The 55,286-nt window shown below is 61.3% G+C and carries 55 protein-coding genes, 1 tRNA gene and 1 pseudogene (1 of these 57 running past the window's edge); 20 read left to right on the top strand and 37 right to left on the bottom strand.

Annotated elements, in window-relative coordinates; genetic code table 11:
- From cysN to ACLP2E_RS12895, 15 genes and pseudogenes are all read right to left on the bottom strand, one after another.
- Nucleotides 1–1,704, bottom strand: the 5' portion of a protein-coding gene (cysN, locus tag ACLP2E_RS12965; protein WP_442463203.1) for a sulfate adenylyltransferase subunit CysN. 201 nt of this gene lie to the left of the window's left edge; the window shows 1,704 of its 1,905 coding nt (coding positions 1–1,704); it begins with the start codon at nt 1,702–1,704; its stop codon lies off the left edge, out of view.
- On the bottom strand, nt 1,704–2,606 hold the full coding sequence (cysD, locus tag ACLP2E_RS12960) for a sulfate adenylyltransferase subunit CysD (RefSeq protein ID WP_442463238.1): 903 nt from the start codon (nt 2,604–2,606) through the stop codon (nt 1,704–1,706). The genes cysN and cysD overlap by 1 nt, the downstream gene beginning before the upstream one ends.
- Nucleotides 2,607–2,873: 267 nt before the next feature.
- Complete coding sequence (locus ACLP2E_RS12955; protein ID WP_442463204.1) at nt 2,874–3,242, bottom strand: hypothetical protein; 369 nt, start codon at nt 3,240–3,242, stop codon at nt 2,874–2,876.
- The gene (yghU, locus tag ACLP2E_RS12950) at nt 3,239–4,120 is read right to left on the bottom strand and encodes a glutathione-dependent disulfide-bond oxidoreductase (protein ID WP_442466170.1); all 882 of its coding nucleotides are present in this window, start codon (nt 4,118–4,120) and stop codon (nt 3,239–3,241) included. The genes ACLP2E_RS12955 and yghU overlap by 4 nt, the downstream gene beginning before the upstream one ends.
- A 142-nt stretch (nt 4,121–4,262) precedes the next feature.
- Nucleotides 4,263–4,601, bottom strand: coding sequence for a hypothetical protein (locus tag ACLP2E_RS12945; protein WP_442466169.1), 339 nt, complete (start codon nt 4,599–4,601; stop codon nt 4,263–4,265).
- A complete protein-coding gene (locus ACLP2E_RS12940) occupies nt 4,574–4,786 on the bottom strand; it encodes a hypothetical protein (RefSeq protein ID WP_442466168.1) in 213 nt (70 codons plus the stop codon). The genes ACLP2E_RS12945 and ACLP2E_RS12940 overlap by 28 nt, the downstream gene beginning before the upstream one ends.
- A 98-nt stretch (nt 4,787–4,884) precedes the next feature.
- On the bottom strand, nt 4,885–5,028 hold the full coding sequence (locus tag ACLP2E_RS12935; RefSeq protein WP_442463207.1) for a DUF3096 domain-containing protein: 144 nt from the start codon (nt 5,026–5,028) through the stop codon (nt 4,885–4,887).
- Nucleotides 5,029–5,144: 116 nt separating this feature from the next.
- Nucleotides 5,145–6,593 (bottom strand): alpha,alpha-trehalose-phosphate synthase (UDP-forming), encoded by a 1,449-nt coding sequence (locus ACLP2E_RS12930; protein ID WP_442463208.1) that lies wholly within the window; start codon nt 6,591–6,593, stop codon nt 5,145–5,147.
- A complete protein-coding gene (locus tag ACLP2E_RS12925) occupies nt 6,590–8,374 on the bottom strand; it encodes a glycoside hydrolase family 15 protein (RefSeq protein WP_442466167.1) in 1,785 nt (594 codons plus the stop codon). Before ACLP2E_RS12925 ends, ACLP2E_RS12930 begins: the two co-directional genes overlap by 4 nt.
- Nucleotides 8,371–9,222, bottom strand: a complete 852-nt coding sequence (gene otsB / locus ACLP2E_RS12920) for a trehalose-phosphatase (RefSeq protein ID WP_442463210.1) — start codon at nt 9,220–9,222, stop codon at nt 8,371–8,373. The genes ACLP2E_RS12925 and otsB overlap by 4 nt, the downstream gene beginning before the upstream one ends.
- Before the next feature lie 422 nt (nt 9,223–9,644).
- Nucleotides 9,645–9,830 (bottom strand): hypothetical protein, encoded by a 186-nt coding sequence (locus tag ACLP2E_RS12915; protein WP_442466166.1) that lies wholly within the window; start codon nt 9,828–9,830, stop codon nt 9,645–9,647.
- 107 nt (nt 9,831–9,937) lie between these two features.
- Nucleotides 9,938–10,264, bottom strand: a complete 327-nt coding sequence (locus ACLP2E_RS12910; protein WP_442466174.1) for a DUF1003 domain-containing protein — start codon at nt 10,262–10,264, stop codon at nt 9,938–9,940.
- Nucleotides 10,265–10,545: 281 nt separating this feature from the next.
- Nucleotides 10,546–11,388: an alpha/beta fold hydrolase gene (locus tag ACLP2E_RS12905; protein ID WP_442463214.1), complete on the bottom strand. Its 843-nt coding sequence runs from the start codon at nt 11,386–11,388 to the stop codon at nt 10,546–10,548.
- Between the two features lie 168 nt (nt 11,389–11,556).
- Nucleotides 11,557–11,868: pseudogene (locus ACLP2E_RS12900) on the bottom strand (alpha/beta fold hydrolase); the annotation flags it as partial.
- Between the two features lie 234 nt (nt 11,869–12,102).
- Entirely contained in the window at nt 12,103–13,554 is a 1,452-nt protein-coding gene (locus ACLP2E_RS12895; RefSeq protein WP_442463215.1) for an AMP nucleosidase, read from the bottom strand.
- A 124-nt stretch (nt 13,555–13,678) separates the two neighbouring features.
- On the opposite strand from ACLP2E_RS12895, the gene ACLP2E_RS12890 reads away from it, so the two are divergent.
- The 3 genes from ACLP2E_RS12890 to ACLP2E_RS12880 are packed head-to-tail and all read left to right on the top strand — an operon-like array spanning nt 13,679 to nt 17,938.
- Nucleotides 13,679–14,407 (top strand): ABC transporter ATP-binding protein, encoded by a 729-nt coding sequence (locus tag ACLP2E_RS12890; protein WP_442466165.1) that lies wholly within the window; start codon nt 13,679–13,681, stop codon nt 14,405–14,407.
- Nucleotides 14,404–16,875 (top strand): ABC transporter permease, encoded by a 2,472-nt coding sequence (locus tag ACLP2E_RS12885; RefSeq protein ID WP_442466164.1) that lies wholly within the window; start codon nt 14,404–14,406, stop codon nt 16,873–16,875. The genes ACLP2E_RS12890 and ACLP2E_RS12885 overlap by 4 nt, the downstream gene beginning before the upstream one ends.
- Nucleotides 16,865–17,938, top strand: coding sequence for a lipocalin-like domain-containing protein (locus ACLP2E_RS12880; RefSeq protein WP_442466163.1), 1,074 nt, complete (start codon nt 16,865–16,867; stop codon nt 17,936–17,938). The genes ACLP2E_RS12885 and ACLP2E_RS12880 overlap by 11 nt, the downstream gene beginning before the upstream one ends.
- Nucleotides 17,939–17,972: 34 nt before the next feature.
- Here the strand turns inward: ACLP2E_RS12880 and ACLP2E_RS12875 are convergent, their stop codons facing one another.
- The gene (locus ACLP2E_RS12875; protein WP_442463218.1) at nt 17,973–18,488 is read right to left on the bottom strand and encodes a winged helix-turn-helix transcriptional regulator; all 516 of its coding nucleotides are present in this window, start codon (nt 18,486–18,488) and stop codon (nt 17,973–17,975) included.
- A gap of 112 nt (nt 18,489–18,600) precedes the next feature.
- Here ACLP2E_RS12875 and ACLP2E_RS12870 point away from each other — a divergent pair, with 112 nt between their 5' ends.
- Both ACLP2E_RS12870 and ACLP2E_RS12865 read left to right on the top strand, forming a co-directional pair.
- Nucleotides 18,601–19,059, top strand: coding sequence for a MaoC family dehydratase (locus tag ACLP2E_RS12870; protein ID WP_442463219.1), 459 nt, complete (start codon nt 18,601–18,603; stop codon nt 19,057–19,059).
- Between the two features lie 93 nt (nt 19,060–19,152).
- A complete protein-coding gene (locus tag ACLP2E_RS12865; protein WP_442466162.1) occupies nt 19,153–19,941 on the top strand; it encodes an SDR family NAD(P)-dependent oxidoreductase in 789 nt (262 codons plus the stop codon).
- Nucleotides 19,942–20,118: 177 nt separating this feature from the next.
- On the opposite strand, the gene ACLP2E_RS12860 is transcribed toward ACLP2E_RS12865, so the two are convergent.
- Together ACLP2E_RS12860 and ACLP2E_RS12855 are read right to left on the bottom strand one after the other, a co-directional pair.
- Complete coding sequence (locus ACLP2E_RS12860) at nt 20,119–20,934, bottom strand: LuxR C-terminal-related transcriptional regulator (RefSeq protein ID WP_442466161.1); 816 nt, start codon at nt 20,932–20,934, stop codon at nt 20,119–20,121.
- A gap of 652 nt (nt 20,935–21,586) precedes the next feature.
- On the bottom strand, nt 21,587–22,477 hold the full coding sequence (locus ACLP2E_RS12855) for a LysR family transcriptional regulator (RefSeq protein ID WP_442463222.1): 891 nt from the start codon (nt 22,475–22,477) through the stop codon (nt 21,587–21,589).
- A gap of 107 nt (nt 22,478–22,584) precedes the next feature.
- Between ACLP2E_RS12855 and msrA the strand changes: the two genes are divergently transcribed.
- The 3 genes from msrA (at nt 22,585) to ACLP2E_RS12840 (ending at nt 24,210) form a co-directional block, all read left to right on the top strand.
- A complete protein-coding gene (gene msrA / locus ACLP2E_RS12850; RefSeq protein ID WP_442463223.1) occupies nt 22,585–23,235 on the top strand; it encodes a peptide-methionine (S)-S-oxide reductase MsrA in 651 nt (216 codons plus the stop codon).
- Between the two features lie 28 nt (nt 23,236–23,263).
- Nucleotides 23,264–23,797, top strand: a complete 534-nt coding sequence (locus ACLP2E_RS12845) for a TIGR00645 family protein (RefSeq protein WP_442463224.1) — start codon at nt 23,264–23,266, stop codon at nt 23,795–23,797.
- 62 nt (nt 23,798–23,859) lie between these two features.
- The gene (locus ACLP2E_RS12840; protein ID WP_442463225.1) at nt 23,860–24,210 is read left to right on the top strand and encodes a RidA family protein; all 351 of its coding nucleotides are present in this window, start codon (nt 23,860–23,862) and stop codon (nt 24,208–24,210) included.
- Nucleotides 24,211–24,238: 28 nt separating this feature from the next.
- Here the strand turns inward: ACLP2E_RS12840 and ACLP2E_RS12835 are convergent, their stop codons facing one another.
- Both ACLP2E_RS12835 and ACLP2E_RS12830 read right to left on the bottom strand, forming a co-directional pair.
- The gene (locus tag ACLP2E_RS12835; protein WP_442466160.1) at nt 24,239–25,045 is read right to left on the bottom strand and encodes a HesA/MoeB/ThiF family protein; all 807 of its coding nucleotides are present in this window, start codon (nt 25,043–25,045) and stop codon (nt 24,239–24,241) included.
- Entirely contained in the window at nt 25,042–25,638 is a 597-nt protein-coding gene (locus tag ACLP2E_RS12830; protein ID WP_442466159.1) for a 2-hydroxychromene-2-carboxylate isomerase, read from the bottom strand. Before ACLP2E_RS12830 ends, ACLP2E_RS12835 begins: the two co-directional genes overlap by 4 nt.
- A 190-nt stretch (nt 25,639–25,828) precedes the next feature.
- Here ACLP2E_RS12830 and ACLP2E_RS12825 point away from each other — a divergent pair, with 190 nt between their 5' ends.
- Together ACLP2E_RS12825 and ACLP2E_RS12820 are read left to right on the top strand one after the other, a co-directional pair.
- Nucleotides 25,829–26,491: a phosphatase PAP2 family protein gene (locus ACLP2E_RS12825; RefSeq protein WP_442466158.1), complete on the top strand. Its 663-nt coding sequence runs from the start codon at nt 25,829–25,831 to the stop codon at nt 26,489–26,491.
- Nucleotides 26,492–26,503: 12 nt separating this feature from the next.
- Nucleotides 26,504–27,703, top strand: a complete 1,200-nt coding sequence (locus ACLP2E_RS12820; protein WP_442463229.1) for a urate hydroxylase PuuD — start codon at nt 26,504–26,506, stop codon at nt 27,701–27,703.
- Nucleotides 27,704–27,764: 61 nt separating this feature from the next.
- Here ACLP2E_RS12820 and ACLP2E_RS12815 read toward each other — a convergent pair whose 3' ends face one another.
- The 3 genes from ACLP2E_RS12815 to ACLP2E_RS12805 form a co-directional block, all read right to left on the bottom strand.
- A complete protein-coding gene (locus ACLP2E_RS12815) occupies nt 27,765–29,198 on the bottom strand; it encodes a hypothetical protein (RefSeq protein ID WP_442466157.1) in 1,434 nt (477 codons plus the stop codon).
- Nucleotides 29,199–29,279: 81 nt separating this feature from the next.
- Nucleotides 29,280–29,903, bottom strand: a complete 624-nt coding sequence (locus ACLP2E_RS12810; RefSeq protein ID WP_442463231.1) for a c-type cytochrome — start codon at nt 29,901–29,903, stop codon at nt 29,280–29,282.
- Nucleotides 29,904–29,963: 60 nt separating this feature from the next.
- Nucleotides 29,964–30,632, bottom strand: a complete 669-nt coding sequence (locus tag ACLP2E_RS12805; RefSeq protein ID WP_442466156.1) for a c-type cytochrome — start codon at nt 30,630–30,632, stop codon at nt 29,964–29,966.
- 639 nt (nt 30,633–31,271) lie between these two features.
- Between ACLP2E_RS12805 and ACLP2E_RS12800 the strand changes: the two genes are divergently transcribed.
- Nucleotides 31,272–31,922 carry a c-type cytochrome gene (locus ACLP2E_RS12800; protein WP_442463233.1) on the top strand — a complete coding sequence of 217 codons (651 nt, stop codon included), beginning with the start codon at nt 31,272–31,274 and terminating at the stop codon, nt 31,920–31,922.
- Nucleotides 31,923–32,195: 273 nt separating this feature from the next.
- A complete protein-coding gene (locus ACLP2E_RS12795; protein ID WP_442463234.1) occupies nt 32,196–32,768 on the top strand; it encodes an acyloxyacyl hydrolase in 573 nt (190 codons plus the stop codon).
- A gap of 149 nt (nt 32,769–32,917) precedes the next feature.
- Here ACLP2E_RS12795 and ACLP2E_RS12790 read toward each other — a convergent pair whose 3' ends face one another.
- The gene (locus tag ACLP2E_RS12790; protein ID WP_442466155.1) at nt 32,918–33,574 is read right to left on the bottom strand and encodes a glutathione S-transferase family protein; all 657 of its coding nucleotides are present in this window, start codon (nt 33,572–33,574) and stop codon (nt 32,918–32,920) included.
- Between the two features lie 271 nt (nt 33,575–33,845).
- Here ACLP2E_RS12790 and ACLP2E_RS12785 point away from each other — a divergent pair, with 271 nt between their 5' ends.
- Nucleotides 33,846–35,063: a polyhydroxyalkanoate depolymerase gene (locus ACLP2E_RS12785; RefSeq protein WP_442464069.1), complete on the top strand. Its 1,218-nt coding sequence runs from the start codon at nt 33,846–33,848 to the stop codon at nt 35,061–35,063.
- Nucleotides 35,064–35,093: 30 nt separating this feature from the next.
- Here ACLP2E_RS12785 and ACLP2E_RS12780 read toward each other — a convergent pair whose 3' ends face one another.
- Nucleotides 35,094–36,653, bottom strand: a complete 1,560-nt coding sequence (locus tag ACLP2E_RS12780; RefSeq protein WP_442466154.1) for an acetyl-CoA hydrolase/transferase family protein — start codon at nt 36,651–36,653, stop codon at nt 35,094–35,096.
- 465 nt (nt 36,654–37,118) lie between these two features.
- Between ACLP2E_RS12780 and ACLP2E_RS12775 the strand changes: the two genes are divergently transcribed.
- The 3 genes from ACLP2E_RS12775 (at nt 37,119) to ACLP2E_RS12765 (ending at nt 39,546) form a co-directional block, all read left to right on the top strand.
- Entirely contained in the window at nt 37,119–37,442 is a 324-nt protein-coding gene (locus ACLP2E_RS12775) for a polyhydroxyalkanoic acid system family protein (protein WP_442464063.1), read from the top strand.
- Between the two features lie 19 nt (nt 37,443–37,461).
- Nucleotides 37,462–37,857 carry a very short patch repair endonuclease gene (locus ACLP2E_RS12770; protein WP_442466153.1) on the top strand — a complete coding sequence of 132 codons (396 nt, stop codon included), beginning with the start codon at nt 37,462–37,464 and terminating at the stop codon, nt 37,855–37,857.
- A 72-nt stretch (nt 37,858–37,929) separates the two neighbouring features.
- Complete coding sequence (locus ACLP2E_RS12765) at nt 37,930–39,546, top strand: fumarate hydratase (protein WP_442466152.1); 1,617 nt, start codon at nt 37,930–37,932, stop codon at nt 39,544–39,546.
- Between the two features lie 118 nt (nt 39,547–39,664).
- On the opposite strand, the gene ACLP2E_RS12760 is transcribed toward ACLP2E_RS12765, so the two are convergent.
- From ACLP2E_RS12760 to ACLP2E_RS12715, 10 genes are all read right to left on the bottom strand, one after another.
- Complete coding sequence (locus ACLP2E_RS12760) at nt 39,665–39,973, bottom strand: hypothetical protein (protein ID WP_442464066.1); 309 nt, start codon at nt 39,971–39,973, stop codon at nt 39,665–39,667.
- Complete coding sequence (locus tag ACLP2E_RS12755) at nt 39,973–40,737, bottom strand: VOC family protein (protein ID WP_442466151.1); 765 nt, start codon at nt 40,735–40,737, stop codon at nt 39,973–39,975. Before ACLP2E_RS12755 ends, ACLP2E_RS12760 begins: the two co-directional genes overlap by 1 nt.
- 20 nt (nt 40,738–40,757) lie before the next feature.
- On the bottom strand, nt 40,758–43,187 hold the full coding sequence (gene pheT / locus ACLP2E_RS12750) for a phenylalanine--tRNA ligase subunit beta (RefSeq protein WP_442466150.1): 2,430 nt from the start codon (nt 43,185–43,187) through the stop codon (nt 40,758–40,760).
- Nucleotides 43,188–43,201: 14 nt separating this feature from the next.
- Nucleotides 43,202–43,699 carry a hypothetical protein gene (locus tag ACLP2E_RS12745; RefSeq protein ID WP_442464390.1) on the bottom strand — a complete coding sequence of 166 codons (498 nt, stop codon included), beginning with the start codon at nt 43,697–43,699 and terminating at the stop codon, nt 43,202–43,204.
- A gap of 16 nt (nt 43,700–43,715) precedes the next feature.
- Entirely contained in the window at nt 43,716–44,798 is a 1,083-nt protein-coding gene (gene pheS, locus ACLP2E_RS12740; protein WP_442464389.1) for a phenylalanine--tRNA ligase subunit alpha, read from the bottom strand.
- A gap of 118 nt (nt 44,799–44,916) precedes the next feature.
- Nucleotides 44,917–45,297 carry a 50S ribosomal protein L20 gene (rplT, locus tag ACLP2E_RS12735; protein WP_442464388.1) on the bottom strand — a complete coding sequence of 127 codons (381 nt, stop codon included), beginning with the start codon at nt 45,295–45,297 and terminating at the stop codon, nt 44,917–44,919.
- Nucleotides 45,298–45,340: 43 nt separating this feature from the next.
- On the bottom strand, nt 45,341–45,541 hold the full coding sequence (rpmI, locus tag ACLP2E_RS12730; protein WP_088521918.1) for a 50S ribosomal protein L35: 201 nt from the start codon (nt 45,539–45,541) through the stop codon (nt 45,341–45,343).
- Nucleotides 45,542–45,691: 150 nt separating this feature from the next.
- Nucleotides 45,692–47,023, bottom strand: a complete 1,332-nt coding sequence (locus ACLP2E_RS12725) for an MFS transporter (RefSeq protein ID WP_442466149.1) — start codon at nt 47,021–47,023, stop codon at nt 45,692–45,694.
- Nucleotides 47,024–47,110: 87 nt separating this feature from the next.
- A complete protein-coding gene (infC, locus tag ACLP2E_RS12720; RefSeq protein ID WP_442464386.1) occupies nt 47,111–47,638 on the bottom strand; it encodes a translation initiation factor IF-3 in 528 nt (175 codons plus the stop codon).
- A 291-nt stretch (nt 47,639–47,929) separates the two neighbouring features.
- A complete protein-coding gene (locus tag ACLP2E_RS12715) occupies nt 47,930–49,132 on the bottom strand; it encodes a hypothetical protein (protein ID WP_442466148.1) in 1,203 nt (400 codons plus the stop codon).
- A 119-nt stretch (nt 49,133–49,251) separates the two neighbouring features.
- On the opposite strand from ACLP2E_RS12715, the gene ACLP2E_RS12710 reads away from it, so the two are divergent.
- The 3 genes from ACLP2E_RS12710 to ACLP2E_RS12700 all read left to right on the top strand — a co-directional run bounded on the left by ACLP2E_RS12710 (nt 49,252) and on the right by ACLP2E_RS12700 (nt 50,883).
- A complete protein-coding gene (locus ACLP2E_RS12710; protein WP_442464384.1) occupies nt 49,252–50,085 on the top strand; it encodes an alpha/beta hydrolase in 834 nt (277 codons plus the stop codon).
- Between the two features lie 195 nt (nt 50,086–50,280).
- Nucleotides 50,281–50,727, top strand: coding sequence for a hypothetical protein (locus ACLP2E_RS12705; RefSeq protein ID WP_442464383.1), 447 nt, complete (start codon nt 50,281–50,283; stop codon nt 50,725–50,727).
- 69 nt (nt 50,728–50,796) lie between these two features.
- A tRNA-Leu gene (locus ACLP2E_RS12700) sits at nt 50,797–50,883 on the top strand.
- Between the two features lie 978 nt (nt 50,884–51,861).
- On the opposite strand, the gene ACLP2E_RS12695 is transcribed toward ACLP2E_RS12700, so the two are convergent.
- Both ACLP2E_RS12695 and ACLP2E_RS12690 read right to left on the bottom strand, forming a co-directional pair.
- Nucleotides 51,862–53,214 (bottom strand): DUF2254 domain-containing protein, encoded by a 1,353-nt coding sequence (locus tag ACLP2E_RS12695; RefSeq protein ID WP_442464382.1) that lies wholly within the window; start codon nt 53,212–53,214, stop codon nt 51,862–51,864.
- A 401-nt stretch (nt 53,215–53,615) separates the two neighbouring features.
- On the bottom strand, nt 53,616–54,326 hold the full coding sequence (locus tag ACLP2E_RS12690) for a L,D-transpeptidase (protein ID WP_442464392.1): 711 nt from the start codon (nt 54,324–54,326) through the stop codon (nt 53,616–53,618).
- A gap of 400 nt (nt 54,327–54,726) precedes the next feature.
- Between ACLP2E_RS12690 and ACLP2E_RS12685 the strand changes: the two genes are divergently transcribed.
- Nucleotides 54,727–55,059: a cupin domain-containing protein gene (locus ACLP2E_RS12685; RefSeq protein ID WP_442464391.1), complete on the top strand. Its 333-nt coding sequence runs from the start codon at nt 54,727–54,729 to the stop codon at nt 55,057–55,059.
- Nucleotides 55,060–55,286: the final 227 nt, after the last annotated feature.

The following is a 55,286-nucleotide window of genomic DNA, read 5'->3' as shown; positions in this document are numbered from 1 at the left end:
ACAGACGTCGATTGGCGTGTCGAGGAAGATTTCAATGAACTCTCCCTCCGCGACCAACTCGCGCACGAGACGACGCTCCGCCGCGAAGGGCGAGATGAACGAGCACAGGACGATCAGTCCGGCGTCGACCATGAGCTTGGCGACTTCGCCCACGCGCCTGATATTTTCGACACGGTCGACGTCGGTAAAGCCGAGATCCTTGTTGAGGCCGTGACGTATATTGTCGCCGTCAAGCAGGATCGTATGGGCGTGACGCTCAATGAGCTTTGCCTCGACAATATTGGCGATGGTCGATTTGCCCGAACCCGACAGCCCTGTGAACCACAGGATCGTCGGCGTTTGATGCTTGATCCGCGCCCGCGTTGTCTTGTCGACGGCGAGTTCCTGCAGATGCACGTTGGTGGCGCGGCGCAACGCAAAATCGATCATTCCCGCTGCGGCGACGGCGTTGCTAAAACGATCGATCAGGATGAAGGCGCCAGTGGTGCGGTTTTGCGCGTAGGGATCGATCGCCACCGGCAGGGCCACGGCGAGATTGCAGAGGCCGATCTCGTTCATCGCGAGTGTCTTGGCCGCCAGTTTCGTCTGCGCGTCGAAGTCGAGCCTGTGCTTGATCTCGGTGACAGTCGCGGGAATCGTGCGTCCGTCGATTTTCATCAAATAGGACCGACCAGGCAGCAGCTTGTCGCTGCTCATCCAGATGATATGCGCTGCGAACTGGTCGACGACGTCGGGTCGCTGCCGTGGGTGACACAGGACATCGCCGCGCGAGGCGTCGATTTCGTCGGCGAAAACCAGCGTGACGGAATCGGGCGCCTGCGCGACGTCGAGATCGCCGTCCATGGTGACAATTCGCGCGATTCGCGTCTTTTGCCCCGATGCGGCGACGACCACTTCCTCGTCCTTTTTCAGGCAGCCGGAAGCGATCGTGCCGGCAAAGCCGCGAAAATCCTGATGCGGTCGATTGACCCATTGCACAGGGAACCGCATCGGGCGCTCGGCGAGAGCGTCCTCGACATCGACTGTTTCGAGATAGGAAATCAGGGTCTGCCCTTCATACCAGGGCATATTCGCGGACGGCTTGGAAATCGTGTCGCCCTGCCGCGCCGATATCGGGATCGGCGTCACGGTGCTGAAATTCAACGATGTGGCGAAATGGGAAAAATCTTCGAGGATCCGCTGGAAAATCGCGTGATCGTATTCGACCAGATCCATCTTGTTCACCGCCAGCACGATGTGACGGATGCCGAGCAACGAAACGATCGTGGCGTGGCGACGCGTTTGCGTCAAAATTCCCTTGCGCGCATCAACGAGGAGGATCGCCAGATCGGCGTTGGAGGCGCCGCTCGCCATATTGCGGGTATATTGTTCGTGGCCGGGGCAGTCGGCGACGATGAACGAGCGCTTTTTTGTGGCGAAATAGCGGTAGGCGACATCGATAGTGATGCCCTGCTCACGCTCGGCTTCGAGTCCATCCACTAGAAGCGCGAGATCGATCTCTTCGCCGACCGAGCCATATTTACGGGAATCGCGCTGTAATTCCTCCAGGTGGTCGTCAAGGATCAGATCGCCTTCATAAAGGAGCCTGCCGATCAGAGTCGACTTGCCGTCGTCCACCGAACCGCAGGTGAGAAAGCGCAAGCTCGGGCGGGCCGCTTCGCCTGCATCGCCGGCTGGAAAAGTCGTGACCCTTTCTGCGTTCATCAGAAATAGCCCTCGCGCTTCTTCCTTTCCATCGAGCTGGATTCGTCGAAATCGATGAGACGGCCCTGTCGCTCCGACGTTGTCGAGGCGCGCATTTCTGCGATGATCTCGTCGAGCGTTGCGGCGTCCGAGTCGATTGCGCCGGTCAGCGGATAACAGCCGAGCGTTCGGAAGCGGACGCGGCGCATTTCCACTCTCTCGCCCGCGCCGAGAGAAAGCCTGTCGTCATCGCGCATGATCAGCGCGCCGTTGCGGCGCACCACCGGCCTCTCCTTGGCGAAATAGAGCGGCACGACCGGAATTTTTTCCGCGGCGATGTATTCCCAGACGTCAAGCTCCGTCCAATTGGAGAGGGGGAAGACGCGCATGGATTCACCTGGAGCGATACGAGTATTGAAGATTTTCCAAAGTTCAGGGCGCTGGTTGCGCGGGTCCCAGCCGTGGGCGGCGGTACGATGCGAAAAGACCCGTTCCTTGGCGCGGCTTTTCTCCTCGTCGCGTCGGGCGCCGCCGAAGGCCGCGTCGAACTTCCACTTGTCGAGCGCCTGCCTCAGCCCTTCGGTCTTCATCACCTGCGTATGGATGGATGGGCCCGACGCGACCGGCGAAACGCCCTGCCCAAGACCGATCTGGTTGACATGAACGAGCAGATCCATACCGACGCGCGCCGCCGTTTCGTCGCGGAAGTCGATCATTTCCCGGAATTTCCAGCCCGTGTCGACGTGAAGCAGCGGAAACGCCGGTTTTGCCGGATAAAAGGCCTTGAGCGCGAGATGCAGCATCACGCTCGAATCCTTCCCGATCGAATAAAGCATCACGGGATTGCTGAATTCGGCGACGACCTCACGCAGGATATAAATGGACTCGGCTTCAAGCCGACGCAAATGCGGCGTTAGTGTCATGACGCTCATGTGTTCAAGGCGGTTCTCCCTCATAATTTTTTTGGAGACCGATGTCCACTGCAAGCCTTTTCGCTCATGACTGGCGAACGTGAAGGTGGCGCGAAGACGTTTCCAATTTTCGAAGCGTCGTCTCCGGTCTGCTGCATCAAATTTTTATATGGCGATTTCAATAAGATAGGTATTCTCAGTTTTTCCTGAGGGCGACATAGGCGGCGACGCGCCGACGCCGACTCAAAAAATCCGTCATAATGAGATTGCGTCGCAGTGCTATGGTCTCGCCGTCATCGCCGAGTTGGCTCGACCCATAGGAGGCAGATGGTGCGGCAGATCCAAATCAAAGCCTCTAACTACGGCATGCCTGGCCGAGTTGTGGCGGTCGAAAAAGGCCAAGCCATATGGGCGGGCCCTATCAAGGAGTTTGGCGAGGCGGCCAACTTCGATACCCTTTTCTGCCATGGAGATGATGAGCAAAGGCTGGCCGACCTCGTCCGCGCCGGGAATCTGACGCCGGTCCTTGAAAATCAGCGTGCTTAGGGCGCTCCGGCCTGAGTAAGCCTTGGGGGCGACGATGAAAAAACTCCTGTTGATTTCGCGACCAAAGCGGCCCAAGGCGCCGAAGATCCAGACCTCCTTCACGCCGGGCGTTCCGCGTCGAGCTTGTCCTGTGTTCTCAGATCGAAATCCGAGGCGTCATGACGCTCGCGCAATTGCTGCGAAGGTTCGCCCCAGCAGCGATTGACCATCCGTCCGCGTTGCGTCGCCGGGCGTGCGAGCAAGAGGTCGGCCCAGCGCTGTACGTGCTTGTAGTCCTGCACTTGCAGGAATTCGCTCGCCCCATAAAGCAGTCCCTTGGCAAGGCCGCCGTACCAGGGAAACACCGCCATCTCGGCGATGGTGTAGTCGTCGCCCGCCAGGTACTGGCTCTGGGCAAGCCGCCGGTCGAGCACGTCCAACTGGCGCTTGGCCTCCATGGCGAAGCGGTCGATGGCATATTCGATCTTCAACGGCGCATAGGCGTAGAAATGGCCGAAGCCGCCGCCGAGATAGGGCGCGGCGCCCATCTGCCAGAACAACCAGGACAAGGTTTCCGCGCGTTTGGCCGGATCTCGGGGCAGGAAAGCGCGGAATTTTTCCGCCAGATGCAACAGAATCGCGCCGGACTCGAAAATCCGGATCGGGGTCGGACCGCTGCGGTCCAGCAAAGCCGGGATTTTGGAATTGGGGTTGATCGCGACAAAACCGCTGCCGAACTGATTGCCGGCGCCGATGTCGATCGGCCAGGCGTCATATTCGGCGCCCTTGCAGCCGGCGGCGAGCAATTCCTCCAGCATCACCGCCACCTTGACGCCATTGGGGGTCGCCATCGAGTAAAGTTGCAGCGGATGGCGGCCAACCGGCAAAACCTTGTCATGTGTCGGCCCGGCGACAGGCCGATTGATCTTGGCGAAGCGTCCGCCGTTTTCCTTGTCCCACACCCAGACTTTCGGCGGGACATATTCAGGACTTTCGATCATATGCGCAGGCTCCATGTTCGTTGATCCCCAAAATAAGTGTGATGCGTGGTCGGCGGTGTGCGGCGAGGTCTGCGTCGCGAGCTGCGCATGAAGTTTTTCAGGAATGCGGATGCGGTTTGACCGGCATGCCGGGGCCGATCTTTTACAGATTGCCGTCGATGACCTGATCGCCCTCGGCCACGCCAGTCCTGATCGCCACCATGCCGTCATGCGTCGCGCCGAGCGAGACAATGCGCTGCTCAACCACATTGTCCTTGCCGACGACATACAGAAATTTGCCGAGCTGGCTCGACCCCAGGGCCGCCTGAGGAACCATCAGCGCATCGGGATCATCGCGCAAATGCAGCCTGATGCGGACATATTGGCCAGAGGCCCAGGCAGCCGCTTCGTCCAGGCCGCCGAAGCGATTGTCGCCGCTTTCGCCCGGAAATTGGATTGCCGATAGGGATTGGCTTACTCCAACGTATCCCGACTCCCCCACCCAAGTTTTTCGCCGCGCGCTTCAATTTCTTCTCTGACGGCAGTTAAAGCCGCCTGGATCGTCGCAAGATCTCGCAATGCGTCGGGAGAAATCGCAACCTCCTTCGCCGCCAGCGCCTCGATGGCTGCAAGACGGGCGCTCTCAAGATTTCCTTCGAGGGCATGTATGGGATGCTGCTCTGTCATCGTGGGCTCCTGTGTGCTGGTCCTGGGCCGACTTTATCGGCGTTCCAATGCTTTCGGATCGGCAAATGTTCCACCCTTCGGGAAGGCTCGCATGCCCTTTAATGAACCAAACCGAGGCCGACAATTCCGGTCACGATCAGGTAGAACGCGACGATATAATTGAGCAGCCTGGGCGTGATCAGGATGAGAACGCCGGCGATCAATGCGATGATCGGCTGGAGATGCGCGATGGAGAGCGTCATGGTCGTTTCCCGGATGATTGCCAGAAGGCGGTGAAGTCGCGCCCATTTCCGCTCCGATACCGATCCAGCAACAGCTTCGGAAACTACCTAGGCAAAACCTTCGGGCCAGAAAACTTTCATCCGGTAACGCGTTTTGCCGGGGCGTTCGCTATCGCCAGAGGCGTCGTCAAGACAAGCTTGCCGCGCAGATGGCCGCGGCAAGAACGCAACGCGCGCAAAAAACTGCGCATCCAGTTGCATGCGTCGCGCTGGCGAATTCGTTTCATGAGCATGCGGTGACGTTCGATGCGCTCTTCCTTTGGCATCTCGATCGCCCGGCGCATGGCGTGCGCAACTTCGTCGATGTCATAGGGATTGACGATCAGCGCCTCCTGGAGATCCTCGGCGGCGCCGGCGAAACGCGACAGGATCAAGACGCCAGGATCGGCGACGTCCTGCGCGGCGATATATTCCTTCGCCACGAGATTCATGCCATCGCGCAAGGGCGTGACGAGCCCGATCCGGCTGGCGCGGTAGTGAACGGCGAGGGTTTCGCGCGCGACCGAACGGTGAATGTAGCGCAAGGGCGTCCAGTCGAAGTCGCCGAACCTGCCGTTGATTTTACCAGACAGCGCCTCGAGTTCGTGGCGGATATCGATATAGGCCTTCAGGTCGTCGCGGGTTGGCGAAGCGACCTGAATCAGGGTCACAGGCTTGCTGTTGTCGGGATAGGAGTCGAGCAGCCGCCTGAAGGCGCGAAACTTTTCCGGCAGCCCCTTGCTGTAATCGAGGCGATCGACGCCGATCGCGTATATTCGCCGCTTGTCGTTGCGCTCCCGGCGCTGGATTCTCTTGATCGCCGCCGGATCCTGAGCCATGGCGACGAAAGATTCGACGTCGATGCCGACCGGGAAGACGCCCGACTTCAAATATTTTCCGGAGACTCGCAACGTGTCGGGGGAAACTTTCTGGCCGTCCAGAAACTCGCAGACAAAGCGGCAAAAATTGGCGTGATCGGCGGCGGTCTGGAAACCGACCAGATCATATTCGAGCAGAGAGCTCACCAACCACTCGTATTCCGGCACTGCGGTGAGAACCTCGGGCGGCGGGAATGGGATATGGAAGAAAAAACCGATTTCATTTCCCACCCCCCGCGAACGCAGTTCAGCGCCCAGCGGGATCAGCTGATAGTCATGCACCCAGATGAGGTCGCTGCGGTGCAGATGGGGCGCCAGGACGTCGGCGAACCGAGCGTTGACTCTTCGGTATCCTTCGGCGGCCTCGAGCGTGAAATGCGCGAGATCGAGGCGATAATGGTGGATCGGCCACAAGACCTGATTTGAAAAGCCGAGGTAGAACTCGCGATGGTCGCGTTCGGTGAGCGGGATGGTCATCAGCGTGCAGCGGCCGTACCTGGAGCAGGAGGCGGCGATCTCGTTCTCGTCGGCGACAAGCTGGCCATTCCAGCCGAACCACATTCCGCCGCGGTCGCGCATTGCGTCGAGAAGGCATACCGCCAGGCCGCCGGACGCTTGCCCCGCGCCGGGATCGGCGACGCGATTGGAGACCACGACCAGCCGGGTCATGTGACCGACTCCCAGGAACGCGTCAGGCGCATGGCGCAATTGACGATCCCGACCAGCGAATAGGTTTGCGGATAATTGCCCCACATTTCGCCGGTCTTGGGGTCGACGTCCTCGGACATGAGGCCAAGCCGGTTGCGAAGCTTGAGCATTTCTTCGAAATATTCACGGGCCTCCTCGACGCGGCCCATGCGCGCCAAGGCGTCGATCCGCCAGAATGAGCAGGTGTTGAAAGCGGTTCCGGGCATGCCGAAATCGTCGGCCGCTTCATAACGCATCATGTGCGGACCGCGCCCAAGAACCTTTTCCAATTGTTTCACGGTCGCCGCCATGCGCGGATCATGCGGATCGATGAAGCCGACTTCGGTCATCAACAGCACGCCGGCGTCCAGAAATTCGCCGTCGAAGGATTCGACGAAGGACTGCCGCTTGTGCGACCACGAGCGTTCGAGAATGACTTGTTTCATGCGGTCGGCGTGGGAGCGCCATTCGCCGGCGCGTTGCGTCTCGCCGATGTGTCCCGCGATCCGCGCCAAGCGGTCGGCGGCCGCCCAGCACATCAGGCTGGACGTGGTGTGGATGCTGGCGCGGGTGCGGTATTCCCACATTCCGGCGTCCGGCTTGTCATAGAGCTGCAGCGCCTTGCGGCCCAATTCCTCCAGGCGCAGAAAATCCTCGTGACCCGGCGGCGACAGCAGGCGCCGGTCGACGAACATCTGGGCGACGCCGAGAATCACGTTGCCGCAATTGTCATGTTGCGAATGTTCGTAGGCCTGGTTGCCGACGCGCACCGGCCCAATGCCGCGATAGCCGGGCAGACCGGGAACGGTCCGCTCCACCAGGGCGCTTTCGAGGCCGATCCCATAGACCGGCTGGATGTCGGTTTCGTGCAGTGAGGCGACGACGTTCATCAGCCAGCGAAAGTAATTTTCCATTTTTCGCACGGCGGAGAGGCGGTTGAGAGCGCGCACGACAAAATAGGAGTCTCGCAGCCAGCAGAAGCGGTAGTCCCAGTTTCGTTGTGTCCCGGGGCCTTCGGGAATGCTCGTGGTCAGAGCGGCGACAATGGCCCCGGTCGGCTCATAAGTGCAAAGCTTGAGGGTTACCGCCGCGCGGATCACCGCATCCTGAAATTCAAACGGGATCGCCAGTCGATGCGTCCAGTTACGCCAGTAATCCGTCGTGCGTTCCTCCAACCTTCCGGCGGTCTCGACGACTCCCTCCTGCAGCGTTTCGTCGGGGCCGAGAATGAGGTCGATCGGCGCGCGCAAGTTGAAGAAGGTCTCGTCGCGTATGAAGTCGATCGGCGCGTTGGTTGTCAGGCGGATCGTGGCGCTCGGGCCGACATAGCGAATGTGATGCGAGCCATAGGTGCGGATCGGCGCGCTGGCGCCGTAGTCGAAACGCGGGCGAAGTCGAATTCTTATTCGCGGGCTGCCGGAGATCGGCGTGAGCCTGCGCACAATGGCCTGCGGATAGAACAGCCGTTCTCGCCAAAATAATCGCGGCGCGAAATCCGTGATGCGGAGCGAACCCTGTTTGCCGTGCAGTTCGGTCTGCAGCACGGCGGTATTTTCGACATAGCTTTGCCAACTGTGAACGTGATCCTCAAGTTCGATCGCGAACACGCCATCGTCCGGGGCGTCTTTCGGCGCCCCCAGCAGGGCATGGAAGACCGGATCGCCGTCGAAGCGCGGCAGACAATACCAGAGCACCCTCGCGTCGCGGTCGATCAACGCGGCGACCGCGCAATTGCCGATGACGCCGAGTTCAAGGTCGTTCATTGCATGTCGGCCGCTTTTGGGCGCGAAGGAAGTCCGGCTCCTGGCGCCAGCGCGTCGAGCCAATTGTACAATTCCTGGATGTTTGCGGCGCGGTATCTTGCCGCGGTGGGACCTTCGCCGATCTTGATCGACAGGCCGCCGCAGGCGTTCACGATGACGAATCCGGGTTCATCTGTCGCATCGTCGCCGACGAAAATGGGAATCCGCCCCTTGAACGGACGTTCTTCGAGGAATGTGGCGATAACGGCGCCCTTGTCATTGCCCTGCAGCCTGATCTCGCAAACCATTTTCCCCTGGATCATGTGCAGGTCCGGTCGTTCGCGAAGGATCTTGCGGGCCAGCGCCTGGCATTTTTTTTCGAAATCGGGGCGCAACCGGAAGTGGATCGCAACGGCGCCGGTTTTCCTCTCGATCACGACGCCCGGTTCCGATTGAAATTCGGCCTCCACCCGGGCTTCGATGGCTTCGACAACGCTCTGGTCGATGATGGGGCTATGCAGGCGGCCGGAAGCGTCGCGGCGCTGCAGGCCATGGACTCCGGCGACGGGAAGCACGAGCGGATAAAGCATGCGGTCGATGACGTGTATGTCCCGGCCCGACACGAGCGCCAGAGCCCGCCCGACCTTGTCGCGCAATCGTTCGATCAATTGCAGCATCGGGCGGTCGATGCGCACATCGTCAGGGCGATCCTCGATCTCGACCAGCGTGCCGTCGAAGTCTAGAAAGACGCAATATTGTTCCAGATCCTTGATTAACGGAAGCATCTGCCCCGGTCCGATAGACGCCAGCGGTTTGGGCATTGTGCCGATCATGGCGCTGGGGCCGTTCCTTGTGCTCTGCATATTCATGCCGCTCTCCAGAGTTGGACGTTTCGGCGTCAATCGACGCGCCGCGTTCAAGACTCGAGCGGCGAAGAGAAACACGGATCTCTCTCCCTCCGCTTGGCCGCGGCTTTTTCGTCAATGTTGCTTAGCGCAAGCGCAACAACATCGCCGAAAACGGAAAAGTTCCGTCGCGTTCGAAAGGATACGTTCAAGCTGGTCGGCCGTCGATCCAGTATACGCGCTGCAAGACGATAATGACAATAACAGGCGGCATGTTCGCGAAACAGCTTCGGAATTTACCCAACACAGTTTTCGCCGATGGTTACGTCACAGCCGGCGGCCTTGAGCGCAGGCTTTAGGCGACGAGAGCGTCGGCGGCGGTTCAGTCGGATCGAGGGCGAACGGCGGGCATGCGCCCGTCGCCCGCCTTGAAAGAGCGTCAGTCGTCACATTTGGTCGTCATGGTGGTGATGGTGATGATGATGGTGGTGGTGATGATGATGATGATGGTGATGTTCCATCTTCATGGGTTCGGCCGCGGGCGCAGCCGGAGCGGGTTCGGCCAAGGCGGCGAATGGCGCCAGGGCCAGCGCGGAAGTCAGGATGGTCGCGGCTAAAAATTTCTTCAACATTTTGTTTCCTTTCGACAATCGTTCCGCCCGGTGCGGGAGGGACGTCTTGGTCGGGGGCGAAACGCTTTCAGAACTGAAAAAAGTCGTCGCTCGTTCCATCCCCAAACTCAATTCTGCGGCCTCGAGGCCGGTTTTTTCGTGACGGCGTTCAGCACGGATTGCGTGTCGGCGGCTTGACCCATGGTTTCGGCTTCCGGGTCGAGACGGTCGTGAATATCGCTGAGAATCGCCAGTTCCAGAATGAGCATTTCCCGATGATGCGCGAGCTGGTCTTCACGTTTCTGTGAAATCAGGACCAGCACGACCCTGTACAAGGAAGTCAGCGAGATCGCTTCGCCTATCCACGGAAAGGGGGACGAATCGATCATGTGATGGCCAAGCGATGCGAAGAGCACATTGAGGCCAATCCAGGCGACGATGACCACGCTGATCACAGCCAATGAATTGAGGCCGCCCGAGCAGTTTCATCATGCGGTCGACGAAGCGTTGCAGCGGAGTGGCGTTTTCCCGATGCTCGGCGCGAAGCTTGGCGATCGACGAAATCGTCTCGTCGATATGAACGGGAACCGTTTGCGGCGCGTCCTCCATCTGCGTCAAAACAACTCCTCGAAATGGACAAAACAAAGGGACGGCGCGATCACGGCGTCGTCCCCGGCGAGCGCAGCGTCCCGGATCAAACTCCGTCGCGCCGCGAAAGGCCAGCTTCGGAATTTACTCACGCCGCGTGCTCTTTCGCCGCACGCGCGACGAACGCGAGCAGGTCGGCGTTGACCTTGTCCTTTTCCGTCGTGCACATGCCGTGCGGCGCGCCCGGATAGATTTTCAGCTCGGCGTTCTTGACGAGCTTGGACGATTGCAGAGCGGCGGCCGCGATCGGCACGATCTGATCGTCGTCGCCATGCAGGATCAGGGTGGGCACATCGATCTTTTTCAAATCCTCGGTCATGTCGGTTTCCGAGAACGCCTTGACGCAAAAATAGGACGCCGGCATGCCCGCCATCATGCCCTGCAGCCAGAATGACTCGCGCACGCCCTCGGAAATTTTCGCGCCCGGCCGATTATAGCCGTAGAAGGCCATGCTGAGGTCCTTCCAGAATTGTGAACGGTCGGCCAGCACGGCGGCGCGGATCTGATCGAATGCTTCGATCGGCGTCCCCTGCGGGTTGGTCGCGCTCTTGACCATGACGGGCGGGACCGCGCTGATGAGCACGACCTCGGCGACCCGCTTGGAGCCGTGGCGCCCGATATAGCGTGCGACCTCGCCGCCGCCGGTCGAGTGCCCGACATGAACAGCGCTTTGCAGGTCGAGCTTCTCGACGAGTTCTGCGAGGTCGTCGGCATAGGTGTCCATGTCGTTGCCATTCCACGGCTGGCTGGACCGCCCGTGGCCGCGGCGATCATGCGCGATCACGCGATAGCCGTGCGACGCCAGGAAGAACATCTGGTCCTCGAAGGCGTCCGATGACAACGGCCAGCCGTGGCTGAACACGACGGGTTGTCCGCTGCCCCAATCCTTGTAGTAAATTCGTGCGCCGTCTCTGGTCGTGATGATGCTCATCGCTTGTCCTTTCCCGAATAGAACTCAAAAAGTAGTGGCTGGCGCTTAAGACGCGCCGCCGGTCCTCGATCAACTTTGGGCGACATCGACGATGGCTTCGACGAAGGTCTGCGCCTCCTGCGGCAGATTGTGCCCGACGCCGCCCTTGACGAGCCGGTGCTCGTAACTGTAGCCCGCCGGCGCCAGCGCTGGCGCGACATCGGCGTAGCTATAGATATCGTAAGGCCCGCCGTGCAGGAGCATGACAGCCGGCCCTTCGGCGGGACCTGCTTCCGCATATCCGACATTGAGGACACCGGCGTCGATCTGCTTCAGCGGGGCGAAGGCGCTATTGGCTCCCGGCTTCGTTGTGGCGGCGCCAGCTTGCGCCTGCTCAGTACCGATCGTGCCGAATTCCGCAGCGGCGATGGTGAGGGCCGCAGCGCGAAAAAAGCGGCGGCGATCAGGGTCAATCGCTTCGGAGGTTTTGGTTGCGATCATCAGTTAAACTCCACGTGACGCGCTTTGAATAAAACAAGATCCGCGTTATGCAGCGTATTAGGTTGAACCGACGGCCATTAGCTAACGGCTACCATGAAATCTTGGACATTCGTCCAGGAGATGAATAATATTGTGGTCAATATTATGTGATCGCAGCCCGGTTAAAGCGTGCCTGCGACTATGATAAACTTGGTCTTTGACGCGAGCGAGCCGCCACCATTGGCGTTTCGCGCATCAGCGGAAGGGCGGTTCGTCGAAGGAGCGCAGCTTGCGCGAATGTAGCGTCTCGCTGTTGTTGCGAAGGAGGTCGAGCGCTGCGAGGCCAATCCGCAAGTGCTGGGTTACGGCGCGTTCATAAAAGGCGCTCGCCGCCCCGGGCAGTTTGATCTCTCCGTGCAGCGGCTTGTCCGAAACGCACAACAGCGCGCCATAGGGCACGCGGAACCGGAATCCCTGCGTCGCCACCGTCGCCGATTCCATGTCCACCGCAACGGCCCGCGACAGGTCGATGCGGCGACGCTCCTGCCTCCAGCGCAGCTCCCAGTTCCGGTCGCCGTAAGTGACGACCGTGCCCGTGCGCAATCGATTTTTCAACGCTTCGCCGCAGTCTCCGGTGATAGCGGCCGCAGCGTCCTGCAGCGCCACCTGGACCTCGGCCAGAGCCGGGATCGGCACGTCGGTGGGCACAAGTCCGTCAAGCAGGTGATCCTGCCGCAGATAGGCGTGAGCCAAAACATAGTCGCCAATCTGCTGCGACAGGCGCAGGCCGCCGCAATGGCCGACCATCAGCCAGCAATGCGGCCGCAGGACCGCGAGATGGTCGGTGATGGTCTTGGCGTTCGATGGGCCGACGCCGATATTGACAAGGGTTACGCCCTGGTTGTCCGGCGTTGCGAGGTGGTAGGCGGGCATCTGCGAGCGATGCCAGGGGGAAGCGGCCACGAGCGCGGCGGCTTCCCCAGGCGCATGGCCCGCGTCAATGCAGAGGTTTCCGGGCAAGAGCAGCCGGTTGTAGGGACCGCCGGCGCGCAATTGGTCCAGGCCCCATTGGACGAACTGGTCCACATAGCGATGATAGTTTGTGAGAAGGATCCAGGGCTGAACGAAGCGCCAGTCCGAGCCGGTGTAATGAACCAGGCGACGCAGCGAATAGTCGACGCGAACGGCGTCGAAAAGCGCGAGCGGTCGCGGCTGCCCTTCCGGAAGCTCTCTCAGGCCGTCGGCGATTTCGTCTCCGACAGCCGGCAGCAGCGGGACCGGAAAGAACCGGGCGAGTTCTTCGGCGGTGACGCCTTGGCCCAGTTCGTCAAGGGACTCCGCCACGTAGGCATAGGGAATTTCCTGCTCGCCATAGCCGACTTCGAGGGTTGCGCCATATTCGGCCGTCAAGGGGCGCAGCTGTTCCAGCAGGTAGTTTTGAAACGCGGAGGGTTGGGTGACGGTCGTCGTATAGACGCCGGACGAGGCGAATTTAGCGTAAGCGCGGCGATTGGAGGGGCGCTCGCCGCTCGGGAAATACGACACGCGCAACTCGGGATAACGAAAGCGCAGGCGCGTCTGCTCGGTCGGGATGATATGATGGTTGCGGAAATCGTCGAGCGCCGTGCGCAGCGAATCCGTCGCCGACGAATACAGCCGTTCGAGTTCGGCGACCGCTTCTTCGGGCGTGGCGAACGGGCGTCTCACCGGCGAAGAGGGATCTTTCGCGCGCAAATCTGGAGCTCGATTTTTTCGACTGCCTATATTATCCGACTGGCGCGCTGGCGCAATTCGACGTGGATGCATTCCTCAGCGAGCTGAAAGTCCCCGAATGAAATTTCGCACGACGATGGACGGCGCAGCCCAAACCGAATGGAGCGCGAGCCAGGCCAAAGCGTCCTTGCTGCGTATCGCCGGCTTGAAGAAAAGCTACAAGACGCCTCAGGGTCTTGTCGCCGTGCTGAAGGGCGTCGATCTCTCGCTCGACGCCGGCGCAAGCCTCGCCTTGATGGGGGAATCGGGCAGCGGCAAGAGCACGCTCCTGCATCTCGTCGCGGGACTCGATGACGCCGATCAAGGCGAGATTTTTGTGGACGGCGTCGAGGTGACAGGGCTTTCGGACTCCGGCCACGCCGCATTGAGGCGCGAAACCCTGGGCCTTGTGTTTCAGCAATTCAACCTCATCCCCAGCCTGACGATCCGCGCCAATGTCGCATTTCAGGCGCGGCTCGCCGGCCGTTTCGATCCGCTCTGGCAGGAGGAGCTGGTCCAACGCCTCGGGCTGGAAAATCTCATGGAGCGTTATCCCGAACAGCTTTCCGGCGGCCAGCAGCAGCGCGCCGCCATCGGGCGGGCGCTGGCCATGCGTCCCCGCCTCCTGCTGGCGGATGAGCCCACCGGCAACCTCGACGAAGCCACGGCCGACGATTTCATGGAGCTTGCGCTCGACGTCGTCGCGGCGACAGCCTGCGCTTTCCTGATGGTGACGCATAGTGAGCGGCTCGCGGCAAAACTCGAACGGCAGGTCCGGCTCAGTGCGGGAGTGATCGAAAAACCGTGAAACAGGTTTCCTGGACGATCATCACGCTCTTGAGCCATTGGCGTCGGCGCCCGGCCAATTTCGCCGCGCTGTTTGTCGGGCTGGCGATAGCCACGGCGCTGTGGAGCGGAGTCCAGGCGCTGAACGAGCACGCGCGCGAAAGTTATGAGCGCGCCGCATCGATTTTCGCTGGCGCCGGCTCGGAAAACCTGGTCCCGGCGGGCGGGGGCGCGATTTCGCAGGATCTGTTCGTCAAGTTGCGGCTGGCGGGCTGGAAGGTCTCGCCGGCGCTGGAAGGAACGGTTCTGATCCGCGGAGCGCCCTTCCAGTTGATCGGTATCGAGCCTTTGACTTTGCCGCGCGGTCTGCAGTTCGGCGGCCTGACAAGCGGCGCCAACTTCGCCGCCTTTCTTACCCCGCCGGGGCAGACCGTCGCGGCGCCGGAAACCCTGCGCGACCTGGGGGCGGCGGAAGGCGCGGCGATCGCCGTCGATGGCGGCAAAACGCTGCCGCCGATCCGGTCGAGCGCCAGCGCGCCGCCCGGCGTCCTGGTGGTCGATATCGCCATGGCGCAAGCGTTGCTTGACCGGCGGGGACAAGTTTCGCGACTGATCCTGCACGGCAAGCCACAGGCCGGGACGCCGCCGCTGGAGACGGTGGCAGGCAAGGCGCTGCGCCTGCCGCCGCCGGGGGAGGAGGCGGGCGACATGCGGCGGTTGACCGAAAGCTTCCATGCGAACCTCACCGCTTTCGGACTGCTCGCCTGTCTGGTCGGGTTTTTCATCGTTCACGCGGCTTTCGGACTGGCTTTCGAGCAGCGGCTGGCGATGGTGCGGACGATGCGCGCGGTCGGCGTTTCCGCGCGCGCCCTCGTCGCCGCGATGCTCGGTGAACTGGTGCTGCTGGCGCTGGTCGCCGGAAGCGCCGGCGTCGCCGCCGGTTTCTGGCTCGCCTCCGCCCTGCTGCCCAATGTCGCCGCCAGTCTCGATGCGCTTTACGGAGCGCGGGTGGTGGGGCCGCTGGCGCTCGACGCGACATGGTGGCTGTCGGGTCTCGGCATCGCCCTCCTCGGCGCTCTCGTCGCGGCGGGCGGCGGCCTGTTCAAGGCTTTTCGCCTGCCCGTCCTGATGGCCGCCCAGCCCTTCGCCTGGCGGCAGGCGCAGCAAAAATTCATGCGGCGCCGGGCTTTTTTTGCGTCGCTTGCATTCGCCGCGTCATTGGCTGCGTATTTTTGTGGAAGCGGCCTCTATTCGGGTTTCGCTGTGATCGCCGGCCTTCTCTTCGGCGCGGCGCTGCTGTTGCCGAACTTGCTCGCCGGCGCCTTGAGGCTGGGCGAGAAATGCGCGACCGCGCCGTTGGCGCAATGGTTCTGGGCGGACAGCCAGCAACAGCTTCCCGGCCTCTCGCTCGCCTTGACGGCGCTGCTGCTCGCTCTGGCGACCAATGTCGGCGTCGGCGGCATGGTCGAGGGATTTCGCGAAACCTTCGCGCATTGGCTGGACGAGCGGCTGGCCGCGGAAGTCTATTTCGAAGCGGCGGGAGCGCCGGAAGCGCAGCGCATCGAAGCCTGGCTCGCGACGCGCCGGGACGTGACGGCGGTGCTGCCGGCGGCGAAAACCACCATCAGGCTCGCCGACTGGCCAACGGAGGTCGTCGGCATGAAATCATCCAGCGAGACCTACCGGTCGCGCTTCCCGATGCTTGCGCAGTCGAAGGGCGCCTGGGACGACGTGCAGCGCGGCGACGGCGCGCTGGTCAGCGAACAGCTCGCGCGCCGGCTGGATCTCGCAGTGGGATTAACGCTCGACCTTCCAGTTGCGGGCGAGATCTGGCGCGCAAAAATCGTCGGCATTTTTCCCGATTACGGAAATCCGAAGGGCCAGGTGCGGATCGACATTGACGCACTGGCGCGGCATTGGCCCGGGGCGCCGCGCGTGACCTATGGACTGAGGGTGGCGCCGGAGGCGGCTCCACAATTGATCGCGGCGATGCAGAACCAATTCGGCCCGCAGATTGTTCGCGTCACCGACCAGGCCGCCGTCAAGAAAATCTCTACGCGCATTTTCGAACACACGTTTGCGGTGACGGCGGCGCTCAACACGCTTACCCTCATCGTCTCGGCCGTCGCGCTGCTGGCGAGCCTGTCGACGCTCGGCAACCTCCGTCTGGCGCAGTTGGCGCCTGTCTGGGCCTCGGGCGTCCCGCGCAGGCGCCTGGCGCAACTCGAAGTTTTGAGAATTCTGCTGCTCGCCGCCGCGACGGCGTCTGTCGCGCTGCCGCTCGGGCTCGCCCTGGCGTGGTGCCTGGTGGCGGTGGTGAACGTGCAGGCCTTTGGCTGGCGCCTCCCGTTTTACATTTTTCCGGGGCAATGGGCGGGGGTCGTGGTGCTTGCGCTCCTGACGGCAACCGTCGCCGCGGTCGCGCCGATCCTTCGTCTCCTCCGGACCACTCCGGCGGAACTGGCCAAGGTTTTCGCCAATGAACGCTAAGCGGGTCTTGCTGGTCTGCGTCGCCGCCCTCGCCTCGCTCATTCGATCGGCGTCTGCGGACGGCTTCGCGGGGCTGGGGAGGGATGCTGCAGGTTTCGAACAGGCGATCCCTGGGAGGCCCATCGTTTTCCCGCGCGATCTCGGGGTGCATCCGGGTTTTCGCACGGAGTGGTGGTATCTGACGGCCAATCTCGAGGACGCCTCCGGCGCGGCCTACGGCGTGCAGTGGACGCTTTTCCGCCAGGCGGGAGCGCCGGGCGACGAGCGCCAGGGCTGGGCGAACCAGAACATCTGGATGGGGCACGCGGCGGTGACGACCGCGACGGAACACTTGTTTGCCGAGACTTTTGCCCGCGGCGGCGTCGGGCAGGCGGGCGTTGTGTCAGAGCCTTTTCGCGCGTGGATCGACGACTGGATTTTTGCGACGCGCCAAGAAGCGCCCGGCGCGGGTCTTTCTCGCATGACGATCTCGGCCAACGGCCAGGGCTTTCGCTACAAGTTTGATCTGGCTGCGGACCAACCGCTTGTTCGGCACGGCGAGAACGGCTTCAGCCGCAAATCGGAGGATGGTCGCGCTTCCTATTATTTCAGCCAGCCCTTTTTCAAGATCGATGGCGTGCTCGTGCTTCATGGAAGGGAGGTCAAGCTGTCAGGCCTCGCGTGGATGGATCGGGAATGGAGCAGCCAGCCTCTTGCAGCGACCCAAAGGGGCTGGGACTGGTTTTCCTTGCATTTCTCGACCGGCGAGAAGCTGATGGTTTTTCGTCTGAGAGACGAGACCGGCGGAGATTTTCTCGCCGGGACCTGGATCGGCGCCGACGGCGTCCCGCAGGCGCTCGATCGCAACGAGATTGCGCTCTTGCCAATTTCGCAGGCGCATATCGCTGGTCGAGACGTGCCGGTCAGATGGGAACTCCGGGTGAAGAGCCACGGTCTCGACGTCGAAACGTCGCCGGTGAACGCAGACAGCTGGATGGCGACAAGCTTTCCTTATTGGGAAGGCCCAATCGCCTTTCACGGCTCGCACGAGGGGAAAGGCTATCTGGAGATGACGGGTTATTGAACGCGGCGGGCGGGCAGTACAGAGCGGCGCCGTTTCATTCCGCTGCTCTGTCGCCAGGATGACCGCCGTCTTTTTTTCGAGCATAAAACCGGCGGACCCTCTCGCTTGCCGCGGGACCCGCCGCATATCTGAAACCGGATTGGTCGATGGGGCGACCGCTCACGCCGTCAATCAACAAGGGTTCGGCTTCCAGACCGGTTTCGGCGTCGACCACGATCACGCTCTTGCCTTCCGGTGCGAAATGCCGATTTCCCCATGCCAGAAGGGAAACGACGACCGACCGGAAATCGCGTCCTCGTTCCGTCAATATATATTCGTGTCGTGGCGGGCGTTGCTGATAGACGCGCCGTTCCAGCAGGCCCGCGTCGACCAGCGCATTGAGCCGCCTTGTCAGCATGTTTGGCGCAATTCCGAGACTTTTTTGAAACTCGTCGAAGCGCGTCAAGCCATTGAGGGCGTCACGCATGATGAGAATGCTCCACCATTCGCCGACGTGCTCAAGGCCGCGGGCGATCGGACATTGCATGTCGGCAAAACTCTTGCGCTTCATCTGCAATCCATCCGCGCTTGCGCATTCTCAGTCGTCATCCGTATATTGGATGGGTAGCTATTATAATGCAAGTAAGCGCCGGGGCGTTGACGCGCCGAAAAAGGGGCGGATCATGACAGATGCGGTTTTGGAGGCTCTTTATCTCGACGACCTGTTTCCCGGCCAGCGCTTAGCCAGCGCAAGTCATGAGATCGACGCCGATCAGATCAAGGCTTTCGCCCGTCAGTTCGATCCGCAGCCCTTCCATCTCGACGAGCAGGAGGCGCAGAACACGTTTTTTGGCGGTCTGGCCGCCAGCGGATGGCATGTCGCGGCGATCACCATGAAGCTTCTGGTCGGGGATGGGGCGCCGATCGCCGGCGGAATGATCGGGGCCGGGGGCGAGATCGCCTGGCCCAATCCGACCAGGCCCGGCGATGTGCTGAGCGTGAATAGCGAAGTTCTTGAGATCAAGCCGTCGCGTTCGCGGCCGGATCGGGGAATGGTTACCCTGCGCAGCGAAACGCGCAATCAGCGCGGCGAATTAGCCCAGCTTTTCACGGCAAGGCTGGTCGTGCCGCGTCGCGGCTAGAGCTTTTTCCGATTCGACCGATCCGCTCGCAGGCTCTAAAAAGACCCGAACAGGAAGTCTTTGCGCCTTAACTTTAACGGAGAGGAGCTCGACATGGCCGACAATCGTCTCAAGACCGTTTTGATCACCGGAGCCTCCTCCGGCATTGGCGCCGCCTACGCGCAGCGGTTCGCGCGGCGCGGGCACGACCTCGTGCTTGTCGCCCGCAACCGCGAGCGCATGGAAGCCGCCGCCGCGCGCCTGCGCTCCGGGGCTGGCGTCGCCGTTGACGTCCTGGCCGCCGATCTCACTTCGCGCGCAGAACTGGCCGCCGTCGAGGCGCGGCTGCGCGACGACCGCCGCATCGGCGTGCTGGTGAACAACGCCGGCGCGGCTTTAAAGAGCGGTTTCGCGGCCGCCGACCTTGACGAACTGGAACGGCTCATCCGGCTTAATGTAATCGCGGTGACGCGTCTGGCGGGCGCGGTCGCTCCGCGCTTCGTCGCCGAGGGACGCGGCGCGATCGTCAATATCTCCTCGGTTGTCGCGCTCGCGCCTGAGATCATGCCGGGCGTCTATGCGGCGACCAAGAGCTATGTCCTCACCTTGTCGCAATCGCTCCAGGCCGAACTCGGCCCCCAGGGCGTCTATGTCCAGGCGGTGCTTCCCGCCGCGACTCGCACCGAGATATTCGAACGCTCCGGACTTTCGACGGACGCGATCCCGGTGATGATGGATGTCGGGGAACTGGTCGACGCAGCGCTCGTTGGTTTCGACCGCGAGGAAGCCGTCACCGTTCCTCCGCTGCCGGAGCTTGGCCAATGGGAGAATTTCGCGGCGGCGCGAAAGGCGATGTTGCCGAATTTCCGGCAGGAACACGCCGCGGCGCGCTATCGGGCGTAAGGGATGGCGGAAAAAGACCGGCAATTGCGAGGGATCAGCGCCGATGCTGCGGTCGGCGAGCGCCTGAAGCGCTATCGTGGGGCGGTTGCCGCTTTGATCCGCACGATTTCTTGAACAGAACCATCTGAACGTCGTTCAGCGGGCTTTCGTCTTTAAATCTTCAGGCAGCCGAAGCCTTCAAATGCGCGCTCTCAACTTCCCCACCGTCCCATCCTCGACGGACTGGGAGCCTCCGGTAAGCCCGAGGCGGCTCATGTCGATCAATTCGACGCTCTTGACGGCGACATCGGTGCGGTTCGTGGCATGAAGCTTTTTCATGATTTGCCGCAAGTGCACTTTGACGGTGCCCTCGCTTATATTGAGTTCATAGGCGATCACCTTGTTGGCCTTGCCCTGGCGGACCGCCTGGATCACCTCCATTTCACGGGTGGTGATGCCGCTCACCGAAGCATGCTCGGACGAGGCTTGCTGCGCCTTCTTGGCCGCGAGCAGACATTCCGGCGGCACATAGGTTCCGCCAGCGGCGACGAATCGCAAGGCTTGCACGAAAATATCAAATCCTGCGCCCATCGATATGTAGCCGTTAGCCCCCTGGCGGAGGGCGGTCAAAGCATCGTTCAAGTCGTCGGTTTTGGCTAGAACAATAGATCGCATTGACGGATCGAGATCGCTCAGCAGCGCAATTTCCGCTTCCGCCTCCTCCTCGGTAAGCGAGACGACGGACAGCACCACCAGAGAAGCGCGTTGCTCGGTTTGAACCTTCGTCAACTCTGAGAGGCTCGAGCACGTATCGATCCTGCTCAGCGAATAACCGCCCATGCTTTTCTGTAAGCATTCACGAAAAAATATATTTCGCTCAACGATTAAAACAGCAAAACCTGTATCTTTGTTGGTATTAGCTATAGCATTACTAGTTTCATTTTCTTTATCAGAAAATGTCAGCACCTGACACTTGGTTGTGTCGCCGATGGCTAATCGAGACGGCCGTGACATCATCTTCCTCCTTATCATATACACATGATAGGGTACGTTACAGGAGCTAACGATACCCTATCAAAACACAAAACGCGGCAGCCAGGCGACCAAATTGTCAGGAGAGGTTAACGCAGCGTTGTCATTGATAAACTTAAGCCTTTAAGCGACTAGTTCTCTGTTGCATCGTTCAAGGGCGCCCCCAGATCTTCAAGAGCCAATTTTAAGAACTGAACAACGGCGCATCAATAGTTCGAGGTGCGATCACGCAATGCTAACATCAGCCGCACGTGCTGATATTGCCCCGCCAACGCCGGCTCAAATTTCCATGCGACAAATCCCCCCATCGGCGACCCGTACCTCTTTGGCTCCCCTTTTGGCCAAATAGGCAGAACATTTGATCGAAAGAAGTACATCCTTGATAAAATGTCAGCTTTTTGGCCGATTACAAGAGATCGGAGGAGAGTATAAACACGTAGAGCTTAGCCGGAGAGTTCGATCGGGCTGTCGTTCGGATAGGCTTCCTGCCGTTCCACCCGCGGTCGGCGATCAAGAAACCAAGACGCCGCCGCCCGTCGTGAGCTGACGCACCCTGGTTTTTTCAGCTACGCCTGTGGCGTCTTTGGATGGCCTGCGGTCGCTTACGCGGACGTCGAGGTTTTGTCCTCATCGCTCAAAACCGCCAGAGCGGGACGTTGGCGACGAGGAAATCGCGGAACGCCTGCAGGCGCGCGACATTCTTCATTTCTTCCGGATAGGCCAGCCAGCAATTGAGCACCGGCATTTCCGCGCCCAGATCGAGCCGCGACAGCGGGGAATTCTCGTTGACGATATAATCGGGCAGGATGCCGACGCCGCCGCCTTTCTCGATCACTTGCAGCATGGCGAAAATATTGTTGATCGAGATCGACGGGACGCGCTGGTTTTTCGCGTCCCGTCCAAGGGTCAGAAGCAGATTGAGATTTTTCAGATAGGGTGCGCCGGCGACGCCGAAGGCGACAATGCGATGCGCGTCGAGATCCTCCGCCAATTTAGGACGGCCGTAATTCTGGAGATAGGCGCGCGAAGCATAGGGGGAATAATGGATCGAGAACAGCTTTCGGCGGATGAGGTCCGGCTGTGTCGGCTCACGCAGGCGCAACGCGATGTCGGCCTCGCGCATCGAAAGGTCCAATTCGTCCTCTGTCAGGATGACGGTCAGGTCGACATCAGGATAAAGCTCGCGGAATTCGGTGAGGCGCGGGGCCAGCCAGGCGGCGCCAAAGCCGGTATTGGCGGTGACCTTCAACTCGCCATGCGGTTTCTCTCGCGAATCCGACAGGCGCAGGCGGGCGCCTTCCAGCTTGCCCATGACCTCCTGCACGGTGCGAAACAGCATTTCACCTTGTTCGGTCAGCAAAAGCCCCCGTGCATGGCGATGGAACAGCGAAGTCTTGAGATCATATTCCAGCGCCGCGACCTGCCGGCTGACCGCCGACTGGCTGAGATGCAAAGTTGCGCCGGCATGGGTGAAGGAGCCGGCGGCGGCGGCGGCGTGAAAAATGCGCAGCTTGTCCCAGTCCATCCGGCCCCCGAAGATCGTTAGAACCGTTCTTATACCGCGAAAAAATCAAAAAAACCTCGCCTATCGCGCCGCTCGTCCCCAAATGAGCGGTAACTCAGGAGGCTTCGATGTTTTCCATCCGCAAGAAGCTGCAAATCCCATCGGCCGCCGAAGCTCTGGCCGGCCGGTCGGAAAGACTCGTCACCGCGAAAAACCATTTCGTCAACGGTCGTCCGCTAGCGCCACCCTATCCGGAAGGTTTCGAGCGCGTGCTGTTCGGCATGGGCTGTTTCTGGGGGGCCGAACGCAAATTCTGGCAGGCCGGCGAAGGCGTCCATGTCACGGCCGTCGGCTATGCCGGGGGCGCCACGCCCAATCCGACCTACGAGGAAGTCTGCTCCGGCATGACTGGCCATGCGGAGGTCGTGCAGGTCGTTTATGACCCCAAGAAGATTTCTTTCGCCCGATTGCTGGCGCTGTTCTGGGAATCGCACGATCCGACCGCGGGCATGCGCCAGGGCAATGACGTCGGCACGCAATATCGCTCCGCCATTTATACGACGACCGAGGCGCAACTGGCGGCGGCGGAGCAGTCGAAGGCGGCCTATCAGGCGGCGCTGGCCGAGCATCACTATGGGCCGATCACCACGGAAATCCGGCCGGCGGCGGAATTTTACTTTGCCGAATCCTACCACCAGCAATATCTTGCCAAGAATCCGGCGGGCTATTGCGGCCTCGGCGGCAGCGGCGTCGCCTGTCCCATCGGTCTCGACGTGTGACGGCCTGTTTCGGGATACGAGGTTGAGCATGAATTCCAGCAACAAGTTCGTCATCTCGATGGAAAATGTGCTTTTCGCCAGCCGCTGGCTGTTGGCGCCGTTTTTCTTCGCCTTGGCGCTCAGCCTTACGGTCCTGCTGCTCAAGACCGGCCAGCATGTCTTTCATCTCGTCGAAACCGCCTTCGGTTCGACGGAATCGGATGTCGTGCTTGAAGTATTAGGGCTGATCGACCTCTGCCTGACCGGCTCGCTGGTGGTGCTGGTGATCTTCTCCGGCTATGAGAATTTCGTTTCGCGCACCGACCCGGGGCGCAACAAGTCCTGGCCGGAATGGATGGCGAGCATCGATTTCGGCGGGCTGAAGCTGAAGCTCATCTCCTCCATCGTCGCCATTTCCGGCATCCAGACGCTCCGCAGTTTCATGGAGATCCAGAACGAGAGCGACCGCTCATTGATGTGGAGCGTCGGCATTCATCTCGCCTTCGTCCTCTCGGCCTTGCTCCTGGCCCTGAGCGAGAGACTCAGCCATAGCCCAAGCCCCGCGGGGGAGGCCGAGCATTAACGCTGCCTTGCGCGGCGCGCAGCGATGGTCTATCGCGGCGCGGAACAGCGAAAGGCTAAAAAATGTCTCTGAAAAGATTGCATCCCGGCAAGCGCATGAGCCAGGGCGTCTTGCTCGGCAATTCGATTTTTCTCGCCGGTCAGGTCGCGGACAAGACAGCCGGCCGTTCGGTTGGCGAACAGACGGCGGAAATCCTCGGCCAGATCGACGCTTTGCTCGCCGAAGCGGGCAGCGACAAGACCAAGATCCTGATGGCCACGATTTATCTCGCCGATATTTCGACCTTCTCCGAAATGAACGCCGAATGGGACAAATGGGTCGTCGAAGGCGAAACTCCGGCCCGCGCCACGGTCGAGGCCAAACTGGTCGCGCCGGAATACAAGGTGGAGATCGTCATCGTCGCGGTGAGTTGATTTTGGGGAAGAATTGGCGCGCTTCCCCTCATTCGGCGTTTTTCGCTCCCCGGCCGTTCAGCGGATTGTCCTCGTCCCAACCATAGGTCAGCGTTTCGAAACGCATGGCGGCGAGGTCGAACAAGGCCAGCCGCCCCACCATGGACTGGCCGAAGCCGACGATTTCCCGCACTACTTCCAGCGCCATCAGCGAGCCGACCATCCCGGTCAGGGCGCCCAGCACGCCCGCCTCGGCGCAGGTCGGCAGGGCGCCAGGCGGCGGCTTTTTCGGGAACAGGCAGCGATAGGTGGGATTGGGCCTGCCATCCGGCCCTTTCTCGAAAGGCCGCAACGTGGTGAGCGAGCCGTCGAACTGTCCGACCGCCGCCGTCACCAGCGGCTTTTTTGCATGGAAACAGGCGTCGGAAACGATATAGCGGGTGTCGAAATTGTCCGAGCCGTCGGCGACGACGTCGCAGTCCTCGATCAGGGCGCGAACATTGTCCGCCGTCAGCCGCACCGCCTGGGCGATCACCCGGACATGCGGATTGAGACGGGCCAAGGCTTCCGCCGCGACTTCCGCCTTGGGTCTGCCGAGATCGGCCTCGCCGAACAGGACCTGGCGCTGCAGATTCGACAGCGACACGGCGTCGTCGTCGATCACCGTCACCCGCCCGATTCCCGCCGCCGCGAGATAAAGCAGCAGCGGCGCGCCAAGGCCGCCGGCGCCGATGACGCCGACCCGCGCCGCTTTCAGCTTGCGCTGGCCCGGTCCGCCAATGTCGCGCAGCACGATATGACGGGCGTAGCGTTCGACCTCCTCGGCCGATAATTCGGGCAGAACCACGCCGGTCATCGCTCGCCTTTCGCCCAGGCGACGGCCTGTTCCAGCCGGTCGTCGCCCCAGAATATTTCGCCGTCCCCGGCGACGAAGCTCGGGGCGCCGAACAGGCCGAGCCTTTGCGCCGTCGCCGTCTCCTCGCGCAACATCGCGCGAACGGCGTCGGATTTCGCCTTTTCGAAAATTTCCGCCGCCGGCAGGCCGAGGCGCAAAAGCAACTCGCCGAGCAGGGATTCGTCGGCGATGTTCCGGCCCTCACCGAACTCCGCCAGATAGACGGCGCGGCTGAATTCCGGTCTCCGGTCCTCCGGAACCGCCAGAGCCACTCTCGCCGCGAGCAAAGAATTTTGCGGAAACGGCTCAGGCGGGCGGAACGTCAGCCCGCGTTGGCCGCAGATGCGCTCCAGGTCGCGCAACATGTATCGCCCCTTGGCCGGATAGAGATTGAACGGCGAGGTGTTCCATCCCTGCGCCACGAAGATCGGGCCCAGCAGGAAAGGCCGCCAGCGCAGGCGCACGCCCGAAGCCTCGGCGACGGATTGGCAGCGCATCGCCGCGAGATAGGAATAGGTGCTGGCGAACTCATACCAGAAATCGAGCTGGGCCATTCTCGCTCCTGCTGCCGCACGGTCAGCCATTTTCCTGCGGCGAATCCTCGAAAGCAACCGAGTTCTACCGCGAAAACCGGCGCAGCGCCTGCGCAAATCTTTTCGCGTCAGCGCTTCCGCGGGAGGCAAGCTCGACCGGGGGCCAAAACTTGTCTAGAGCATCCCAATTACGCCACAGGAAGCGCCCGCCGTGCCAACGTCAAAAATGCTGATCGTGACCCTTGTCGCCACCCTGGCCTGCCTGGCCTTGTTTGCGCTCTGGCCCGATCTCGATCTCCTGGCGGCGCGTTTCTTCTACGACGCCGGCCATTTCGTCGGCCGCGGTCCGGCCGGCGAAATCGGGCGACGTTTCTTCTACGACGCCCCCTATGTGCTGCTGGCCCTGCTGCTCGTCGCCTATGTAGCCCACCGTTTCGGTTGTTCGCGGCGCGGCCCGGACGGTCGCGCGGTAATCTTCCTGCTCGCTTCCCTCGCGCTGGGGCCGGGCCTGCTGGTCAATGGCCTGCTGAAGGAAGTCTCCCACCGCCCCCGCCCGGAACAGACTCTTGAATTCGGCGGCTCCTGGCGCTTTCGCCCTTACGAGACCTTCGACGGCGAATGCCGGAGAAACTGCTCCTTCGTCTCCGGCGAAGTCGCGACTTCCGCCTGGACTCTGGCGCCGGCGCTGCTGGCGCCGCCGCCCTTGCGCGCCCTTGCGGTCGGCGCGGCGCTGGTCTTCACGGCGACCACCGCCGCCCTGCGCATGGCCTTCGGTGGGCATTACCTGTCCGACACGGTCTTTGCCGCGCTGTTCACCTTTCTTATCATCCTGATACTCCATCGCTGGTATCTTCGCGGACTGAGCGAGCCATAGAGAGACGAAGCCATGGCGCTGATTTCCCTGCTGACGGACGACGCCACGATCCTGTTGCGCTGGTTGCATGTGGTCGCCGCCATGGTCTGGGTCGGCTCGGCCTTCGCTCTGGCGCGTCTCGATCTGGCCATGCGCCCTCGAGGCAAAGACCCGAGGCCACAGATCCTGCTGCTTCACGCCGGCGGAATCTTTCGATTCTGCCGCGCCGAAAATGTCGACGATTTCGAGCGGGCGGTTCATTTCAAGTGGGAGGCCTATGCGACCTGGGCCAGCGGCTTCGCTCTGCTGTGCCTGATTTTCTGCGCGGCGCCGGAACTTTATCTAATCGATCCAGCGCTTTGGGACGCGCCGTCCTGGGCGGCGATCGCCGTCGCGCTCGGCCTGCTGCCTGCCGCCTGGCTGGCCTATGATCTTTTATGCAAGAAAAGCGGGTTGAGCGGCGACGCCCTGCTCGGCGCGCTCTTCGTCTTCGCTGCCGCTTTGGGCTTTCTGCTGACCCATCTTTTTGCCGGGCGGGCCGCCTATCCCCTGCTCGGCGCGCTGCTCGCGACGATCATGACCGCCAATATCGCCCATGTCATCGTTCCGGCGCAGAAGCGACGGTTCGCCGCGTTGCGCGCCGGCCAGAAGTGCGACGCGGACGACGTGGGAGTCGCCGCGACGCGAGCGCTGCATAATCAATATCTGGCCTTGCCGGTGGTGTTCTTCATGCTGTCGAGTCACGCGCCGCTGGTTTTCGCCGGTCCGCACAATGGCGCCGCCGCCGCGCTGTTTCTGGCGGCGGGCTTTCTGATCCGGCGTTCCTTTCTCAAGCGGGCGCGCGGGCTGGGCTCCGACTGGAGAATTTTTCGCGCGGCTGCGGTCTGTCTCGTTCTAGGCCTGCTGCTTTCCGCGCCCTTCGAGCAGCAGCGCGAAAAGGCGGCGGCGCATTCCGCCGGCGAGGCCATCGCCCTCGTGCTGCATCCCGGCGATCGGGCGGCGCGAGCCATCGTCGAACAGCATTGCGTCGCCTGTCACGCGCCGGCGCATTCCGGCCTTTTCCGCGCGGCGGCGGGGCTGGATTTCTCGACCGGCGCCCAGGTGACGAAACACCGCGCGGAAATCCTGCGCGCCGCCGTTTATTCCCGCGCCATGCCGCCGCCGGGCGTAGCGCCTCCTCTCGACGAGGACGAGCGCCTCACCCTTCTTCGCTGGGCGCAGGCGGCGCCCTGAAAAGCAAAACGACCGCTCGAAGGCGGTCGTTTAAAATATTTTGCCCTATGTGCGCACGCTCTCAGAACATGGAGAGGGCATAAACAAAAAGGGTGTTGTTGTTGTTGGCGTTGCGGCAGTAGGGGCAATTGGTCGGATCGATATTCGTCGCGCTGCCATCGAACTTGGTGAACAAGGTATAGGATACGCCGAGCCGAGTATTGAACCACGGCCAGAGGTCGGGGCCGCCATGCGAGAAGGGCAGATAGGCGAGATCGAAGATCCAGCCGGACGAATTGGGCGACATGAACGCATTTTGACTGAAGATGACCGCATCCGGGCTGCCGGTGATTTGGAAATAGGTCGCCGTGAACGCGTAGGTGTTGTTGTAGACGTATTCAGCCCCGATCTTCAGGCTTCGCAGATAGTCCGTCGGGTTGGCGCTAAAGCCTTGTGCAAAACTCGAATTGAGAAGCTGGCGCTCCCAGATATAATTGGCGCGAATGGTGACGGCGTGGACATCGGTGATCCATTGATATTGCGAATCGAAGCCGGCGTCGTACATGTTGTCGGTGCCGAAGCCGTATGAATAGGCGGGAGTGACATTGGCGTTCATGCCATAGGCGCCGATCATGAACGAATGGTCGCCCCAGTTCTGTTCCATGGCGACCCGGTAATAGGGCGCCAGGCCGCTGATCGCCGGACCGACCGACGAACCCGGAATGCCGAGAGTCAACTGTGCTTTCGGCGTCAAAGAGCCATAGGCGCTCAGTTCCGCATACCAGGTGTCATTGACGAAAAGATAGCCGCCGCCGCCCAGCGTCTGGCCGGGGCCGAACGACTGGATCATCGTGTTGGCGACCGGCGAAAGCGAGAAGGCCGATGTGATGAAGGGCGAACTCCAGACCGGCGTGGTGTTCCACACATCCTGCATCGTGGGGACGTCGTTGGCGGTCAGGCCCCAGAGCACGTCGTGATTGTAGAATTTGAAGCTGTCGGCATAGCGGATGTCGGAATTGTCGATTGCGAAATCACGGCTGGAGCTGTTGCTGAAGGTCGCTTGAACCATGCCGCCGAGATTGCCGTAGATTCTGCCGCCGTAGAAAATGGCAATCTGCTGGGCGAGATCGACGTAGTTATTCACGCCGTTGAAGCCGCCGCCGGGCGGGGAGGAGTAATTTCCCGTCGGCGCGGTGAGACCAACATTATAATGAGTATATCCCGATTGCAGCATGAAGGAGAGCTGCGGGAGATCCCTGGTGTCGCCGCCTCCGGCCGTGTAGCCGCCCAGTTTGAAACGGCGGCCGAAAGGCGTCAGCTGCGGAAAGGCCGTGTGACAGGTCGAACAGGTCTGGCCGGTCTGGCGGGCGAAGGCGGGAATGGCGGCGGCCTTGTCGGCTACGCCGCAATTGACGACCAGAGCGAGAAGCAAGGCGGACGGCGCCGCGCCCCAAAAAGCCGTGGCCCGGCGGACGCCGGCAAGGACAGCTTTGGTGAGATCAATCATTCCGACCATGCGATCGGTCCTCCTCAATGTCTCCCAAGGGAGCGCGTTTTTTCAACCCTGCGTAACGATTGCCGTCGACTCGAGCGAATTTTACTCGATAAAACTCAGATACGAGGCGAGCGCCTCGATTTCATTCGCGGACAATGCGCGCGCAACTTGCGGCATAGGCGCCGCCGCTGCGTGGTAACCTTCGTTCCACTGCTCAAGCCGTCTTTTCAAATAATAGTAGGACAGGCCGCCCAGACGAGGAATATCGCGAATCCCTTCGGCGTTCGGGCCGTGGCAGACGGTGCAGGTGACGATATTCGTCTCCGCGATCCCCTCCTGGTAGATCTGTCTGCCAGCCGCCACCAGGTCTCTGTTGCCGTCTTCGGCGGCGCGGGGCGGCTGCGCCGAAAAATAAGCGGCCAGATCACGCGCCGCGCTGGGACCGAGATCTCCGACGGCGTTCCACATATATTTCTTTGAATTCGGATTGTCGCGGATATGCTCGTGGAAGGCGCCAATCTCTTTTTCGATGTAACTCGTTCTTTGGCCGGCCAATCGCGGCGCCGTCGAAAATCCCTGCGCCGAATTGACGCCGTGGCACCAGGTGCAATTCTTGGGAAGGGGTTCGTCCGGAAAAATCCGACCGGGCGGAGTTTGCGCGAAAAGCGGGCCGGCGGAGCAGAAAAACAGCGCCAGGGCCGCAATTCCAGAGCTGATGTGCTTCATGATCCAGTTCTCTCGCGCGGGGCGCATTCATCAAGGCAAAGGCTTCGTCAGCCGAACGGCTTACCTGAGATTGCTGACATAGGCGGCGATCGCGGAAACCTGCGACGGGGTCAGATTATGCGCGGTCGGCGACATGATGGCTGAAATGTCCTTGGCGGAGCCTTGCCCGCGTTCCTTGCTCCAACTCGACAAGGTTTTGACCGTATACCAGTAGAGCTGACCCGCCAGACGCGGAATCTGGTTTTGCCCCTTGCCATCCGGGCCGTGACACGCCGAACAGGCCGGAACATTGGCTTCCGGCAGCCCTGTCTCAAAAATGCTTTTTCCCAAAGCGAGCGATCCGCCCGGCGCGCCGCCAAAGGGCGGCGGATTCATCGATTTGAAATGCTCGGCAAGGGCTTTGATCATCCCGGGCGTCAACCCGTGCGTCACGTTGACCATGACAGGGTTCAACCGTCGACGCTCGGTAAAGGCGCGCAGCTGGTTCTCGACATATTCGGGCTGCTGTCCCGCCAGCCGCGGCATGACGACATAACCACGATATCCTTCCGCCGAAAGCCCGTGGCAGGTTTGGCAATATTCCACTTTGGCGTGAAATCCCTGCGGGGAGCCGCCGCCGCCTTCGTCGGCGGCATGACCTATAGCGGTGAAGGCGAAGGCAAAGACTGCCGATTGCAACGCCAATCGTAAACCATTAGCCCTCATGATTATCGCCTCCACGATTTCCATTTTGTATCGCCGCGCGGCCGCGATCTGAAAACTTCAGCCGAACAGGTCTCTTTATTATCGCTCTTTTCCATCCTTGCTCGGGCGAGACAGGGGCGAATCACCGAGGGGGAGTTCGAGCATTTTGCAATTCGTATAAGCTTCATTGCGGGATAACAACTCTCCGCCCGCTGTTTTCAAGCCAATCGCGCCGTTTTACTTGCCAACTGTGCTTTTGGCGCATCAGTTGCGGCAAATTGTCGCTAGCCAAAAGTCTAAATACGCCTCCAGCAAAAGATGCTCGGCCTGGCCGGCGACGGCGCGATTCAAGCCCCGGGGACCATTTCTTGCGACGAATCGTCAAACAGGGCCCGCGATTAGCCTGCGCCCCGGAGTTCAAAAGCGTTTTCCGTTGGCGAGGGGCGATCTTGCCGTGTAACAATAAGCGGCTACTGTTGAGTCGGCTCGCGCCTTGCGTTAAAAAATTATACTTATTCGCGGGGCGACTTCCTGGGACGCCGCGTCGTAAATCGGCCAGTTGAACGGCGGCGGCATGGTATAACGGCAGGCGCGCTTTCTATCGGCGAAGCGAGCCTTAATCCGACCTTTCTCGGTCGGCGCGCCATCGCAAGGGCGGCGCGAAATAATGACTGGAGGGAGAGCATGAAAACCATTGGCTTCAGGACGCTGTCGCACGCCGCCATTCTCGCCCTTCTTTTCAGCGCAGGCGCCCGCGCCGAAGAAAAAGCTTCGGGCTCCGTTTCGGAGCAGGAACTTCAGGCCAAGCTATCCTATTGCCAAACCTGTCATGGGGTTTCGGCGCAAGGTTTTCGCGGTTCTGCTCCCATGCCGAGACTCGCCGGGCAGCAACCGGAATATATTGAGAACCAGCTCAAGGCCTTCATCGAGCGCAGGCGAACCAACCCCGTCATGAACAATGTCGCTCATGTCTTGAGCCCGGCGATGGTCGCCGCCCTGGCGGCGCATTTCAATAGTTTCGACCCGCCGCCGCTGGGCGGCGCGCCGAAGGATCTCGTGCCCATGGGCAAGAAAATCTTCGAGGAGGGGATTCCCAGCGCCGAAGTTCCGCCCTGCGCGTCCTGTCACGGCGAAGACGCGAAGGGGAATGGCGCCTTTCCGCGCTTGGCGGGCCAACTCAACGACTACATTATCAGGAAGATCACGAACTGGAACAAGGAGCGCGGGCTCGATCCTTCCAAACCGGACACCTCGGCGATGATGGAGCCTTTTACCCATAAGCTGACCCCCGAGCAACTCGCCGCCGTCGCTGCTTATGTCAGCTATCTCAAGTAAGGCGGCCGAGGCGCGAACCTTTCCTTCAACAGGTTCGATCAACCCTTGGCGCCGAGGCGCGCCGTCAAGCGCATCGAGTGAAGCGGGTCGGTAGGGATTCGCTGTCTAATCCTTCGATTTCGGCCAGTTTGGTTTTGGCCGCCTTGGACTGTTGCGTAAACTCCTCGCCAGCGAAACAATCGCCCGGAAGATCGTTTACAAATGGCCGATCTGGCCCTATCGACGTCGGCAGCGCCCGCGCCGGCGAGTCTCACGAAACAGGTTTGGCCAGCAATGAAGCTTTTGTTCCAGGCCGGCTTTTTTCTTGTCCTGGCGACGGTCGAAGCCGGGGCCGCCGATCTCTCTCCTTTTGGCGCGCTGGGCGAGGCGCCGCCGCCGGCGCCGTTCGAGTTGCGCATTGGCGCTTTCGCACATGATCCGCTAAGTCCGGAGGCGAGCTCGGCCGATCTCAATGCCGAGCTTTTGTTCACCAAATTCGCGACATCGCCCAATTATTTTTGGAATCTGCTCATTCCGCGACCGCAATTCGGCGTGACGATCAATTTCATTGGCAAGACGAGCAATGTCTACGGCGGCGTCACTTGGGACGTCGATGTTTATCGCGGTCTGTTCCTCGAAGCCTCGTTCGGCGGCGCCGCCAACGACGGCTATGGCGGCTTGATCGTTCCCGCCGGCCACAATCCCATGGGCTGCAACGTGTCGTTTCATGAGAACGCTTCGGTTGGCTATCATATTGACGCAAGATGGAGCGTCATGGGAACGATCGAGCATTATTCGAATAAAGGTCTTTGCGATCCCAATCGTGGGCTCACCAACTATGGCCTCCGGCTCGGCTACGCGTTTTGATGCTTTCTCTGCTTGAAGCGGGTCGCGGCCCCGGCGTCCGTTGGGATGCGATTGAATCGCAACAGACGTGTGATTGGCTGATTTCGCGGTGTTTTTGGATTTCGCGATGTTTTGGCGAAAAACCGGTGTCCACTTTTTGGTAGGTCGTCCTAAAATTCGACGTCGAGTTCTTCCATTTCGTCCGGCTCGATTTTCGCGGCCTCGGACCATTCGACCATCGGCGCCCAGTTGAGGATATGGTCGCGAAAGCCCGCGCATTCCGAGTCGAGCGGGACGTTATAGGTGGCGAAGCGCGAGGCGACCGGCGCGAACATGGCGTCGGCGAGCGTCGGCTTGGCGCCGAACAGGAAGGGGCCGCCATATTGGCTGAGGCAGTCGCGCCAGATGGCGCAGACGCGCTCGATATCGGGCTTGGCCCCCGTCCAGACCCGGAAGTTCGGGAAAAAGGCCTTGATGTTCATTGGCAGGGCCGAGCGCAGATTGCTGAAGCCGGAGTGCATTTCGCCGGAGACCGAGCGATTGTGGGTGCGCGCGGCGCGGTCGGCGGGCAGGATCCCGGCCTTTGGAAAAACCTCGTGGAGATATTCGGCCATCGCCAGAGTATCCCAGACATGCAGTCCCTGGTGATCGAGCGCCGGGGTGAGAAACGACGGCGACAACAGAAGAAGTTCGGCCCGCGCGCCGGGGTCGTCGATAGACTGGCGCATTTCTTCGAATTTAAGCCCGGCCATCTTGCAGAGCAACCAACCGCGCAGCGACCAGGACGAGTAATTCTTGCTGCTGATGGTTAAAACCGCATTGGCCATTTCGTCCGCTCCCAGTCCACCGCAAAATAGACCACTCATTCGCCGGTTCGCAATGCACAAATTTTGGACATTTCGTCGCGCATTGGCTCGGCGAAGCGGTTCAAATCGCCCGCAAGGCCAGTAATTCCCAGCGTTTCCCCCTGTCTGGATTTGTTCTTAGACCTTTAGCAGATTGTATGCGAGCATTATCTTGTCGTATTGGTTTAGGGTTGAAGCAACGCCAGTCGGCGCCGTCGGAGGGCGGGTGATTCGGGAATCCGGTGCGCGGGGGATGATGTACCAAGCCTATCAAGCCCAATCCGATCTGATGGCTCCGGTCAAGGCTTTTGCGCGCCTGGCGCTGCGGGTCCTCAACGGGCCTTATGCCGGCTTCAGCGAAAACGTTCTGGTGCGCAATCTTTCCGCCGCTTACGAAATGATCGACCGCGCCGGCCTGACCCATACCCGTCCGCCCTTCAGCGTGAAAAGCGTGCTGGTCGGCAATGAAGAGTCGCCGGTCACTGAAGAGGCGGCGCTGGCCACGCCTTTCGGCACTTTGCTGCATTTCAAGAAGGACATCGCCGTCAAGCAGCCGCGTGTGCTGGTGGTGGCGCCTTTATCCGGCCATTTCGCGACGCTGTTGCGTTCGACGGTGCAGACGCTTCTGGCCGATCACGATGTGTATATCACCGACTGGCACAATGGGCGCGACGTGAGCCTCGCCGACGGCGGCTTCGGCTTCGACGATTATGTAGCGCATATCATCCAGTTTCTCGAACATTTGGGCCCGGGCGCCCACGTCGTCGCGGTCTGCCAGCCTTGCGTCCAGGTTCTCGCCGCGGCCGCGATCATGGCCGAGGATTCCAATCCCGCCCAGCCCTATTCCATGACGCTGATGGCCGGACCGATCGACACGCGCATCAGCCCCACCAAGGTCAACCATCTGGCCAAGGAAAAACCGATAAGCTGGTTCGAGCAGAACCTGATCGGCCGTGTGCCTTTGCGCTACAAGGGCGCGCGGCGTCGCGTCTATCCCGGCTTTATCCAGCTTTCCGCCTTCATGGCGATGAATCTCGAACGGCATGTGAAGGCCCACGTCGACCTGTTCCACAATCTCGCCGGGGGCGAGACCGAAAAGGCCAATCAGACCAAGGCTTTTTACGACGAATATTTCGCCGTCCTCGATCTGCCGGCGGAATTTTATCTCGAAACCGTGCAATGGGTGTTTCAGGAACACCACCTGCCGCTCGGAAAAATGATGTTTCGCGGCCGGAAGGTCGATCCCCGTGCGATCCGCAAGACGGCGCTCCTGACCGTCGAGGGAGAGCGTGACGATATTTGCGCGGTCGGCCAGACCATGGCGGCGCACGACCTTGCCGCCAGTCTGAAGCCCTTCCGCAAGAGGCACCATCTGCAGGCGGGCGTCGGCCATTACGGCGTTTTCAGCGGCAAGAGATGGGAAAACCAGGTCTATCCCATCCTGCGCAACATGATCCTGCAGAACGACTGACGGCTGCTTGCTCCGCGCTCGCCTGCGGCCTTACTTCCAGGCGTCGGCCTGCACGACGCTGTCTTCCTTCCATGCGTCGCGCGCTTCGCGGTTGGCCTGCCAGTTCGGCAGGAAGGTGAAGGCCTCGTCGAGGATGTGCGGCGTGTGCTGTCCTGGCGAATAGCGCCGCGCGCGTTCGAAATATTCGGTCAGCGCCGGCTTGAAGATCGGATGGGCGCAATTTTCGATCACCACCTCGGCGCGTTTCTTCGGCGACAGGCCGCGCAAGTCGGCCAGACCCTGCTCGGTGACGACGACCTGCACGTCGTGCTCGGTGTGGTCGACATGGGTCACCATCGGCACAATGCAGGAAATCTGGCCGTTCTTGGCGCTGGACGGCGTCATGAAGATCGACAGCCAGGCGTTGCGGGCGAAATCGCCGGAGCCGCCGATGCCGTTCATGATGCTGGAGCCGCGAATATGGGTCGAATTGACGTTCCCATAAATGTCGGCCTCGATCAGTCCGTTCATCGCGATCACGCCGAGGCGGCGGATCACTTCCGGATGGTTTGATATCTCCTGCGGCCGCAACACGATCTTGTCGCGATATTTGGCCGCGTCGCGGTTGAATTCATGCGCCGCATCGGGGCTCAGCGACAAGGCTGTGGCCGAAGCGAAGGACATCTTGCCGGAGCGCAGGAGATTGAACATCCCGTCCTGCAGCACTTCGGTATAGGCGGTGAGGTTGTCGTAGGGCGCGCCCTGCAATTGCTCCATCACCGCGTTGGCGACATTGCCGACGCCCGATTGCAGCGGCAGGAGTTCCTTGGGCAGCCGCCCCATTTTGACTTCATGGCCGAAGAAGTCGAGAATGTGTTCGGCGATCAGGCGCGAATTTTCATCCGGCGGGCTGAAGGCCGAATTGCGGTCCGGCGCGTTCGTCTCGACAACGGCGATGATTTTCGCCGGGTCGCAGTGCAGGTAGGCGTCGCCGATGCGGTCGCTCGCCGTGACGATCGGAATCGGCTTGCGATGCGGCGGCAATTGCGTGCCGTAATAAACGTCGTGCATACCCTTCAGCGCGATATTCTGCCAAGAGTTGACTTCGAGAATGACCTTGCCGGCGCAGTCGAGCCAGGTCTTGTTGTTGCCGACGGAGGAAGAGGGGATCAGCGCGCCGTCCTCGCGGATCGCGGCGACCTCGACAATGGCGACGTCGAGTTTCCCCAAAAAGCCGCCCCAGACGAATTGCGCGACATGGGAAAGATGGATGTCGAGATATTCCATTTCGCCGGCGTTGATGCGCTTGCGGCAGGTCGGATCGGACTGGTAGGGCAGGCGCATCTCCATCCCGTCGACCTTGGCCAGGGCGCCGTCGAGTTCGGGCGCCGTCGAGGCGCCGGTCCAGACGCCGATGCGAAAAGTCTCGCCGCCAGCGTGCGCCGCGTTCATGCGCTCCGCCAAAGCCAACGGCACGACCTTCGGATAGCCGGCGCCGGTGAAGCCGGACATGCCGACGTTGGAGCCTTTGGGAATCAAGGCCGCCGCCTGCTGCGCCGTCATGATTTTAGAGCGAAGGGCCGGATTGCGGATGCGATTGGTTTCGGTCATGAGCTTCTCTTGTGTGCTCCCCCAGACGATCCGAATGAATTGGACGCAAACCCGTCATTTAGCTATGCGACAATGGAATGATGTTTTTGGCAAAATGGAGCGATCTGGTGTTTTTTCCGCGCAGGCTCTTGTGTGTCAGCCAAATGAAATGGCGAAATTTGTTGTTTTATAGTGATATTTTTCGTTTCTCTTGCGTGGGGAGACGCCGGGGCCGCGCAAATCAGGCATGTCGAAGACGCATGGCAAGAATCACTCTCGCGTCTGTTTCGGCTCTGGCGTTTTCAAGCGAAGGTCGTTACCGATTCCCTCTGCGCCCGGCTGAAGCCTTTTTCGAAACGATCGAATCGGGTCAGGGCTCCGAATTTTTGTATTCACGCGTTTTCTTTACCCGAACCGATCCCCACTTCGCTGGGACCGAAGGTCCGCGTTAGCGAAAACGCCATTGAAACACGTGGAGAATCTTGCATGGCCCATATCGTCACCGTCGACGTGCCGCACCAGCTCGGCGCCGAAGAAGCGAAGCGGCGCGTGGAGGCCGGCATAGAGGCGCTACAGCAGAAGTTCGCCCACAAGCTCGACGGTTTGCATATCGACTGGCAGGGGACTCATGCCGACGTCAATATGACCGTGATGAACTTTCCTTTGCGCGGCGGTTTGGATTTTCTGCCGGATTGCGTCCGGGTTTCGCTCGACCTGCCCTGGGCGCTGGCGCTGATCGCCGAGAAGACCAAGGGGATGATTTCCAGACACACTGGCGAAATGCTGCAATTGCCGCCGCCCAAGGCTTGAATCAAGGGCTGGTTCGAAAATGGATCGCTCCGCGGTCATGCGCGCCGTCAAGTGGCGCGACACCACGCCGGAGCTTTTTACGCGAAGGCTCCTGCATGGATTTGCGCCCGGCTATCGCCTGTGCCGGCGCGACCTGCCGGGCGCGCCGGACATCGCCTATATCGGCCGGAAAAAAGCGATTTTCGTCCACGGCTGTTTCTGGCACGGCCACGACTGCAAGCGCGGCGCGCGCATGCCGAAGACCAACGCCGAATACTGGCTTGAAAAAATCGCCAGAAACCGCGCCCGCGACGAAAAGCATCGCGCCGCCTATGACGCGATGGGCTGGGACGTGCTGACGGTGTGGGAATGCGAAACGCGCGACAGGCAAGCGCTGGCGGCAAGGTTGCGCGCCTTCGTGGGAACGGCGGATTAGTCCTTCGTTCGCTTGGAAAGCGCGCTAAAAAATCCTAGAAGGCCCCATCTTCCGCAAAATGGGACCGCCGCGATGAACGCTCCTTATGCTCCGCTCTTCCCCCTCGGCAAGGACGAGACGCCTTATCGCAAGCTTAGCGATCAGGGTGTGCGCGTTGAAAAATTCGACGGCGAGGAAATCCTGATCGTCGAGCCCGAGGCGATCCGCCTGCTCGCCGAAGCGGCGATGAGCGATATCAACCATCTGCTGCGCTCCGGCCATCTCGCGCAACTGAGAAAAATTCTCGACGATCCGGAAGCCACCGCCAACGACAAGTTCGTCGCTTTCGACCTCCTCAAAAACGCCAATATCGCCGCTGGCGGCGTTCTGCCGATGTGCCAGGACACCGGCACGGCCATCGTCATGGGCAAGAAGGGCCGCCGCGTCTTCACCAAGGGCGGCGACGAGGCCGCCCTGTCACAGGGCGTGATGGACGCCTATGAGAAGAAGAACCTGCGCTATTCGCAGCTCGCCCCTCTCTCGATGTTCGAGGAAAAGAACACGCGGACCAATCTCCCCGCCCAGATCGACATCTACGAAGAGGGCGAGGATTATTACAAGTTCCTGTTCATGGCCAAGGGCGGCGGCTCGGCCAACAAGACCTATCTGGTGCAGGGCGTGCCTTCAATGTTGAATCACGACCGGCTGCTCGAAGTGCTGAAGAAACAGATTCTCGGCCTCGGCACCGCCGCCTGCCCGCCCTATCATCTCGCCATCGTCATCGGCGGCCTGTCGGCGGAACTCAACCTGAAGACGGTGAAACTCGCTTCGGCGCGCTATCTCGACAACCTGCCGACCGAGGGTGGGGAAGACGCTCATGCCTTCCGCGACCTCAATCTCGAAGCCGAAATCCACAAGCTGACCCAGGACCTCGGCGTCGGCGCGCAATTCGGCGGCAAATATTTCTGCCATGACGTGCGGGTGATCCGCCTGCCGCGCCACGGCGCGTCGCTGCCGATCGGCATTGGCGTTTCCTGCTCGGCCGATCGCCAGGCGCTGGGAAAGATCACCCGCGACGGCGTGTTTTTAGAGGAACTGGAGCACGATCCGGCGAAATTCCTCCCCGTCGTCGACGAAGCGACGCTCGGCGGCGCCGTGGTCAAGATCGACCTCAACCAGCCGATGAAGGAAATTCTCAGCACGCTCAGCAAATATCCGGTGAAAACCCGGCTGTCGCTGACCGGCACGATCATCGTCGCGCGAGATCTCGCCCACGCCAAGATCCGCGAGCGGTTAGAGACCGGCGAGGCCATGCCGGATTATCTGAAAAACCATCCCGTCTATTACGCCGGCCCGGCGAAAACCCCGGCGGGTTACGCCTCGGGCTCGTTCGGCCCGACCACGGCTGGACGCATGGACGCCTATGTCGACGCCTTCCAGGCGGCCGGCGGCTCGATGGTGATGCTGGCCAAGGGCAATCGCTCAGGCGCCGTGACGGAAGCCTGCAAGAAGCACGGCGGCTTCTACCTCGGCTCAATTGGCGGCCCGGCGGCGCGCCTCGCCCAGGATTGCATCCGGAAAGTCGAGATCGTCGAATATCCCGAACTCGGCATGGAGGCGATCTGGAAGATCGAAGTGGAGAATTTCCCCGCCTTCATCGTCGTCGACGACAAGGGCAATGATTTTTTCAAGGAGCTGAACCTCTCCTGAGGTTTTGCGGGCAGGAGAATTTGAACTGGTGACTGGTGATCGACGGAGAGCGCGCCGCCCTGCATCGCACGTCGAAAATGCGACGCCTGATCCGGCTCCGGCGCGGCGCTTGAGCGCTTTAACGCCCCGAAGGAACGAGGATCTCGATCCGCACCCGGCCATTGGCTTTTCGCGTGACATGCGGCCCTTGCGTCTCCGGCGACTGAGCCTTGGCGGCCGCCTTCGCCTTGAGGGACTGGCGCGCGGGGCGTGAAAAATCTTCCCGCTCCGGAGCCCGCATGATCCTGTGCTCCCCCACGGCCGGACCGTAAGAGGCGAGGCAGCTATTATAGGCGTCGGCGTCCTTGAACTTTTCGCAAGGATCGGCGGCGGCCAAGGCCGCTTGCGGGCCGGCGACCAACGTCAGAAGCGCCAGGATGAAGCGCATCAACGCTTGGCGGCGACCAGCGAGAAAAACACGCCTTGCGGATCGAAAGCCTGCACGATCCAGGCGCCGCCGGGGACTTCCGTAGGCCCGTTGACGACTTTGCCGCCGCCCTTTTCGACCTTGGCGACCGCCTCGTCGAGCGCGGCCACGGTGAAGTAATAATTCCAGAAGGGAACCGGCATTTGTTCGGGCCGGCGCATGATGCCGCCGACGTCCAGGCCGTCGATGGCGAACAGCTGATAGACGCCCATCGGGCCCATATCCATCGCATTGCCGCGGGTCCAGCCAAACATCGTCGAATAAAAGGCGAAAGCCTGCTCGACATCGCCGGTATATAGTTCATGCCAGCCGACCCGGCCGAGCGACATGGGCGGCAATTCGGGATGGTCCTGGCCGCTGAGATCCTGCCACAGCGAGATTGCGGCGCCTTGCGGATCGGCCAGCACGGCGAAGCGGCCGATGCCCGGCAAGGTTTCGGCCGGACGATATGTTTTGCCGCCGGCGGCGACGACTTTTTCCACATCGGCGTCGACATTTTCCGAGCTGATATAGCCCATCCAGTGCGGTGGCGCGCCCATCGCCTTGGCCTCTTCCGGCAACAGCATCAACCCGGCGGCGCCATGGCCGCCATAGGAAAAAATGCGATAATCCCGGTCGGCCAGACCGGATGCGGCGACGGTCCAGCCGAGGACGTCGGTATAAAAAGCCTGCGCCGCCTCGACATCGCTCGTCAGCAGTTCAACCCAGCAAAATTTGCCAACCATGCTAACCTCCCAGAGATAGATCAGGAGCGCAGCATCGCGCCCGTCTTCTTGCTCGCCTCGGCAACGATTTTTGCCGCCACCGCGTCGATTTCGGCATCGGTCAACGTCTTCTCGCGCGGTTGCAGGGTCACGTTGAGGGCGACGGATTTCTTGCCCTCCGGCACACCGGGGCCCGCGTAGAGATCGAACACCCCGACATTGACAATCAGATTACGGTCCGCCGCCTGCGCCGCCTTGATGAGATCTGCTGACCTGACAGAATTATCCACGATGAAGGCGAAATCGCGCTCCACCGGCTGGAATTCCGAAAGCTCCAGTTTCGGTCTGGCCTTGGTCGGGCGCGCCTTGGGCGCCGGCAGGGCGTCGAGGATGATTTCGAAAGCGGCCATCGGTCCGGTCGCGTCAAAAACCTCCAGCACACGCGGATGCAATTCGCCGAACCAGCCGACGACGTTTTTCGGGCCGAATTGCAAGATAGCGGAGCGGCCGGGATGTAGAAACGCCGGACCGCCGGGGACGATCTGGATCGCGCCGGCGGCGATGCCCAACGTCGCCAGCAAGGCGAGACAATCGGCCTTGGCGTCGAAAACATCGACCGGGGCCGCCTTGTCCGCCCAATGGCGTCCGGCGCCGCTCGGCTTGGCGGTTCCCCGGCGCAGGCCGGCCGCGGCGATGAACTGGCCGTCCTCGGCGTCGGATTTGAAAATCTGGCCGACCTCGAACAAAGCCACATCGCCAAAGCCCCGGGCGAAATTCGCCCTGGCGCCGGCGATCAGGCCCGGCAGCAGGCTCGGCCGCATGTCCGACAGGTCCGAGGCGATGGGGTTGGCGAGCGACAATTCCGGAGCGCCGCCGCCGAAAATTTCGGCCTGCGCCTTGGCGACGAAGGACCAGGTGACCGCCTCGACCATGCCGCGCGAGGCCAGAGCCCGACGCGCCCCGCGCACCCTTTTCTGCAACAGGGTCAGCACCGGGCCGGAAATGGCGGATTCGCGCTCCAGCGGAACCGGCGTGATGCGGTCGAGCCCGGCGAGGCGGATGATTTCTTCGACCAGATCGGCCTTGCCCTCGATGTCCGGCCGCCAACTCGGCGCCCGCACATGGACGCGCTCGGCGTTGCTCGCTTGCCCGGCGATGGCGAAACCGAGTTTTTCCAGCGCGCCAGCCATTTCCGCGGGCTCCAGTTTCAGGCCGGTCAGCCTTTCGACTTCGCTATAGGCAAAATCGATGGTCTGGCGGTCATCGGGCGCATGACCCGCGACAAACAGTTCGGAAGGCGCGCCGCCGCAGAGGTCGAGCACCAAGCGCGTCGCCAGCTCCAGGCCGGGCAGGGCGAAGGCCGGATCGACGCCGCGCTCGAATCGATAGCGCGCATCGCTGACAATGCCGAGTTTTCTCCCGGTCTGGGCGATGTTTGCAGGCTCCCACAAAGCTGATTCGATCAGCACGTCGGTGGTGGCCTCATCGCAGCCCGAGGCCTCGCCGCCCATCACGCCGGCGAGCGATTCGACCCCGTTCTCGTCGGCGATGACCACGATGTTTTCGTTCAGCGCATAGGTCTTGCCGTCGAGCGCCAGCAGGCTCTCGCCGGACCTGCCGCGACGGACGACAAGATTGCCTGAGACCTTGTTGGCGTCGAACACATGCAGCGGCCTGCCGCGGTCGAAGGTCAGAAAATTGGTGATGTCGACCAGCGCATTGATCGGGCGCAGGCCGATGCTTTTCAACCTGTTGCGCAACCATTCGGGGCTCTGGCCGTTTTTTACGCCGCGCACCAGGCGCAGGGCAAAAAGCGGCGCGAGATGCGCGTCGTCGTGGGCGAAATCGAGCCTCGCCTCGACCGGGCAGGGAAAAGCGCCGGCGATCGCACCGATAGGCGTCTCGATCAGATGGCCGAGTCCGGCCGCCGCGAGATCGCGGGCGATGCCGTAAACGCTGGCGGCGTCGGCGCGGTTGGGGGTGAGGTTGATTTCGATCAGCGGATCGTCGAGCCCAGCCCAGAGCGCATAGGACTGGCCGACCGGTGCGTCGGGGCTGAGTTCGAAAATGCCGGAACTGTCGCCCTCAAGGCCAAGCTCCTCGGGCGAGCACATCATGCCACCGGATTCGACGCCGCGAATGATCCCCTTGGCGATGGTGAAATCTTTTGCCGGAATATAGGCGCCGGGCGCAGCGAACACGGTTTTAAGGCCCTCGCGCGCATTGGGAGCGCCGCAGACCACCTGCAGGGCTTCCGCCTCGCCGACATCGACTTTGCACACCTGCAGCCGGTCGGCGTTGGGATGCGGCTCGGCCTGAAGGATTTCGGCGATGCGGAAAGGCGCCAGCTTTTCCGCGGGATTGTCGACATGCTCGACCTCAAGCCCGATCCTGGTCAGCGTCTCGACGATCACATCGAGCGGCGCATCGGTTTCGAGATGGGTCTTCAGCCAGGAGAGAGTGAATTTCATTTTATTTTCCTTGGTCAGAGACCGAAGACAGAGCCCAGGACAAGCGTCACGATTGTTGCGACGGTGACGAAGACCGTCACGTTCGACGTCCAGTTATAGGTCGCGCGACGCTTGTAAAGTTCAATCGCCAAAGCGTTGTTTTCCGCCGCAGCGCTGCCGCTTGAAAGCCTCGTCGTCATCCGGATGCACCTGAGGCAGAACACTGTCAGCAGAAGGTAGGCGACGATTTCGCACATGATCGTGTTCTTCAAAAATACGGATGCGCGGGCGGCGGCCCTCGACGAATAGATGAAAACCAGCGCCGCTATGATCAGGGAGATATGAGTCAAAAGCGCGGAGACTTTGCTGTCGACGGCGCTCATCATGTCGTAGATGAAATCGCGATAGCGGCTCTGCTCTTCGTCCTGTTCGTCATGCGCGGCCAGATTGATCGCGGCGATATCCGCCTCGGCCGGCAGCTTCAGGACAAGGCCAAAAAACAGGCGATCGAATAAGGCGAACGCGGTTTCCATCGGGCTGGCCCGCTGTTCAGCTCGACAGCCCGCCCGCCAGCGACGGCAGGTCGAGCGGCCGGAAACCGTAGTGCTGGAGCCAACGCACGTCCGCCTCGAAGAAGGGGCGCAGGTCGGGCATGCCGTATTTCAGCATGGCGATGCGGTCGATGCCCATGCCCCAGGCGAAGCCCTGCAACTCGTCGGGGTCGAGGCCGCAATTGCGCAGGACATTGGGATGAACCATGCCGCATCCCAGAATTTCCAGCCAGTCGTCGCCCTCGCCGAAGCGCATCTCTCCGCCTTTTCGCGAGCATTGAATATCGACCTCGGCGGAAGGCTCGGTGAAGGGAAAGAAGCTCGGGCGAAAGCGCATCTTGACCTGCGGCACTTCGAAGAAGGTCTTGCAGAACTCCTCCAAAATCCATTTCAGATGGCCCATGTGCGCCTTGCGGTCGATCACCAGACCCTCGACCTGATGGAACATCGGCGTGTGGGTCTGGTCGGAATCGCAGCGATAGGTGCGGCCCGGACAGATCACCCGGATCGGCGGCGGGTTTTTCAGCATGGTGCGCACCTGCACCGGCGACGTATGGGTGCGCAGCAATTTCCGCGTGCCGTCTTCCTTGCGGTTGAAGAAGAACGTGTCGTGCATCTCGCGCGCCGGATGACCCGGCGGAAAATTCAGCTTGGTGAAATTGTAATCGTCGCTTTCTACATCCGGCCCTTCGGCGATGGAAAAGCCCATGTCGGCGAAAATGGCGGTGAGTTCGTCCATCACCTGGCTGATCGGATGGATGCGGCCGGTCTCCAGCGCCGACGCGCGCACCGGCAAGGTGACGTCGAGCGTCTCGGCTCCGAGGCGCGCCGCCAGCGCCGCCTCCTTGAGCAGGTTTTTCTTTGAGGCCAGCGCCTCGCTGACGCGATCCTTCAGCGCATTGATTTTCGCGCCTTCGCTCTTGCGCTCCTCCGGCGACATTTTGCCGAGCGTCGCCAGCAGAGCCGAAATCGAGCCCTTCTTGCCCAAAGCGTTGACGCGGACAGCGTCCAGCGCCGCTTCGTCGCCGGCGGCGTCGATCGCGGCCAGGGTCTGGGTTTCGAGTGGGGCGAGATCGTTCATCGCGTCTAAATCCGTGCGGATATGGGGAAAGCCCGCGCGTCATGCCATGCGCGGGCGCGCGTGCAAAGCAAAAAAGCCCGCCGGTCGGGCGGGCTTTTTCAAAGCGTGAGGCGAAACCTCAGGCGGCGACAGCCTCTTCCTTGACCGGCAGGGCCGCCTTGGCCTTTTCGACGATCGCCTTGAAGGCGGCCGGCTCGGAAATGGCCAGTTCCGACAGGACCTTGCGGTCGACTTCGATGCCCGACTTGGCGAGGCCGTCGATGAAGCGGCTGTAGGTCAGGCCGAATTCACGCACGGCGGCGTTGATGCGCTGAATCCACAGGGCGCGAATGGTGCGCTTCTTGGCGCGACGGTCGCGCGTGGCGTATTGCATCGACTTGTCGACCGCCGCCTTGGCGGTGCGGATGGTATTCTTGCGGCGGCCATAAAAACCCTTGGCGGCCTTGAGAACTTTTTTGTGCTTGGCGTGCGATGTGACGCCGCGTTTGACGCGAGCCATGGATGATCTCCAGAAACGTTAGAAAAAAACAAACAGGCTAGATTCAGCCGTTGGGCAGGAAGAACTTCTTCACGTTGTCGCCGTCCGTCTTGAACATGACGTTGGTGCCGCGAAGATTCCGGATCTGCTTGTTCGTACGTTTGATCATGCCGTGGCGCTTGCCGCGCTGGGCGTAAACCACCTTGCCGGTGCCGGTGATCTTGAAGCGCTTTTTAGCGCCGGATTTGGTCTTCAACTTGGGCATTTTGCTCTCTCATTTTTGGGCGGACAAGCCGCACTTCAGGCCTCGCGGCCTTCGTCTCGGAACGAGCGAATGACCCGCCACGGCAGCCCTTTACTGGCCGGGCGGATCGAAGCGGCGCTTATAAGAGAGTTTCACCCGAAAAAGCAAGAGCTATCGGGTGGAAACCGCCTCGTCGCGGTCGATTTGCGAGGTTTCTCTCGTGTCGGGCATCAGGAAATAAACCAGCAGCGAGCAGAAGATCACCGCCGTGGCGTAATAATAGAACCAGCTCTCGTGTCCCTGGCGCTTGAACCACAGGGCGATATATTCGGCCGAGCCGCCGAACACCGAAACCGCCAGCGCATAGGGCAGGCCGACCCCGGTGGCGCGCACCGCGGCGGGAAAAAGCTCGGCCTTCACCACAGCGTTGATCGACGTGTAGGCGGAGACGATGCACCAGCCGAGCGCGATCAGGCCAAAAGCCTCCCACGGCCCCTTGGCGTGCTGGATCGCCGTCAGCAGCGGCACGGTCCCGAATGTTCCAAGCACGCCGAAAGCCAGCAACAATTTGCGCCGGCCGATGCGGTCCGACAGCGCGCCATAGATCGGTTGCAGCACCATGGCGAAAACCAGCGATCCGGCGCTGACCCAGGTGGTCTCGACAAAGCTCAGGCCCACCGACAATTTCAGGAATTTCTGCATGTAGATCGTATAGACATAGAAGGCGAGCGTGCCGCCCATGGTCAGGCCGATGACGGTCAGCACCTCGCGCGGATAGTTCACGACCACCTGCAAGCCGCCGCCGTGTTTTTTCTTGGCGTGGGCCGCCTCGAAAGCTTCGGTTTCCTTCAAGTCGCGCCGCATCACCAGCGCGAATAGAGCCAGGCCGGCGCCGATGAAAAAAGGAATGCGCCACCCCCAGGCGGAAAGCTGGGCTGGCGTCAGCAGGATATTCTGCAGCATCAGAAGCACGGCCAAAGCGGTCAGTTGCCCGCCGATCAGCGTCACATAGAGAAAGCTGGAGTAGAAGCCGCGCCGCGCCGAGGTCGCCATTTCCGAAAGATAGGTGGCGCTGGAGCCATATTCGCCGCCGAGACTCAAGCCCTGCAAGATGCGCGCGACCAGCAGCAGGATCGGCGCGCCGACCCCGATGGTCGGATACGTCGGCGCGCAGGCGATCAGCAGCGAGCCGAAACACATCAGGAATACCGACAGAATCAGCGATTGGCGGCGGCCATAAGTGTCGCCGATCTTGCCGAACAGCCAGCCGCCGACCGGACGCATGAAAAAGCCTAGCGCGAATATCCCCGCCGTGGACAGCATTTGCGCCACGGGATCTTCGCCGGGAAAAAACGACTGGGCGAAATAAAGAGAGAAGGCCGCATAGACATAGAAATCGTAATATTCGACCAGATTGCCCAGCGAGCCGACGACAATGGCTTTCAACCGCGCCGGATCGATTTTTTCTCTCGCGCCCCGCGCCTGTTCGGCTGCTATAGCCATGATTCCCCCGCCCGGCTGGTTTAGCTTTTGGCCGGGCAGGCAGAATGGGAAAAAGCGCAGCCGAAAGCAAATCTCGACCGCAAAAGCTTATTTTGGCGCGAGAACCATGATCATCTGGCGGCCTTCCATCGACGGCTCCAGCTCGATCTTGGCGGTCGTCGCGGTCTCCTGCTTGACCCGTTCGAGCACCCGGAAACCGAGTTCCTGATGGGCCATTTCGCGGCCACGGAAACGCAGGACGAACTTGACCTTGTCGCCCTCGTCGAAGAAGCGTTTCACCGCCTTCATCTTCGTCTCGTAATCGTGATCGTCAATGCCGGGGCGAAGCTTGATTTCCTTGATCTCGACGATCTTCTGCTTCTTGCGCGCTTCAGCGGCCTTTTTCTGCTCGTTGAATCGGAACTTGCCGTAATCGAGAATCTTGCACACTGGCGGATTGGCGTTCGGCACGATCTCGACGAGGTCGAGTCCGCCCTCTTCGGCGAGGGTCAGAGCCTCGGCAATATCGACGACGCCGCGATTTTGTCCTTCGGCATCGATCAGCTGAACCTCGCGAACGCGAATATCCCGGTTGGTGCGGGGTCCCTCCTTCTGCGGAACCGGGGGGGCTTTCATTGGACGACGAATGGCGTGTTCTCCTTCGGATCAACGCGAATGGGCGCCGGCGGCGAATTGAGCGGGCCGGACCATTCACTTAAATTCATTTTCGCTGACTGCGTCAGCGAATCCCTCGCATTAGCTCGGCGTCGCTTTCGCTCCTAACCAGTTCCCATTGGGAACTGGTGAAAAGCTACGGCAAAAACCCCCGCGACCGAAACCACGAGGACCGAACCGAACTATAGAATGTGACAAAGCGCGGCAAAGTCAACGGCGCATTTGCCAAAGGACCTCCGATTTAACCGAAAATCAGCCGTCATCTCCGGAAAAATGACGGGCGTAAACCGCCAAGGTCAAGGCGCACATGCGTTCGGCGGAAAAGCGCCGGGCGTGGGCGCGGGCGCGCTGGGCAAAGTTTTCGCGCGCGGTGGCGCCGAGTCGCGTCGCCTCTTCCGCCGCTCGCGCTAGGGCTTGCGGCTGACCCCAGGGAACCGCCCAGCCGGTGCGCAAAAAAGCTTCGACTTGCGGCGGGGCGCAAATTTCCTCGGCTTCCGCCGCCGCGCCTTCCTTCTGCAGCAGGGCCACGGGCGCGCCCATGGCTTGAGCTTCCGCGCATGAGGCGGCGTCGCCAGCCGGAACGATGACCAGGGCGGCGGCGAGACAGGCGGCGGGGCGGTCGGCGCCAGGGCCTGCCCCTTGAGAAACTGTCCCTTGCAGCACCGCTGCCTTCAGGCCGAACTTCCCCAATTCGGCGCCAAAAGCCTCCCGCGCCGGATCGGCCGCGTCACGCCATAGCCAGACAAAACGCGCCTCGTGGGCGTCGTTGGAGAAAAACCCCTTGGCCTTGAGTTGCGCCGCCGCCGTCAAAAAAGTCTTTTGGTGACTGAGCGGCAGGCCAATGCCGACAATCAATCTTTCGTGCCCATGGACGCCGAGGGCTTCGCGGAAGCGGCGCACACGGCTCGAATCGACGGCCTCGGGGGTAAACCGTCGTAAATCGACACCACGCAGGCCGGGGAAAAGCTTTGAGGCCGTCTCCGGCCGCAACCGCGCCGCCTCCGCCAATGAGGTCCGCGAAAAGACAAAAATCGAATCGGCGTCGAGCGCCGGGCTCTTGTCGTCGCCGTCAAATTCGGCGACCAGCGGAATGCGCGCGCGTTTTGCGACATGCAGCGCCGCCGGCAATCCCGCCGCGCCGTGGACGTGGATCAATTCCACGCCCTCGCGAACCACCAGGCGCTCCAGCAGGCGGCGATTGACCACGGCCTTCCACGGATTGCGCGTCGCCGCGGCGAAGGGGAGGAAAACGCCGCCGCGAGCCTGCAATTCACTGACCGAAGATCCGGGCGCTCCAGCGACCAAGGCCCGCGCTCCCGCTTCCGCGAGGCTGGCCGCGACCTCGACGCAAGCGAAGGCGGCGGCGCCGGCGTCAAGAGCCGCCACGACCTGCAAAATCGTGCGGCCGAACAGGGCCTGGCTGTCGATTTCCTGTTCCGCGCTCCATGGCGTCATGAATATTCAGCCCTGAATGTTTTCGGGATCGCGACAAGTTCCCTTCGCTCCAGACCGGTCCCCCAAAACCTCGCCTTGGGATATGATGCATACGGCGAATCACTGAGGCCAGCTTACCCGTGACCGAGACCGAAAGCCAAACGAGCGAGCCGGCTGCCTACTTCCAGACCGCACAGGATCAGCCGCGCCTCGCTTACCTTTACCGTGAGGCGAATGCGGGAAACAAATTGCCCGGACTGTTCTGGCTGTCGGGCTTTCGCTCGGACATGCGCGGCGCCAAGGCGAGTTTCATCGACGCAGTGGCGGAACGCGAAGGCCGCGCCTGCCTCCGCTTCGATTATTCCGGGCACGGCGAATCGCAGGGCGATTTCGCTCAAGGAGCCATCGGCCTCTGGGCGCAACAGGCGCTCGCCGTGTTTCGCGCCCTGGCGCAAGGCCCGCAGATCGTCATCGGCTCGTCGATGGGAGGCTGGGTCGCGCTGCTGCTCGCCCGCGCTTTGGCCAGGCTTGGCGAGGCCGAGCGTCTCGCCGGCATGGTGCTGATCGCCCCCGCGGTCGATTTCACCCAGGAATTGATGTGGCCGAAATTGCCGGAGGCCATCCGGGAAGCGATTGAGCTTCACGGCCAGTGGCAGACCCCCGCCGCCGCCTTCGGCGAATCCTATCCGCTGACACGGCGCCTGTTCGAGGACGGACGCGCCAACGCGTTGTTCGGCGGCGAAATCCGCACTTTTTGCCCGGTGGAGATTCTCCAGGGCATGGCCGACCCCGACGTGCCCTGGGCGCATGCTATGAAACTGCTTGAACACCTGGCGGCCGACCCGGCGACCATCACCTTGATCAAGGACGGCGAACATCGCCTGTCCCGCCCGCAGGATCTGACCGCCCTGCAAAAGGCCATTGAGCGAATCGACGCTTATTCGCGACCAGGTTTCACAGGTGAGAACCTGTGAAACCTGGTCGCGAGCGAATGCGACGCCGAGCTCATGCGAGGGATTCTTCAGACCCCGACAAGTCGCGGTCTGAAGAGAAGAATCACAAGTAAACCATGCGTTAACGTTCCCCTGCTTTTCTGGAAGCGGATCGGCGCCGGCGATGCGATTTCTTCATCAGACTTCGCCGGCGGATGATTCGATGCGGAGAACGGTATGTCCGTCGAAGCGCACATGGCGAACCATATCCTGGAATGGTGCCTGCCGGTCATTCACGACTGCCTGTGCGAGTTCTACTATGGCTTTTGCCAGAACTTGCCGCCCGACACGCAAAGTCGGCCCGATCTGCTGATCGAACGCCATTTCGAATTATGGAGCGCGCTGGCGCGGGACGATTTCGAGCACTTGGCCCTTGACCGTCAGGAACTGGCTTGTCATGCGAGGGCGTTATACGTGGATTTCCGGACATGCCACGCCGCCGACCGCTATGTGGCCGCGGAACTTTTCGAGATGATCCAGCGCCGTTTCCGCCGCATGAGACGCGAGGCCCACGCCCACCACTCCGCACTTTTCACTGTGCTCGCGCGCTTGCGCCAGGAGGAAACATTCGAAGCCGCAGCGGCGGCCGAGGCCAAGCCAGCAATCTTCGCCTGGGCGGCGTGACATTTTCTTGAAACAGATGGCTGCGTTTCGGTTGACAGGGCGCCCGCCCCCCCGTAGATAACGCGCCGGGCCCAGGTGGCGGAATTGGTAGACGCACCAGCTTCAGGTGCTGGCGCTCGCAAGGGCGTGGAGGTTCGAGTCCTCTCCTGGGCACCACTTTACAATCTCTATCCGTCTGAGATTGTAACTGTCCGAAAACTATAGGTAAATGGCCTGACTCAGTGTCCGGGCGTGTCCTGTCTTGTTCTAGGAAGCGCGCTTGCAGCCGGGTATTTGGCGGGTACTATCGCGGGTATCGCAATCGATACCCGGAAAGCGATACCCGCATGGCCCTAACAGACGTTCAAGCCCGCACCGCGAAGCCCGGCGCAAAGCCCTACAAACTGTCGGACGGCGGCTGGTTGATCCTGCTATTGATGCGCGGGGCGAACCTTGAAGAATGGTTCCGCCGTGTCTTCCACGGTTCTTTCCTTACGCGAACGTTATGCAAGGGGCCCAAGCTCGGAATGGAATCCTTGCGGCGAACCGCTTTATAGGGTCACCCATCGCCTTTGGTTCCGAGAGCCCTATGTTCATCTCACGTCCCAACCGAGGAATTCCGCCAAACTCGCTAATGGCGAAACGCGGCGAACGATCTGGCCGTCATAGAGCCCTTTCGCGCCTAGATGACGCTCGCGCCTTCGTCGCCGCGCTACTCCTGTGTGCTATGTTAATATATGTCAGCCGGCCGGCGGCTGGGCATTCCGAACATGGGAACATTGTGCCGAACGCAGGGACCCTTGCCGCGCAATCCGCTAAACTTGCGCCGGGGCAGCCAAACTAACAGCACTTTTCCGAAGACTGCGCCGCCCGGCTCTCCGTTTTGCAAGAGCCTTTTCCGACCCGATTGAATCGGATCTAGTTTCTTGTTTTCACGTATTCGTTCTAGCGCCTTCCCGCTGCGCGCGTCGATGCTGCGGCCCTCGGCCATCTCGGGCCTCCACCGGTTCACAGGGGACAGCAGCGCCCATAGGATGAGCGCTCCCACGACGACAGTAATGTCCAACGCCAAGTGGAGCGCCTTGCGGTGCGAGAACTCTGGGTGGAACCCCGTGACCGTAGCACGCCCTTCAAAAACGGCCCAGCGTTTGAACGCTATTTGCTGTTATTCGCCTCCCCCGCTGTGTCCCTGAACGCCTGCCCGGCTTCCAGCATGGTCAAGCGGCGGCGCAGCCTAGCGAGATCGTCGCTCTGGATCCGGCCCTGACAGCCGGCGAACAGGCGCCTGCCTCTCGCGGAAAGTTCGGCGCGCAAATTCGGATCGGTGGTCGTGCTGGCTATGTCGCCCAGCGCCCGCATCAGACGCAGGCTGACCGCCGCGTCGGCGACGGCGTAATGGCGGATCTGTTCGAAGGCCAGATCGAGCAGGCCGTCGAGATCGGTCCACGGCACGACGAGGCGCAGCACATGCGGCGGGTCGTAATAGGCGCGGCGCGGCGGCGACCGGTCGATCCAGCGGATCAGGATGCAGGAGAGCTGATCGACGCAGGAAATGGCGGTGGTCGGATCGTTCACCGCCGGGGAAATCGCGCGCAAAGCCACGTCGACAATCTGCACAACGCCGAATTCGACATCCTGCTGGAGGGTGCGGGTCGGCCCGATGTCGATGGCGGCGAGAAATTCCAGCGCCCGTTCGTCGGTGATCCGTTCCCCTCGGGTGAAACGCATCAGGGGGACGCCTTCCGGGACGAAATGCCCAATCCGCCGCTCCAGGCGCAGGCAGACGCGATAGGTTTTCGCCAGTTCCCGCAGATGATCGATATCGATGAAACGGATATAGCCGGATTTCCGGCTGACGATCGCCATTTCCAGCTCGCCGGGAAAGGGGCCGACGACTTCGGCCGGCTGCAAGGGGCGGCGAAGTTCCGGCATCAGCCCGTCGATCACCAATTCGGTCTCCCGCCTGATGCGATCGACGATGTGATTGACGCTGATGGCGTTTGAAATGTGGTGGATGAAATAGATCAGCCAGCCGACGCAGACCGGAGTGAGGGTCATGGCGCCCATGACCGTCAGGATCGGCGCGAAGGGCGTCGGCAGAGCGCGCGCCGCTGGCATTGCCGCGATGCAATACGAAAAAGTGCCGAGAAAAATACCGAGGGTCCACTGGGTCACCCTGTCGCGCACGAAACTCACCAGCAGGCGCGGCGAAAATTGCGTCGAGGCTAGCGTCAGCGTCATGAGCAGGATGGCGAAAACGATCGACACCACCGTCATGGTGGAAGTGGCGATACTGGCGAGAATTGTCTGCGCCGATTGTGAGTCGGCATCGGATGGAAACAATATTTTGGGCACAAGGGCCCGCAGCGCGGGATGACTTTCCTCGAGGGAGGAAAGCACGGCGCCGGCCGCGCCAAGCGCCACGGCGATCAGCATCGGCCGGACAAGGAAGCCGCCGCGCAGCGCATAAAACGCCGCCCGCAGCGACGGCGAGGAAACTTTGATCATGCGCTGCCTGTGGCGAAGTTCGGCAATAGGTCGAAAACGCGTGCCAAGAGCCAGATTAGCCCGGCGGCGACGCAAAACTCCAGAAAAACCGGCGGCGCGAAAGGACAACCGGCGCCAACAGTACTGACGAGCAAGCGGGCCGCTCCACTCAGTACGCCAAAGCGCCCCAGACCTGATCTGCTGGCGCGCGATCGGCGGGCCATATCCCGGATGGTGGTCGTCCACAAGGCGAGAATGATTAATCGGAAGGTCGTCTCAATCCGGCGAAAGTCGGGTTTGGGCGGTCAAATGACGCGCGAGCAAAGTTTGACGAGGAACCGCTTGGGGCGAGCCCTTGCTTGTGATCCATCCCGGACTCCGAAGAAACTAGGGCCTCGGGAGCTTCGTCTTGACGCTGCCGGCTATGCCGGCAGGACGATCACCTTCGTCTTGACCGGCGTGCGTGGATAGAGGTCGAGCATGTCCTGGGTGAGCAGGCCGGTGCAGCCGCTCGTCACGCCGGTCCCGATCGTCTCGGGGTCGCGGGTGCTGTAGATCGTGTAGAGCGTGTAGGCGCCGTTTTGATACAGATAGAGCGTGCGGGCGCCCAGTGGATTGTCCAGACCTGGCGGCATGCCGCCGGCATATTTGCGCGCCTCCGGCTGACGCTGGATCATCTCCTTGGGCGGCGTCCAGATGGCCCATTCGGCCTTGCGCCCGACATAAGCTTCACCGCTCCACAGGAACCCGGACCGGCCGACATTGGCGCCATAGCGGGTGGCGTTTCCATCGCCTTCGATGCGGTAAACATAGTGATTGCCGGGATCGACGATAATCGTGCCGGGCGCTTCCTTGCTGTCGTAACGCACGATCCGGCGAAAATATTTCGGATCGATCTTGCTGACATCGACCGCCGGGATCGGGAATTTCTCGTCGGGAACGGGTCCGTAAAGCTTCGCCGCCTCGGCGCGCATCATGCTATCGGATGTCGAACAACCGGCGAGCCCCAGCGCGCCGAGACCCGCGGCGGAGCCAAGCAGAAGCGACCGGCGGTTGAGACGCACCGACTGAAGCCCAGGCAGAGCTCCCTCTTTTCTTGCGCCGACATCGGCAATCCCATCGTCCATGGTCATGAGTTTGGAGATTCGCATGTCCTGCCGCCCAACCGGAGAAGTCTATTGTGTTTACCGTCACACGGCTCGACTGGCAAGTTCAGGCTTTCGCTGTGCGGAGCTTGCCGTGCGCCAAACTCGGCAACGTTCACGCGGGCGCGCAGTCTTGCGCGGGGTCAGCCCCACTGATCGGTCCTGACTGGATGCTAATTCAGGCTCGGGCGCGGCGTTGTTAGAAAATGCGGCAGATCCAGACCCCTTCAAGGCTATCGATGGAAAGCCGGTGAGCATTCCGCTCGAGAGCTGGTTTTCCAATCAAACAACGGTCTTTCGGGAATTACGGGAAAAATTCGTCTGCTGTCGCTGAGATTTCAGCGCGCCACGCCGCGAGCCCTCAAATCGCCCATCAAGTGGTCGACAAATTCGCGGACGACCGGGATCATCAGCCGGTTGGTCGGATAGTATGCACGACGCCGACGACGAGTTCTTTTACATCCTCGAGGGCGAACTGACGATCGTCAGCCCCGATGGCGAGTCGAAGGCGGGCGCGGGCGCTTGGGTCGGGCTTCCGCGAAAGAGCGCCCATGGTTTCCACAACGCCAGCGACAAGCCGGCTCGGATGCTGGTCGTTTTGTCGCCCGGCGTGCAGGCGCTCGAAATGTTTCGCAATTTCGACCAAGCTGGTCAAAGCGCGCGGCTGGCGCCGGAAGCCATCATGGAGATTGCAGGCGAATATGGCGTGTGCTTCGCCTGACAGATGAAGCAAGCAGCACGGATGAGCGCGCGTGAATTCGGCAGTCAGGCATGACCGCAGGCGCCTAAAGAGGATTGGGTCCATGACGTTTCGTCGCATCGAGGCCGGACTGCTCGAGCGCGAAACGGGCAAGCCGGTCAAAGTGCTTCGCGGCCTGTCGCTTGATTCGTTCCGGGCCGAGATGGCGAAAAGCAATGATCCGAGCCGCCGCATCATTGTCAATTTCC

Source organism: Rhodoblastus sp., assembly GCF_052145335.1.
Classification (GTDB): Bacteria; Pseudomonadota; Alphaproteobacteria; order Rhizobiales; family Beijerinckiaceae; genus Rhodoblastus.
The sequence above is the reverse complement of the archived record's forward strand: the minus strand, read 5'-3'. Positions and strand labels throughout refer to the sequence as shown.

Coding starts and splice junctions, on each gene's coding strand:
- cysD (WP_442463238.1), bottom strand. CDS start 2,606: ATGACACTAACGCCGCATTTGCGTCGGCTTGAAGCCGAGTCCATTTAT.
- yghU (WP_442466170.1), bottom strand. CDS start 4,120: ATGATCGAAAGTCCTGAATATGTCCCGCCGAAAGTCTGGGTGTGGGAC.
- ACLP2E_RS12940 (WP_442466168.1), bottom strand. CDS start 4,786: ATGACAGAGCAGCATCCCATACATGCCCTCGAAGGAAATCTTGAGAGC.
- ACLP2E_RS12935 (WP_442463207.1), bottom strand. CDS start 5,028: ATGACGCTCTCCATCGCGCATCTCCAGCCGATCATCGCATTGATCGCC.
- ACLP2E_RS12930 (WP_442463208.1), bottom strand. CDS start 6,593: ATGACCCGGCTGGTCGTGGTCTCCAATCGCGTCGCCGATCCCGGCGCG.
- ACLP2E_RS12925 (WP_442466167.1), bottom strand. CDS start 8,374: ATGAACGACCTTGAACTCGGCGTCATCGGCAATTGCGCGGTCGCCGCG.
- otsB (WP_442463210.1), bottom strand. CDS start 9,222: ATGAATATGCAGAGCACAAGGAACGGCCCCAGCGCCATGATCGGCACA.
- ACLP2E_RS12915 (WP_442466166.1), bottom strand. CDS start 9,830: ATGTTGAAGAAATTTTTAGCCGCGACCATCCTGACTTCCGCGCTGGCC.
- ACLP2E_RS12905 (WP_442463214.1), bottom strand. CDS start 11,388: ATGAGCATCATCACGACCAGAGACGGCGCACGAATTTACTACAAGGAT.
- ACLP2E_RS12890 (WP_442466165.1), top strand. CDS start 13,679: ATGAAATTTCGCACGACGATGGACGGCGCAGCCCAAACCGAATGGAGC.
- ACLP2E_RS12880 (WP_442466163.1), top strand. CDS start 16,865: ATGAACGCTAAGCGGGTCTTGCTGGTCTGCGTCGCCGCCCTCGCCTCG.
- ACLP2E_RS12875 (WP_442463218.1), bottom strand. CDS start 18,488: ATGAAGCGCAAGAGTTTTGCCGACATGCAATGTCCGATCGCCCGCGGC.
- ACLP2E_RS12870 (WP_442463219.1), top strand. CDS start 18,601: ATGACAGATGCGGTTTTGGAGGCTCTTTATCTCGACGACCTGTTTCCC.
- ACLP2E_RS12865 (WP_442466162.1), top strand. CDS start 19,153: ATGGCCGACAATCGTCTCAAGACCGTTTTGATCACCGGAGCCTCCTCC.
- ACLP2E_RS12860 (WP_442466161.1), bottom strand. CDS start 20,934: ATGTCACGGCCGTCTCGATTAGCCATCGGCGACACAACCAAGTGTCAG.
- ACLP2E_RS12855 (WP_442463222.1), bottom strand. CDS start 22,477: ATGGACTGGGACAAGCTGCGCATTTTTCACGCCGCCGCCGCCGCCGGC.
- msrA (WP_442463223.1), top strand. CDS start 22,585: ATGTTTTCCATCCGCAAGAAGCTGCAAATCCCATCGGCCGCCGAAGCT.
- ACLP2E_RS12845 (WP_442463224.1), top strand. CDS start 23,264: ATGAATTCCAGCAACAAGTTCGTCATCTCGATGGAAAATGTGCTTTTC.
- ACLP2E_RS12840 (WP_442463225.1), top strand. CDS start 23,860: ATGTCTCTGAAAAGATTGCATCCCGGCAAGCGCATGAGCCAGGGCGTC.
- ACLP2E_RS12835 (WP_442466160.1), bottom strand. CDS start 25,045: ATGACCGGCGTGGTTCTGCCCGAATTATCGGCCGAGGAGGTCGAACGC.
- ACLP2E_RS12830 (WP_442466159.1), bottom strand. CDS start 25,638: ATGGCCCAGCTCGATTTCTGGTATGAGTTCGCCAGCACCTATTCCTAT.
- ACLP2E_RS12820 (WP_442463229.1), top strand. CDS start 26,504: ATGGCGCTGATTTCCCTGCTGACGGACGACGCCACGATCCTGTTGCGC.
- ACLP2E_RS12815 (WP_442466157.1), bottom strand. CDS start 29,198: ATGGTCGGAATGATTGATCTCACCAAAGCTGTCCTTGCCGGCGTCCGC.
- ACLP2E_RS12810 (WP_442463231.1), bottom strand. CDS start 29,903: ATGAAGCACATCAGCTCTGGAATTGCGGCCCTGGCGCTGTTTTTCTGC.
- ACLP2E_RS12805 (WP_442466156.1), bottom strand. CDS start 30,632: ATGGAAATCGTGGAGGCGATAATCATGAGGGCTAATGGTTTACGATTG.
- ACLP2E_RS12800 (WP_442463233.1), top strand. CDS start 31,272: ATGAAAACCATTGGCTTCAGGACGCTGTCGCACGCCGCCATTCTCGCC.
- ACLP2E_RS12795 (WP_442463234.1), top strand. CDS start 32,196: ATGAAGCTTTTGTTCCAGGCCGGCTTTTTTCTTGTCCTGGCGACGGTC.
- ACLP2E_RS12790 (WP_442466155.1), bottom strand. CDS start 33,574: ATGGCCAATGCGGTTTTAACCATCAGCAGCAAGAATTACTCGTCCTGG.
- ACLP2E_RS12785 (WP_442464069.1), top strand. CDS start 33,846: ATGATGTACCAAGCCTATCAAGCCCAATCCGATCTGATGGCTCCGGTC.
- ACLP2E_RS12780 (WP_442466154.1), bottom strand. CDS start 36,653: ATGACCGAAACCAATCGCATCCGCAATCCGGCCCTTCGCTCTAAAATC.
- ACLP2E_RS12775 (WP_442464063.1), top strand. CDS start 37,119: ATGGCCCATATCGTCACCGTCGACGTGCCGCACCAGCTCGGCGCCGAA.
- ACLP2E_RS12770 (WP_442466153.1), top strand. CDS start 37,462: ATGGATCGCTCCGCGGTCATGCGCGCCGTCAAGTGGCGCGACACCACG.
- ACLP2E_RS12765 (WP_442466152.1), top strand. CDS start 37,930: ATGAACGCTCCTTATGCTCCGCTCTTCCCCCTCGGCAAGGACGAGACG.
- ACLP2E_RS12760 (WP_442464066.1), bottom strand. CDS start 39,973: ATGCGCTTCATCCTGGCGCTTCTGACGTTGGTCGCCGGCCCGCAAGCG.
- ACLP2E_RS12755 (WP_442466151.1), bottom strand. CDS start 40,737: ATGGTTGGCAAATTTTGCTGGGTTGAACTGCTGACGAGCGATGTCGAG.
- pheT (WP_442466150.1), bottom strand. CDS start 43,187: ATGAAATTCACTCTCTCCTGGCTGAAGACCCATCTCGAAACCGATGCG.
- ACLP2E_RS12745 (WP_442464390.1), bottom strand. CDS start 43,699: ATGGAAACCGCGTTCGCCTTATTCGATCGCCTGTTTTTTGGCCTTGTC.
- pheS (WP_442464389.1), bottom strand. CDS start 44,798: ATGAACGATCTCGCCCCACTCGAAACCCAGACCCTGGCCGCGATCGAC.
- rplT (WP_442464388.1), bottom strand. CDS start 45,297: ATGGCTCGCGTCAAACGCGGCGTCACATCGCACGCCAAGCACAAAAAA.
- rpmI (WP_088521918.1), bottom strand. CDS start 45,541: ATGCCCAAGTTGAAGACCAAATCCGGCGCTAAAAAGCGCTTCAAGATC.
- ACLP2E_RS12725 (WP_442466149.1), bottom strand. CDS start 47,023: ATGGCTATAGCAGCCGAACAGGCGCGGGGCGCGAGAGAAAAAATCGAT.
- infC (WP_442464386.1), bottom strand. CDS start 47,638: ATGAAAGCCCCCCCGGTTCCGCAGAAGGAGGGACCCCGCACCAACCGG.
- ACLP2E_RS12715 (WP_442466148.1), bottom strand. CDS start 49,132: ATGACGCCATGGAGCGCGGAACAGGAAATCGACAGCCAGGCCCTGTTC.
- ACLP2E_RS12705 (WP_442464383.1), top strand. CDS start 50,281: ATGTCCGTCGAAGCGCACATGGCGAACCATATCCTGGAATGGTGCCTG.
- ACLP2E_RS12695 (WP_442464382.1), bottom strand. CDS start 53,214: ATGATCAAAGTTTCCTCGCCGTCGCTGCGGGCGGCGTTTTATGCGCTG.
- ACLP2E_RS12690 (WP_442464392.1), bottom strand. CDS start 54,326: ATGACCATGGACGATGGGATTGCCGATGTCGGCGCAAGAAAAGAGGGA.